The 55,846-nt window shown below is 65.3% G+C and carries 56 protein-coding genes and 1 riboswitch (1 of these 57 cut by a window edge); of the genes, 27 read left to right on the top strand and 29 right to left on the bottom strand.

Annotated elements, in window-relative coordinates; all coding sequences use genetic code 11:
• The 6 genes from K5Q19_RS07925 to K5Q19_RS07900 form a co-directional block, all read left to right on the top strand.
• On the top strand, positions 1-624 hold the final stretch of the coding sequence (locus K5Q19_RS07925; RefSeq protein ID WP_292943124.1) for an electron transfer flavoprotein-ubiquinone oxidoreductase. The gene continues 1,023 nt to the left of window position 1, outside the view; 624 of the gene's 1,647 nt are visible here — the last part of the coding sequence; its start codon lies off the left edge, out of view; the stop codon is at positions 622-624.
• Between the two features lie 37 nt (positions 625-661).
• The gene (locus K5Q19_RS07920; protein WP_292943122.1) at positions 662-1,459 is read left to right on the top strand and encodes a 4-(cytidine 5'-diphospho)-2-C-methyl-D-erythritol kinase; all 798 of its coding nucleotides are present in this window, start codon (positions 662-664) and stop codon (positions 1,457-1,459) included.
• Between the two features lie 84 nt (positions 1,460-1,543).
• The gene (locus tag K5Q19_RS07915) at positions 1,544-2,275 is read left to right on the top strand and encodes an N-formylglutamate amidohydrolase (protein WP_292943119.1); all 732 of its coding nucleotides are present in this window, start codon (positions 1,544-1,546) and stop codon (positions 2,273-2,275) included.
• 103 nt (positions 2,276-2,378) lie between these two features.
• Positions 2,379-4,247, top strand: coding sequence for a dihydroxy-acid dehydratase (ilvD, locus tag K5Q19_RS07910; protein ID WP_292943116.1), 1,869 nt, complete (start codon positions 2,379-2,381; stop codon positions 4,245-4,247).
• Positions 4,237-5,634 (top strand): NAD(P)H-hydrate dehydratase, encoded by a 1,398-nt coding sequence (locus K5Q19_RS07905; protein ID WP_292943114.1) that lies wholly within the window; start codon positions 4,237-4,239, stop codon positions 5,632-5,634. The genes ilvD and K5Q19_RS07905 overlap by 11 nt, the downstream gene beginning before the upstream one ends.
• Entirely contained in the window at positions 5,631-6,836 is a 1,206-nt protein-coding gene (locus tag K5Q19_RS07900; protein WP_292943112.1) for a class I SAM-dependent RNA methyltransferase, read from the top strand. Before K5Q19_RS07905 ends, K5Q19_RS07900 begins: the two co-directional genes overlap by 4 nt.
• On the opposite strand, the gene K5Q19_RS07895 is transcribed toward K5Q19_RS07900, so the two are convergent.
• A complete protein-coding gene (locus tag K5Q19_RS07895; protein WP_292943109.1) occupies positions 6,826-7,266 on the bottom strand; it encodes an MAPEG family protein in 441 nt (146 codons plus the stop codon). The genes K5Q19_RS07900 and K5Q19_RS07895 overlap by 11 nt on opposite strands.
• Before the next feature lie 74 nt (positions 7,267-7,340).
• Positions 7,341-8,339: a threonine/serine dehydratase gene (locus K5Q19_RS07890; RefSeq protein WP_292943106.1), complete on the bottom strand. Its 999-nt coding sequence runs from the start codon at positions 8,337-8,339 to the stop codon at positions 7,341-7,343.
• A 70-nt stretch (positions 8,340-8,409) separates the two neighbouring features.
• Here K5Q19_RS07890 and K5Q19_RS07885 point away from each other — a divergent pair, with 70 nt between their 5' ends.
• The 4 genes from K5Q19_RS07885 (at position 8,410) to K5Q19_RS07870 (ending at position 13,605) form a co-directional block, all read left to right on the top strand.
• Complete coding sequence (locus K5Q19_RS07885; protein ID WP_292943103.1) at positions 8,410-9,615, top strand: saccharopine dehydrogenase family protein; 1,206 nt, start codon at positions 8,410-8,412, stop codon at positions 9,613-9,615.
• A 128-nt stretch (positions 9,616-9,743) separates the two neighbouring features.
• Positions 9,744-10,940, top strand: coding sequence for a carboxynorspermidine decarboxylase (locus tag K5Q19_RS07880; RefSeq protein WP_292943101.1), 1,197 nt, complete (start codon positions 9,744-9,746; stop codon positions 10,938-10,940).
• A gap of 40 nt (positions 10,941-10,980) precedes the next feature.
• Positions 10,981-12,207 (top strand): serine hydrolase, encoded by a 1,227-nt coding sequence (locus K5Q19_RS07875; RefSeq protein ID WP_292943099.1) that lies wholly within the window; start codon positions 10,981-10,983, stop codon positions 12,205-12,207.
• Positions 12,208-12,381: 174 nt separating this feature from the next.
• The gene (locus K5Q19_RS07870) at positions 12,382-13,605 is read left to right on the top strand and encodes a type III PLP-dependent enzyme (protein WP_292943097.1); all 1,224 of its coding nucleotides are present in this window, start codon (positions 12,382-12,384) and stop codon (positions 13,603-13,605) included.
• A 124-nt stretch (positions 13,606-13,729) separates the two neighbouring features.
• Here K5Q19_RS07870 and K5Q19_RS07865 read toward each other — a convergent pair whose 3' ends face one another.
• The 4 genes from K5Q19_RS07865 to murI form a co-directional block, all read right to left on the bottom strand.
• Positions 13,730-14,188 (bottom strand): TonB-dependent receptor, encoded by a 459-nt coding sequence (locus K5Q19_RS07865; RefSeq protein ID WP_292943095.1) that lies wholly within the window; start codon positions 14,186-14,188, stop codon positions 13,730-13,732.
• Positions 14,189-14,482: 294 nt separating this feature from the next.
• Positions 14,483-15,703, bottom strand: a complete 1,221-nt coding sequence (gene hemA / locus K5Q19_RS07860; RefSeq protein ID WP_292943092.1) for a 5-aminolevulinate synthase — start codon at positions 15,701-15,703, stop codon at positions 14,483-14,485.
• A 172-nt stretch (positions 15,704-15,875) separates the two neighbouring features.
• Positions 15,876-16,817 carry a hypothetical protein gene (locus K5Q19_RS07855; protein WP_292943090.1) on the bottom strand — a complete coding sequence of 314 codons (942 nt, stop codon included), beginning with the start codon at positions 16,815-16,817 and terminating at the stop codon, positions 15,876-15,878.
• A gap of 26 nt (positions 16,818-16,843) precedes the next feature.
• Positions 16,844-17,662 (bottom strand): glutamate racemase, encoded by an 819-nt coding sequence (murI, locus tag K5Q19_RS07850; protein WP_292943131.1) that lies wholly within the window; start codon positions 17,660-17,662, stop codon positions 16,844-16,846.
• An 83-nt stretch (positions 17,663-17,745) separates the two neighbouring features.
• On the opposite strand from murI, the gene plsY reads away from it, so the two are divergent.
• From plsY to topA, 4 genes are all read left to right on the top strand, one after another.
• A complete protein-coding gene (gene plsY, locus K5Q19_RS07845; RefSeq protein ID WP_292943088.1) occupies positions 17,746-18,342 on the top strand; it encodes a glycerol-3-phosphate 1-O-acyltransferase PlsY in 597 nt (198 codons plus the stop codon).
• A gap of 2 nt (positions 18,343-18,344) precedes the next feature.
• The gene (dprA, locus tag K5Q19_RS07840; RefSeq protein ID WP_292943085.1) at positions 18,345-19,484 is read left to right on the top strand and encodes a DNA-processing protein DprA; all 1,140 of its coding nucleotides are present in this window, start codon (positions 18,345-18,347) and stop codon (positions 19,482-19,484) included.
• Between the two features lie 115 nt (positions 19,485-19,599).
• Positions 19,600-20,598 carry a hypothetical protein gene (locus K5Q19_RS07835; RefSeq protein ID WP_292943082.1) on the top strand — a complete coding sequence of 333 codons (999 nt, stop codon included), beginning with the start codon at positions 19,600-19,602 and terminating at the stop codon, positions 20,596-20,598.
• 122 nt (positions 20,599-20,720) lie between these two features.
• A complete protein-coding gene (topA, locus tag K5Q19_RS07830; protein ID WP_292943079.1) occupies positions 20,721-23,297 on the top strand; it encodes a type I DNA topoisomerase in 2,577 nt (858 codons plus the stop codon).
• A 72-nt stretch (positions 23,298-23,369) separates the two neighbouring features.
• On the opposite strand, the gene K5Q19_RS07825 is transcribed toward topA, so the two are convergent.
• The 4 genes from K5Q19_RS07825 to lepB are packed head-to-tail and all read right to left on the bottom strand — an operon-like array spanning position 23,370 to position 26,497.
• Entirely contained in the window at positions 23,370-24,041 is a 672-nt protein-coding gene (locus K5Q19_RS07825; protein ID WP_292943076.1) for a spermidine synthase, read from the bottom strand.
• Complete coding sequence (gene era, locus K5Q19_RS07820; RefSeq protein WP_292943074.1) at positions 24,038-24,946, bottom strand: GTPase Era; 909 nt, start codon at positions 24,944-24,946, stop codon at positions 24,038-24,040. The genes K5Q19_RS07825 and era overlap by 4 nt, the downstream gene beginning before the upstream one ends.
• 7 nt (positions 24,947-24,953) lie before the next feature.
• Entirely contained in the window at positions 24,954-25,595 is a 642-nt protein-coding gene (gene rnc / locus K5Q19_RS07815; protein WP_292943129.1) for a ribonuclease III, read from the bottom strand.
• A gap of 32 nt (positions 25,596-25,627) precedes the next feature.
• A complete protein-coding gene (gene lepB / locus K5Q19_RS07810; protein WP_292943072.1) occupies positions 25,628-26,497 on the bottom strand; it encodes a signal peptidase I in 870 nt (289 codons plus the stop codon).
• 153 nt (positions 26,498-26,650) lie between these two features.
• Between lepB and pgi the strand changes: the two genes are divergently transcribed.
• The 4 genes from pgi to K5Q19_RS07790 all read left to right on the top strand — a co-directional run bounded on the left by pgi (position 26,651) and on the right by K5Q19_RS07790 (position 31,435).
• On the top strand, positions 26,651-28,174 hold the full coding sequence (gene pgi / locus K5Q19_RS07805) for a glucose-6-phosphate isomerase (RefSeq protein ID WP_292943070.1): 1,524 nt from the start codon (positions 26,651-26,653) through the stop codon (positions 28,172-28,174).
• A 90-nt stretch (positions 28,175-28,264) separates the two neighbouring features.
• On the top strand, positions 28,265-29,620 hold the full coding sequence (gene gorA / locus K5Q19_RS07800) for a glutathione-disulfide reductase (RefSeq protein ID WP_292943067.1): 1,356 nt from the start codon (positions 28,265-28,267) through the stop codon (positions 29,618-29,620).
• Between the two features lie 58 nt (positions 29,621-29,678).
• Complete coding sequence (locus K5Q19_RS07795; RefSeq protein ID WP_292943064.1) at positions 29,679-30,401, top strand: SDR family NAD(P)-dependent oxidoreductase; 723 nt, start codon at positions 29,679-29,681, stop codon at positions 30,399-30,401.
• 17 nt (positions 30,402-30,418) lie between these two features.
• Complete coding sequence (locus K5Q19_RS07790) at positions 30,419-31,435, top strand: aldehyde reductase (protein ID WP_292943062.1); 1,017 nt, start codon at positions 30,419-30,421, stop codon at positions 31,433-31,435.
• Positions 31,436-31,456: 21 nt separating this feature from the next.
• Here K5Q19_RS07790 and K5Q19_RS07785 read toward each other — a convergent pair whose 3' ends face one another.
• From K5Q19_RS07785 to K5Q19_RS07770, 4 genes are all read right to left on the bottom strand, one after another.
• Positions 31,457-32,254, bottom strand: a complete 798-nt coding sequence (locus K5Q19_RS07785) for a molybdopterin-binding protein (RefSeq protein ID WP_292943059.1) — start codon at positions 32,252-32,254, stop codon at positions 31,457-31,459.
• Positions 32,254-33,099, bottom strand: coding sequence for a cytochrome b/b6 domain-containing protein (locus tag K5Q19_RS07780; protein WP_292943057.1), 846 nt, complete (start codon positions 33,097-33,099; stop codon positions 32,254-32,256). Before K5Q19_RS07780 ends, K5Q19_RS07785 begins: the two co-directional genes overlap by 1 nt.
• 124 nt (positions 33,100-33,223) lie before the next feature.
• The gene (locus K5Q19_RS07775) at positions 33,224-34,354 is read right to left on the bottom strand and encodes an ATP-grasp domain-containing protein (protein ID WP_292943055.1); all 1,131 of its coding nucleotides are present in this window, start codon (positions 34,352-34,354) and stop codon (positions 33,224-33,226) included.
• Positions 34,355-34,358: 4 nt separating this feature from the next.
• Positions 34,359-35,747: a cytochrome P450 gene (locus K5Q19_RS07770; RefSeq protein WP_292943053.1), complete on the bottom strand. Its 1,389-nt coding sequence runs from the start codon at positions 35,745-35,747 to the stop codon at positions 34,359-34,361.
• 91 nt (positions 35,748-35,838) lie between these two features.
• On the opposite strand from K5Q19_RS07770, the gene K5Q19_RS07765 reads away from it, so the two are divergent.
• Positions 35,839-36,600: a hypothetical protein gene (locus K5Q19_RS07765; RefSeq protein ID WP_292943050.1), complete on the top strand. Its 762-nt coding sequence runs from the start codon at positions 35,839-35,841 to the stop codon at positions 36,598-36,600.
• Position 36,601: 1 nt separating this feature from the next.
• On the top strand, positions 36,602-38,116 hold the full coding sequence (crtD, locus tag K5Q19_RS07760; protein WP_292943047.1) for a 1-hydroxycarotenoid 3,4-desaturase CrtD: 1,515 nt from the start codon (positions 36,602-36,604) through the stop codon (positions 38,114-38,116).
• Here crtD and K5Q19_RS07755 read toward each other — a convergent pair.
• From K5Q19_RS07755 to crtY, 4 genes are read right to left on the bottom strand one after another with little or no spacing between them, the layout of a single operon-like run.
• Complete coding sequence (locus tag K5Q19_RS07755; RefSeq protein ID WP_292943044.1) at positions 38,085-39,068, bottom strand: phytoene/squalene synthase family protein; 984 nt, start codon at positions 39,066-39,068, stop codon at positions 38,085-38,087. The genes crtD and K5Q19_RS07755 overlap by 32 nt on opposite strands.
• A gap of 6 nt (positions 39,069-39,074) precedes the next feature.
• The gene (locus tag K5Q19_RS07750; RefSeq protein ID WP_292943041.1) at positions 39,075-39,656 is read right to left on the bottom strand and encodes a TIGR00730 family Rossman fold protein; all 582 of its coding nucleotides are present in this window, start codon (positions 39,654-39,656) and stop codon (positions 39,075-39,077) included.
• A 7-nt stretch (positions 39,657-39,663) separates the two neighbouring features.
• Positions 39,664-41,148, bottom strand: a complete 1,485-nt coding sequence (locus K5Q19_RS07745; protein ID WP_292943038.1) for a phytoene desaturase — start codon at positions 41,146-41,148, stop codon at positions 39,664-39,666.
• A 9-nt stretch (positions 41,149-41,157) separates the two neighbouring features.
• Entirely contained in the window at positions 41,158-42,348 is a 1,191-nt protein-coding gene (crtY, locus tag K5Q19_RS07740) for a lycopene beta-cyclase CrtY (protein WP_292943035.1), read from the bottom strand.
• A gap of 477 nt (positions 42,349-42,825) precedes the next feature.
• Here crtY and K5Q19_RS07735 point away from each other — a divergent pair, with 477 nt between their 5' ends.
• Positions 42,826-44,337: an NAD(P)/FAD-dependent oxidoreductase gene (locus K5Q19_RS07735; RefSeq protein ID WP_292943032.1), complete on the top strand. Its 1,512-nt coding sequence runs from the start codon at positions 42,826-42,828 to the stop codon at positions 44,335-44,337.
• Between the two features lie 62 nt (positions 44,338-44,399).
• On the opposite strand, the gene K5Q19_RS07730 is transcribed toward K5Q19_RS07735, so the two are convergent.
• The 3 genes from K5Q19_RS07730 to K5Q19_RS07720 are packed head-to-tail and all read right to left on the bottom strand — an operon-like array spanning position 44,400 to position 46,949.
• Positions 44,400-45,713, bottom strand: a complete 1,314-nt coding sequence (locus K5Q19_RS07730; protein ID WP_292943029.1) for an NAD(P)-binding domain-containing protein — start codon at positions 45,711-45,713, stop codon at positions 44,400-44,402.
• Complete coding sequence (locus K5Q19_RS07725; protein WP_292943025.1) at positions 45,714-46,367, bottom strand: cytochrome P450; 654 nt, start codon at positions 46,365-46,367, stop codon at positions 45,714-45,716.
• 15 nt (positions 46,368-46,382) lie between these two features.
• Positions 46,383-46,949 (bottom strand): hypothetical protein, encoded by a 567-nt coding sequence (locus K5Q19_RS07720; RefSeq protein ID WP_292943022.1) that lies wholly within the window; start codon positions 46,947-46,949, stop codon positions 46,383-46,385.
• Positions 46,950-47,082: 133 nt separating this feature from the next.
• A riboswitch (TPP riboswitch) is annotated at positions 47,083-47,223 on the top strand.
• 30 nt (positions 47,224-47,253) lie between these two features.
• Here K5Q19_RS07720 and K5Q19_RS07715 point away from each other — a divergent pair.
• The 4 genes from K5Q19_RS07715 (at position 47,254) to K5Q19_RS07700 (ending at position 50,429) form a co-directional block, all read left to right on the top strand.
• Positions 47,254-47,769, top strand: coding sequence for a hypothetical protein (locus tag K5Q19_RS07715; RefSeq protein WP_292943019.1), 516 nt, complete (start codon positions 47,254-47,256; stop codon positions 47,767-47,769).
• A 26-nt stretch (positions 47,770-47,795) separates the two neighbouring features.
• A complete protein-coding gene (gene thiC, locus K5Q19_RS07710; RefSeq protein ID WP_292943016.1) occupies positions 47,796-49,685 on the top strand; it encodes a phosphomethylpyrimidine synthase ThiC in 1,890 nt (629 codons plus the stop codon).
• A gap of 122 nt (positions 49,686-49,807) precedes the next feature.
• Positions 49,808-50,035: an AbrB/MazE/SpoVT family DNA-binding domain-containing protein gene (locus K5Q19_RS07705; protein ID WP_292943014.1), complete on the top strand. Its 228-nt coding sequence runs from the start codon at positions 49,808-49,810 to the stop codon at positions 50,033-50,035.
• A 4-nt stretch (positions 50,036-50,039) separates the two neighbouring features.
• A complete protein-coding gene (locus K5Q19_RS07700; protein WP_292943011.1) occupies positions 50,040-50,429 on the top strand; it encodes a type II toxin-antitoxin system death-on-curing family toxin in 390 nt (129 codons plus the stop codon).
• Here the strand turns inward: K5Q19_RS07700 and K5Q19_RS07695 are convergent.
• The 3 genes from K5Q19_RS07695 to K5Q19_RS07685 form a co-directional block, all read right to left on the bottom strand.
• Positions 50,426-50,893, bottom strand: coding sequence for a YaiI/YqxD family protein (locus tag K5Q19_RS07695; protein ID WP_292943009.1), 468 nt, complete (start codon positions 50,891-50,893; stop codon positions 50,426-50,428). The genes K5Q19_RS07700 and K5Q19_RS07695 overlap by 4 nt on opposite strands.
• Before the next feature lie 139 nt (positions 50,894-51,032).
• Complete coding sequence (locus K5Q19_RS07690) at positions 51,033-51,170, bottom strand: hypothetical protein (RefSeq protein WP_169793744.1); 138 nt, start codon at positions 51,168-51,170, stop codon at positions 51,033-51,035.
• Between the two features lie 174 nt (positions 51,171-51,344).
• Positions 51,345-51,635, bottom strand: coding sequence for a hypothetical protein (locus K5Q19_RS07685; protein WP_292943004.1), 291 nt, complete (start codon positions 51,633-51,635; stop codon positions 51,345-51,347).
• 82 nt (positions 51,636-51,717) lie between these two features.
• On the opposite strand from K5Q19_RS07685, the gene K5Q19_RS07680 reads away from it, so the two are divergent.
• Positions 51,718-52,089: a hypothetical protein gene (locus K5Q19_RS07680; RefSeq protein WP_292943001.1), complete on the top strand. Its 372-nt coding sequence runs from the start codon at positions 51,718-51,720 to the stop codon at positions 52,087-52,089.
• 3 nt (positions 52,090-52,092) lie between these two features.
• On the opposite strand, the gene K5Q19_RS07675 is transcribed toward K5Q19_RS07680, so the two are convergent.
• Genes K5Q19_RS07675 through K5Q19_RS07660 form a run of 4 tightly spaced genes read right to left on the bottom strand, consistent with a single transcriptional unit; the run spans position 52,093 to position 54,356 of the window.
• Entirely contained in the window at positions 52,093-52,395 is a 303-nt protein-coding gene (locus K5Q19_RS07675; protein ID WP_292942999.1) for an alkylphosphonate utilization protein, read from the bottom strand.
• A complete protein-coding gene (locus K5Q19_RS07670; RefSeq protein ID WP_292943128.1) occupies positions 52,392-52,793 on the bottom strand; it encodes a DoxX family protein in 402 nt (133 codons plus the stop codon). Before K5Q19_RS07670 ends, K5Q19_RS07675 begins: the two co-directional genes overlap by 4 nt.
• Positions 52,794-52,795: 2 nt before the next feature.
• A complete protein-coding gene (gene dapD, locus K5Q19_RS07665; RefSeq protein WP_292942997.1) occupies positions 52,796-53,632 on the bottom strand; it encodes a 2,3,4,5-tetrahydropyridine-2,6-dicarboxylate N-succinyltransferase in 837 nt (278 codons plus the stop codon).
• Positions 53,633-53,666: 34 nt separating this feature from the next.
• On the bottom strand, positions 53,667-54,356 hold the full coding sequence (locus K5Q19_RS07660; protein ID WP_292942995.1) for a pyrimidine 5'-nucleotidase: 690 nt from the start codon (positions 54,354-54,356) through the stop codon (positions 53,667-53,669).
• A gap of 110 nt (positions 54,357-54,466) precedes the next feature.
• Between K5Q19_RS07660 and K5Q19_RS07655 the strand changes: the two genes are divergently transcribed.
• Complete coding sequence (locus K5Q19_RS07655) at positions 54,467-55,114, top strand: ribonuclease HII (protein WP_292943126.1); 648 nt, start codon at positions 54,467-54,469, stop codon at positions 55,112-55,114.
• 3 nt (positions 55,115-55,117) lie between these two features.
• Here K5Q19_RS07655 and K5Q19_RS07650 read toward each other — a convergent pair whose 3' ends face one another.
• Positions 55,118-55,753, bottom strand: a complete 636-nt coding sequence (locus K5Q19_RS07650) for a hypothetical protein (protein ID WP_292942993.1) — start codon at positions 55,751-55,753, stop codon at positions 55,118-55,120.
• Positions 55,754-55,846: the final 93 nt, after the last annotated feature.

Below are 55,846 nucleotides of genomic sequence, written 5' to 3'. Positions count from 1 at the left end.
AAGAGCGGCATGCTCGCCGCCGAAGCCATTGCTGCCGCCATGGCGAATGGCCGCGAACAGGATGAACTCGGCGAATACGACAGCGCCGTCCGAGAAAGCTGGATCGCCAAGGAATTGAAGCTCGTGCAGAACGCCCAGCCGCTGGTTGCCAAGTTCGGCGGCTCGCTCGGGACCGCGCTTGCCGGGGCGGACATGTGGGCGCGCGTGCTCAAGATCAATCCGATCGGCGCGATGAAGCACCACAAGGACAGCGAGCACACCATGCGCGCCGACCTGTTCAAGCCGATCGAATATCCCAAGCCGGACGGCGTGATCAGCTTCGACCGCCTGACTTCGGTTTCGTTCTCCTACACCAACCACGAGGAGGACCAGCCGTGCCACCTCGTGCTGAAGGACCCGACCGTCCCGACGCGCATCAACCTGCCGCTCTATGCCGGCCCGGAAGCGCGCTTCTGCCCGGCAGGGGTCTATGAGTTCCTGACCGGCGAGGACGGCAACCCGCGCCTCCAGATCAACGCCCAGAACTGCGTCCACTGCAAGACCTGCGACATCAAGGACACGACGCAGAACATCGAATGGGTGACGCCGGAAGGCGGCGGCGGCCCGAACTATCCGAATATGTGATGGAACAGCCCGCCCCGGACCGGGGCGGGCGGCCACTATGCGCGAAACCGCCTACGCCAAGATCAATCTCGCGCTGCACGTCCGGCGGCGGCGTGAGGATGGCTATCATGAGCTTGAGACGCTGTTCGCCTTTGTCGATGCGGGCGATGAACTTGCGGCCGAACCTGCAAAAGAAGATCGCCTTCATGTAACCGGTGAATTTGCCACAGGCCTTTCCGATCCTTTCGGTAATATCGTCGGCAAAGCGTTAAATTCCTTGCCACATGGCAAAGGCTGGGCAGTTACGCTCGAAAAGAGACTTCCCGTCGCGGCGGGGCTCGGTGGCGGCTCGGCCGATGCGGGCGCGGTGTTCCGCATGGTCGAGCGCGCGCATGGCTTGCCGGACGACTGGCACGCACGCGCCGCCAAGTTGGGCGCCGATGTCCCGGCCTGCGTCCTTAGCCAAGCCTGCATCGGGCGCGGCACCGGAACTGAACTGGAACCCGTTGCCAACGATCTGGCCGGAACGTCGGTCCTCCTCGTCAACCCGCGCATTCCGCTCGCGACCGGCCCGGTGTTCAAGGGCTGGGACCAGATCGACCGTGGCCCCATGCCGTCAGGCGACTTGCGCACGATTGCGCAGGAAGGCCGCAATGATCTGGAACGCAGCGCCATCACGCTTGTGCCGCAGATCGCCGACGTCATCGCCGCCTTGCAAGCGAGCGGCGCGTGGCTGGCGCGCATGTCCGGCTCCGGCGCGACTTGCTTTGCGCTCTACGACAGTCCCGAAGCCCGCGATGCTGCTGCTGCGGCATTGCCGCCTCAGTGGTGGCGCCTTCCGGGAAAGCTCCGCTAACCCCTCCCGTTCGTGTCGAGCGAAGTCGAGACACCAAGCGCGAGGTGTCTCGACTTCGCTCGACACGAACGGCTAGGGAGAGTGATGACTGCTGAAGCCTACCAGATTCTCGGCACCCCGCGCTTCGGCGGCATTCTTGTCGTGTCCGATCACGCCTCGAACCGCGTACCCGATGATATCGATCTCGGCATCGATCCGGCGCTGCTCGAGCAGCACATCGCGGTTGATATCGGCGTCGCAGGCATCGCCGCCCACATGGCCCAACGCCCGGGAATTGCCGCGTTCCTCGGGGGCGTCAGCCGCCTGGTCTGCGATTTCAACCGCGACGAGCATGGCCCCACTGTGTGCCCCATCGCCAGCGACGGCCACGCCATTCCCGGCAATGCGCTCGACCATGCCGGCCATGAAGCCCGTCTTGCCCGCTTCTATCGGCCCTATCACGAAGCCCTCGCGCGGCTGCTCGACGAAGCCCCGCCCGCGCTGATCCTCTCGCTCCACAGCTTCACGCCCCAGCTTGCCAGTGATCCTTCGCAGCAGCGCCCCTGGCAGGTCGGCGTGCTCTACAACGAGGACGACCGCGCCGCGCGCCTCGCCATCCCGCTGCTCGAAGCCGAAGGCCTCGTGGTCGGCGATCAGGAGCCCTATTCCGGCCGCCTGCTCAATGCGACGATGAACCGTCACGCCGAAGCCGAACGACGGCCCTATTTCGGCATCGAAGTGCGGCAGGATCAGATCGCGGATCCTGCGAGCCATGCACTCTGGGCCGAGCGCCTTGCCCGCATCGCCAACAGCATTGCCATCGCACTCGGCGCCTGACCGGATGGTTGCGGAGATAACTTTCGACCGGAAAGCGCTCTTGCGCTAGGTGCACGGCATCGTCGCCGCTGAGGCGAGCACCAGACTTCAAGAGAGAATGCCAATGCCGGTCTATCGTTCCAGAACCACCACCCACGGCCGCAACATGGCGGGCGCGCGCGGCTTGTGGCGCGCCACGGGCATGAAAGACAGTGATTTCGGCAAGCCGATCATCGCCGTTGTCAACAGCTTCACCCAGTTCGTGCCGGGCCACGTCCACCTCAAGGACCTCGGCCAGCTCGTCGCGCGCGAGATTGAGGCGGCGGGCGGCGTGGCCAAGGAATTCAACACGATCGCGGTCGATGATGGCATCGCCATGGGCCACGACGGGATGCTCTATTCGCTCCCCAGCCGCGATCTCATTGCCGACAGCGTCGAGTACATGGTCAACGCGCACTGCGCCGATGCCATGGTCTGCATCTCGAACTGCGACAAGATCACCCCCGGCATGCTCATGGCCGCCATGCGCATCAACGTGCCCGCAGTCTTCGTCTCGGGCGGACCGATGGAAGCAGGCAAGGTCGTGCTGAACGGCAAGGAAGTCGCGCTGGACCTCGTCGATGCCATGGTGGCCGCGGCGGACGACAAGTACAGCGATGAGGAAGTGACCGCGATCGAGCGCTCGGCCTGCCCGACCTGCGGCTCGTGCTCGGGCATGTTCACCGCCAATTCGATGAATTGCCTCACCGAAGCGCTTGGCCTTTCGCTGCCGGGCAACGGCTCGGTACTCGCCACCCATGCCGACCGCGAGCGCCTGTTCCGCGAGGCCGGCCGCCGCGCCGTCGCGCTGTGCCGCCGCTATTACGAGGAGAACGACGAGAGCGTCCTGCCGCGCCAGATTGCCAGCTTCCGCGCGTTCGAGAACGCCATGAGCCTCGATATCGCGATGGGCGGCTCGACCAACACCGTGCTCCATCTGCTTGCCGCCGCACATGAAGCCGGCGTCGATTTCACGATGGCCGATATCGACCGCCTCTCGCGCCGCGTGCCGTGCCTTTCGAAAGTCGCGCCCGCCAAGTCCGACGTCCACATGGAAGACGTCCACCGCGCGGGTGGCATCATGGCGATCCTCGGCCAGCTTGAGCGGGCGGGGCTGCTCCACACCGATCTGCCCACCGTCCACAGCGCGACGATGGGCGAGGCCATCGCCAAGTGGGATATCTCGCGCAGCAGCGATCCCGAGGTCCACGAGTTTTTCAAGGCCGCCCCCGGCGGCGTGCCGACGCAGGTCGCCTTCAGCCAGTCGCGCCGCTGGAAGGAACTCGATCTCGACCGCGAGACCGGTGTGATCCGCTCCGCCGAGCACGCCTTCAGCCAGGATGGTGGCCTCGCCGTGCTGTTCGGCAATCTCGCCAAGGACGGCTGCATCGTGAAGACGGCAGGCGTTGACGAGAAGATCCTCACGTTCAGCGGCCCGGCCAAGGTTTACGAGAGTCAGGACGCTGCCGTCACCGCGATCCTCACCGGGCAGGTCGAGGCGGGTGACGTCGTCCTCATCCGCTACGAAGGCCCGCGCGGCGGCCCCGGCATGCAGGAAATGCTCTATCCCACGAGCTACCTCAAGTCGAAGGGCCTCGGTGCGGCTTGCGCATTGGTGACGGACGGGCGCTTCTCGGGCGGCACTTCGGGCCTCTCGATCGGCCACTGCTCGCCCGAAGCGGCGGAAGGCGGCACGATTGGTCTTGTCGAGACCGGCGACCGCATCGAGATCGACATTCCCAACCGCTCGATCAATCTCATTGTCGATGACGCCACGCTAGCGGAGCGCCGCAAGGCCGCCGAAGCGCGCGGGTGGCAGCCGGTAAAGCCCCGTCCGCGCAAGGTCAGCCTCGCGCTGCAGGCTTACGCTCTGATGACGACCAGCGCCGCGCGCGGGGGCGTGCGCGATCTTTCGGGCATTGTCCGCACGAGCGGCACACAGGATGCCGGCTGACTTAAGTCAGGTCCTCGACGTCGCCGCGATGCGCGCTGCCGAAGCGGCGCTCATCGACGGCGGCACATCTGCGCAGACGCTGATGGAAGTCGCGGGCCGCGCGCTCGGCGAATGGGCGCGGCGGCTGGGGGCAGGGCGCCCTGTCACCGTGCTCTGCGGCCCCGGCAACAACGGCGGCGATGGTTACGTAGCGGCGCGGCACCTGATGGAGCACGGCGTTCCCGTCACCGTGATCGCCGCGCGCGAGCCCATGACGCCGGAGGCCCGGACGGCGCGCGCGCAGTATGCGGGCGAAGTCCACGCACCGGTCGATCTTCCGAGCGGTGGTGTGCTGCTCGATTGCCTCTTCGGCAGCGGTCTCTCGCGGCCCTTGACCGATGACCTGTTCTTCCTCCTCACCGGCCTTGCCGAACGTCACACCTTGCGCATCGCCGCCGATCTCCCCAGCGGGATCGAGGCGGATAGCGGCGCGGTGCTCAATCCGGGCTTGCCGGCGTTTGACGTCACCGTTGCATTGGGAGCGTGGAAGCACGCCCATTATACGATGCCTGCCGCGCCGCTGATGGGCGCGCTGCGGCACGTCGATATCGGCGTCATGGCGGTGCCCGGCGCGGCGGGGGTACTTGGCAAGCCCCGCATCGCGGCCCCCGCGGCAGATGCCCACAAGTACAAGCGCGGATTGCTCGCGGTCGTCGCCGGCACCATGCCCGGTGCGGCGCTGCTTTCGGCGGAAGCCGCGCAACGCTCCGGTGCGGGTTACGTCAAGTTGCTGGCCCCCATGCGTCCCGAAGGCGTCCCGCCCGCACTGGTCTGTGACGTTACGGACGTCGCCGCGCTCGCCGATCCGCGTATTGCCGCCATTCTCGTCGGTCCCGGGCTTGGACGTAGCGACGAGGCCAGGGCCCGCCTCGATGCGGCGCTCATTGCCGATCGCCCCGTTGTGATCGACGCCGATGCGCTCACGCTGCTGCGCCCGGAAAGCCCCGGCACTGCTCCGCGCGTGCTGACCCCGCATGAGGGCGAGATGGCCGCCCTCGAAGCCGCCTTCGGCCTTGCCGCCACCGGCACGCGCCGCGCCCGCGCGCTGGAGTTGGCGGAGGCGGCGCAGGCTATTGTCCTCCTGAAGGGCCCGGACAGCCTGATCGCTACGCCCGCCGGCGATGTCATCGTCAGCCCGCGCGCTTCGACGTGGCTTTCGGTGGCGGGAAGCGGCGATGTGCTCGCCGGAATCGTGGCCAGCCGCCTTGCCGTCCACAGCGATCCCTTCCTTGCCGCGCAGGAAGGTCTCTGGCTTCATGGCGAGGCAGCGCGGCGCTGCGGACCCGCCTTTACGGCCGGAGAGCTTGCGGTTGCCACAGGTTATGCCCTAAGCGCCGCGGTCTCATGACAAACCCCGGCCTTATCATCCGCGTCGCCGCCAAGGGCGAAGGCCAGACGCTCGATGGCCGTTACGTGGCGCTCGCCGCGCCCGGGGACGTGCTCGAAGCCGATGGCACGTTGACACCCGGTCCAGACCATGCCGCGCCCTCATGCCGCCACTTTCCGGCCTGCGGCGGTTGCCAGCTCCAGCACCTCTCGGAAGCCGCACTGGCCGCCTATGTCAGCGGCCGCGTCGAGGGTGCTGCGCGTGGGCAGGGGCTCGATCCCGGCGAGCTTGCCCCGGCGCACCTTTCGCCCCCAGCAACCCGCCGCCGCGCGACGCTGCATGCGCAGGCGATCGGCAAGCGCATCGTTCTGGGATTTCGCGAGGCTGGCTCGCACAAGATCGTGGACCTCAAGGAATGCCCGGTTCTTGCGCCCGCACTGGCCGCGCTTGTTGGTCCGCTGCGGCACTTGCTGGAAGCACGCGGCGAGCGCAGTCTTGCTGTCGATATCGCGCTGACGCTTGCCGATCAGGGGCCAACCGTCGATTTCGCCGGGCTCAAGATGGAAGGCCTCGCGCAGACCGAGGCCCTGCTCGATTTCGCCCGCGACAACGGCGTTGCCCGCCTCACGCTCGATCAGGGCGATGGGCCCGAGACGGTGTGGGAACCCGATCCCGTTACCGTAACGCTTGGCGGCGTGCCGGTGGGCCTGCCGCCCGGCGCCTTCCTGCAGGCGACGCGTGACGGGGAAGAGGCTCTCGTCGCAGCGGCGCGCGGATGGCTCGCGGACGCGCCCACCGTCGCCGATCTCTTCTCCGGCCTTGGCACGTTCGCCTTCGCGCTGGCGGGGCCGGGCACCAAGGTGCTCGCGGTCGAGGCCGCGCGCGATGCGCACATGGCCTGCCAGGCCGCTGCCCGCGCGCATGGCAGGCCGGTCCACGCGCTCCATCGCGACTTGTTCCGCAATCCGCTGCAGAAGGCCGAGCTCGACCGCTTCGCCGCCGTGCTGCTCGATCCCCCTCGTGCCGGCGCGCGCGAACAGGTTGCGGCACTCGCCACATCCATCGTGCCGCGCGTGGTCTATGTGAGCTGCAACCCCGCCAGCTGGGCCAAGGACGCCGCAACCCTGATCGAGGGCGGCTACAGGCTCGCCGGGCTCGTGCCGGTGGGCCAGTTCCGCTGGTCCACCCACGTCGAGCTGGCGAGCCTTTTCGTCAGGCCGTAAACACCGCCATCGCGGCGTGCAGCACCAGTGCCATCAGCGCCACGCTCGAAAGCGCAAAGAGCGCAAAGCGGGGCGCGACCTTGTTCACGGTCGATTGGAAGATCGAGTGGACCACACGCAGGCCGACATAGGCCCAGGCGATCATCAGGTTCACACCATCGCCCTGGCCGATGATCGCGAGCACGATCGCGACCGCATAAAACACCGTAGGCGCTTCATGCAGGTGGTTGTAGTTATGCGCTTTCCACTGGATATGCGGCGCGATCAGCCCTTCCAGCTTGGCGCCCGTCCAGCCCACATCGGCCTTCGGATCATCTGATTTCGGCAGCGCGGTGATGGCCGGGATGCGCGTGGCGTACATCCAGATCCACATCACCATCGTCCACGCCGCCAGCGCTACCACCGGCTTCAGGATTTCCATTCCCGTCATTGCGGTCCCCCGTTGTTGTTGTTTCCCGGGGGCAATGGGTGACCGGCACCCCTTCGATTGTCAATTGCAACCGATCAGCTGTCCGCGATCACTTTGGCAAAGGCTGCCGGATCCACATTGCCGCCGGAGAGGATCACCGCCGTCCGCCCGTCGATCGGAACCTTGCCCGCCAGAACCGCCGCCAGCGCCGCCGCACCTCCCGGCTCCACCACGACGCGCAGCTTGCTGAAGGCATAACGCTGCGCCGCGCGCACTTCGGCCTCGCTCACGGCAACGCCCTGCATGCCGTGTGACGTCATGACGGCGAAGTTGATCGGGAAGGTGGTCATTGCCTGCAAGGCATCGCACGCGGTCGGTGGCGGATTGGCCCCGACGCTGACGATCACGCCACCTGCGAGGCTGCGCCGCACATCGTCCCAGCCCTCCGGCTCGACCGGCACGACCTCCGCCTCCGGGCAGGCCAGCGCCAGACCCGAAGCGAGGCCTCCGCCGGCGCAGGGCGTCACGATCCGCGTCGGCGGGCCGCCGGCAAAGCATTCCATCTGGCTCGCCAATTCGATTGCGGTGCTGCCCTGTCCTTCGATCACCCACGGATCGCCATAGGCATGCACGAGGATCGCGCCGCGCTCTGCGCAGATCGCGGCGGCTATGGCATCGCGGGACTGGGTCAGCCGTTCATAGAGCACCACCTCCGCGCCCAGCCGCCGGGTTTCCGAAAGCTTCACCGCCGGCGCATCGGATGGCATGACGATTGTTGCCGCGATGCCCAGCCGCCGCGCCGCCCAGGCGACGCCTTGGGCATGGTTGCCGCTGGATACGGCCACGACCCCGCGCGCGCGTTCCTCCTCGGTCATGTCGGTCAGCCGGTGCCAGGCGCCGCGGATCTTGAACGCACCCACCGGCTGCAGGCATTCCGCCTTGCACCAGACCGTACCGCCACCGGGCAGTTCGAGCGCCAGCAGCGGCGTGTGCGGCACCAGCGCGCTGACCTTGGCGGCCGCGCGCAGCACGCCTTCGCGGGTTGGTTCGCGGACCAAGGGGGCAGGGCTCAATTGGGGACTTGGGTTTGTCATGCCCATACCCTAAAGGCACCGCTTTCGAAGTGCCAGCAGACGCTGTGCCGATCCGGTTTGGAGTTTCCCTATGGCCAAGGTCCTTGTCATCGGCGCAGGTGGCGTCGGCTCGGTTGCCGTTCACAAGATGGCGATGAACCCCGATATCTTCAGCGAAGTCGTGCTCGCCAGCCGCACGCTGCCCAAGTGCGAGGCGATTGCCGCGTCGGTAAAGCAGCGCACTGGCCGGACGGTTGCGACTTATGCGCTCGATGCCGACGACGTTGCTGCAACCACCGCGCTGCTGAACGAGCTCAAGCCTGCTCTCGTCGTCAATCTCGCGCTGCCCTATCAGGACCTCAACATCATGGAGGCCTGCCTCGCCGCCGGGGTCAACTACATGGACACCGCGAACTACGAGCCGATCGATGAGGCCAAGTTCGAGTACAAGTGGCAGTGGGCCTATCAGGAGCGCTTCAAGGAAGCCGGGCTTACCGCGCTGCTCGGCTCCGGCTTCGATCCGGGCGTGACCAGCGTGTTCGCCACGTGGCTCAAGAAGCACAAGCTGGATACCATCCGCACGCTCGACATTCTCGATTGCAACGGCGGTGATCACGGCCAGCCTTTCGCGACCAACTTCAACCCGGAAATCAACATCCGCGAAGTAACCGCGCCTGCCCGCCGCTGGGAAAAGGGCGAATGGGTGGAAACCCCGGCGCTGACGATCAGGCAGACCTTCGATTTCGAGGGCGTCGGCCCCAAGAACATGTACCTGATGTACCACGAGGAGCTCGAAAGCCTCGCGCATCACCTGCCCGAGATCGAGCGCATCCGCTTCTGGATGACCTTCGGCGATGCCTATATCACGCACCTCACCGTGCTGCAGAACGTGGGCATGACGCGGATCGATCCGGTGATGTACGAGGGCAAGGAAATCGTGCCGCTGCAGTTCCTCAAGGCCGTGCTGCCCGAACCCGCCAGCCTCGGCGCGCTGACCAAGGGCAAGACCAATATCGGCGATATCGCCACCGGCCTCAAGGACGGGGTCGAAAAGACCTTCTACATCTACAACATCTGCGACCACGAAGAGGCCTATGCCGAGACCGGCAACCAGGCGATCAGCTACACCACCGGCGTCCCCGCGATGATCGGCGCGGCCATGCTGGTTACCGGCACTTGGGGCGGGGCGGGCGTGTTCAACATCGAACAGTTCGATCCCGATCCCTATATGGACATGCTGAACAAGCACGGCCTGCCCTGGCAGGTGAAGGAGCTTGAGGGGCCGCTGGCGTTCTAGGTTCCTCCCCGTCACGGGGAGGGGGACCACCGCAGGTGGTGGAGGGGCACGCGCCTGCGTGGCCATTGCATTAATGATCCGCTCGTCCTGAGCTTGTCGAAGGACCACAGCGCAAGGGCTGACCCACAATGGAAACCAGAGCCGGCGATCCGGGCGCCTTCGCCCACTTCGACCTCAATCGCGTCGACAGCCCGGCGTTTGTGGTCGATGCGGCGCGCCTCAGGCAGAACTTGAGCATTCTTGCCGATGTGCGTGACCGCGCGGGGATCAAGGTGCTCGCCGCGCTGAAGGCCTTCTCGATGTGGCGGGTCGCGCCGCTCATCGGGGAATACCTCGATGGTGTCTGCACTTCTGGCCTGTGGGAAGCGCGCCTTGCAGCGGACTACTACGCAGGCGAGATCGCGACCTACTGCGCGGCCTACAAGGCTGAGGACCTGCCCGAGATCCTCCAGCACTCCGATCATGTGATCTTCAATTCGCCCGGCCAGCACGCCCGTTTCGCCGAGCAGATCGCCGCCGCGCGGGCAGCGGGCGAGCCGTTCGATATCGGCCTTCGCATCAATCCCTTGCATGCCGAAGGTGAAGTGCCGCGTTATGATCCTTGCGCCCCGCATTCGCGCCTCGGCTTCCCGGTCGATCAGCTCAGGGCCGAGCATCTGGAAGGCGTCTCCGGCCTCCACTTCCACACTTTGTGCGAGCAGGATTTCGAGCCTCTCCAGCGCACATGGGAAGCGCTGAAGCCCCGCATCGCGCCCTTCTTCGGCCAGCTCAAGTGGCTCAACTTCGGCGGCGGCCACCACATCACCCGCGCCGACTACCAGCGCGATGAACTTGTCGCCTTCCTGCAAGCAGTTAAGGCCGAAACTGGCTGCGAGATCTATCTCGAACCCGGCGAGGCCGTCGCGCTCGATGCGGGCATTCTTGTCGGCACCGTGCTCGATACGCATGTCAACGGCATGCAGCTTGGCATCACCGACATTTCGGCCACCTGCCACATGCCCGATGTGATCGAGGCGCCTTATCGCCCCGCCATGCTCGGCGAACTGCCGATCGACGAATACGAAGACGGAGAAGGCGATGCGCCCGTCCGCCTCGGTGGCCCGTCGTGCCTTGCGGGTGACGTCATCGGCGATTACCGCAAGCCCGGCCTTGCCGAGCCCGGCGCGCGCTTCGCCTTCCTCGATCAGGCGCACTATTCGATGGTGAAGACGACCACCTTCAACGGCGTCCCGCTCCCGTCGATCTGGCTGTGGGACAGCGAGACCGATGCCCTCGAATGCGTGAAGCGTTTTTCGTGGGAGGCCTTCCGCGACCGCGTTTCCTGAGGCAAGCTCTCCGCACAGAACACAAGGCGGAGAGACGGAAATGGCGGACGTGCAGCTTGATGGCGTGACCAGCGACCCGGTGCGGATGGGCTGGATGGTCGGCGCGCCGCCCCCGCCGGAAAAGCGCATCCTCGCCGCGCGGGCTGATCACATGCGCTTCCCGATGATCCGCTGGTCCTATTCCAACATGCGCAGCTTCGTGGCGACTGCCAATGTTGCCGCGAGCGGGTCGGGTACGCCTTATCCTCGCGCGCTGCGTAGCGATCTTGCCGAGGTGTGCTTCACTCCGATCGGCGCGGATGAACCGATGACGATCGAAGACGCGCTGATCCGCAACTTCACCGACGGGATCCTCGTGCTGCACAAGGGCACGGTGGTGTTTGAACGCTGGTTTGGCGTCACCGGACCGCTCACCCGGCATATCGCCTTTTCGGTGACGAAGAGCTTTGTCGGCACGCTTCTGGAAATGCTCGTCGGGGAAGGTCGGATCGATCTTGCCGCGCGGGTTGACGAAGTGATCCCCGAGCTTTCGTCCAGCGGCTTCGGCAGCGCCACGATTGGCCAGGTCCTGCAGATGACGACAGCGCTGGATTACTCGGAGGACTATACCGACCCGAACTCCGGGATCGGAGCCTACAGCGCCGCGCTCGGCCTGACCCCGCGCCCGGCGGGCTATAGCGGTGCCCGCAATCTCTGGGACTATCTTGCCACGGTGCCCGGCGCCGGAGTGCACGGCGCCAAGTTCACCTACCGGACGCCCAACACCGACGTGCTCGCCTGGATCATCACCCGCGTGGAAGGCAAGCCGCTGCCGCAGATTCTCAGTGAGCGCCTGTGGCAGCCGCTTGGCATGCTTGGCGACGCCGATCTCATTGTCGACGAAGTGGGGACGGCGTTTGCCGGCGGAGGGCTCAATCTTCGGCTCGAGGATCTGCTGCGTTTCGGCGAGGCGATGCGGCTTGGCGGGGCCGGCGCAATCCCCGAGGCGGATGTCGAGCGCATCCGGGCCGGTGGGAATCCGGCGCATTTTCCGCGCGAGACGTATCCGAATCTGCCTGGCTGGAGCTACGGCAGCCAGTGGTGGCACGCCCACGACAATCACGGCTGCTTTACCGCGCGCGGTATTCACGGGCAGACGCTGTGGATCGACCCCGTTGCCGAAATGGTGGTCGCGCGATTCGCCTCGCACCCCATCGCCACCAGTCTCGCGAATGACCCGCATTCGGTGCCCGCATGGGCCGCGCTGGCGCAAGCCTTGATGTCTTAAGGATTTTGCGCACCTCATCGCGAAAATGTTTCATCTTTGTGACATCAACGTGAGGTGCCCATTTTTTCACTTGATGTTCAGAGCGGGGGGGCTATTTACCCCCTCGCTGCCCCATGGGGACTTCCAAACCGCAAGGCAGCTTTGTCTCAATTTTCCGTTTGGGGGTCCCTTGAGTTGCACATCCATCCTGACGCATTGGCTGTAGCGGGCGCCTTCGCGCCCGACCAACCCGCCATTCTCAATCGTCCGCACGCTGCGGCGCGCGCGGCCCGTTTCTTCGTCGAGAAGTTTCCGGGGCGTTCGCTCTATGCGGTCAAGGCCAACCCGTCGCCGGAGCTTCTCCGCGTGCTGTGGGATGCCGGAATCACGCATTACGACGTGGCTTCGATCGCCGAAGTGCGGATGGCGCGCGCGGCGGTTCCTGATGCCACGCTGTGCTTCATGCATCCGGTGAAGACGCCGAGCGCGATCGTGGAAGCCTACCGCGACCATGGCGTGCGCGTGTTCAGCCTCGATTCGATCGAGGAACTGGAAAAGATCCGCCTCGCCACGACCGAAGCCAACGGCGGCGTGCTGCCCGAGGACCTGACGCTGTGCGTGCGCCTGCGCGTCTCGTCGGAAGGTTCGGAGCTCAGCCTCGCCTCGAAGTTCGGCTGCGATCTCACCGGTGCGGGCGAGCTTCTTCAGGCCACGCGTCAGGTTGCGGATTCGCTCGGCGTCTGCTTCCACGTCGGCAGCCAGTCGATGAGCCCGCATGCCTACGTTCAGGCGCTCGAGCGCGTCCGCGCGGCGATCGTCGATGCCTCGGTCACGGTCGACATCATCGATGTCGGCGGCGGCTTCCCGTCGATCTACCCGGGCATGGAACCGCCCCCGCTCGAAGATTACTTCGGCGTGATCGACCGCACCTATGAATCGCTGCCGGTCTCCTATTCGGCCGAGCTGTGGTGCGAACCGGGCCGTGCGCTCTGCGCCGAGTACAACTCGATGATCGTGCGCGTCGAACGGCGCCGCGGCACCGAGCTGTTCATCAACGACGGAGCCTATGGCGCGCTGTTCGATGCCGCGCATGTTGGCTGGCGCTTCCCCGTCCGCCTCCTTCGCGAAAGTGCTGCGAACGAGGACGGGGAGACCGAGCAGGAGGACTTCAGCTTCTGGGGCCCGACCTGCGACGACATGGACCACATGGAAGGGCCCTTCGCGCTTCCGGCGGATATCAAGGCTGGCGATTTCATCGAGATCGGCATGCTCGGCGCTTATGGCGCGGCGATGAAGACCGCGTTCAACGGCTTCGGCGCGACCGACGTCTTCGAAGTGGCTGACGAGCCGATGGCCAGCCAGTACCGCGGTGACCGCCGCGATCCGCGTGTCTCGGACAACGTGGTATCGCTGCGCTGACGTTTTAAGAAGCCGGATGAAGTCCGGGTCGCAACCGAAAGGCCCCGCAAGCAATTGCGGGGCCTTTCTTTTTTTCAGGCAGGTTCGGCGGGGGAGTGGCCATGCACCCGCTCCCCATGACCTCTCAGAACTTGGTGCGGAAGCCCGCGTAGAACGACGTCCCGCTGGTCTCGGTGGGATACGTGTTCGAGCCGATGTCCGGCTGCTGGTTGAACAGATTGTTCACCCCGCCGTAGAACTCCATCGACTTGTTGACGGTGAAGTTTGCCGAGACGTTGTGCACCCAGCGCTGCTTGTACCAGGCATATTTGGGATCGACGTATGTCGGGTTGCCATCAGTGCGATCGGCCGAGCTGTCGTGCGAGGTTTCCGATCCGACCAGCGCAGGGAGGCTCGTGGTCAGGAAGGTCGTGACATTGGTGACGCCCTGCTTCTGCAGCAGATCCTTGCTGAACGAACCGTTCGGGCTGGCGGTTTGGTAATCCGGCCGGTGCAGGCGGGTGCCGGTGACGACGATATCCTCCGCCGGCCGGCGCTGCGTCTCTTGCCGCCGCCGCCTCAGCCTGCGGCTCGGTCTTGGCATAGCCGATGCCGGGCAGAATGCCGAGGAGTGCGAACGAGGAGACGGCCAGACTAAGCGCTGAGCGCGATGTGCGATTGAGCAAGATGGATCCGCCCTGTAGTGAATCCAAAAATGACCAGAACGAATGAACCGTTCAAGTCATTGAATCTTCTACACGACATTAACTAACGAGAGTGATGCAGCCCTGCCACAAAGGTGGGGATGCATACAGGCACCGCAATGTTTTGTTGCAGTGGGACTTCTCGCCAGCCTCCCGGCTTTAGATGCATTGGCCTTTGTGAAAACCAGACGAACTCAGGCCGCCTTGCGCATATCCAGCTCGAGCCGCTGCCAGATCTCGACGAGCGCGCCGGTCAGCTCGATCATCATCGCCTCGGTATGCGCCGGCCCCGGGGTGAAGCGCAGGCGCTCGGTCCCGCGCGGCACGGTGGGATAATTGATCGGCTGTACATAGACCCCGTATTCGGCGAGCAGGATGTCGCTCACCTTCTTGGCGCGCACCGGATCGCCGACCATCAGTGGCACGATGTGGGTGGTCGAAGGCATCACCGGGAGACCCGCATCGGCGAAGGCCTTCTTGAGGAACGCCGCCGCTGCCTGCTGGCCCTCGCGCTCCACGCTCGATGCCTTGAGGTGGCGCACTGCAGCCAGGACGCCCGCTGCCAGCACCGGCGACAGCGAAGTCGTGAAGATGAAGCCTGGCGCGTAGCTCCGGATCACGTCGATGATCCGCGCGTCGGCCGCGATATAGCCGCCCATCACGCCGAAGGCCTTGCCTAGTGTACCTTCGATAATGTCGATGCGGTGTGCCGCCTCGTCGCGCTCCGAAATGCCGCCGCCGCGCGCACCGTACATGCCGACTGCGTGAACTTCGTCGATATAGGTGAGTGCGTTGTACTTCTCGGCCAGATCGCAGATCGCATGGATCGGTGCGACGTCGCCGTCCATCGAATAGACGCTCTCGAACGCGATCAGCTTGGGCAGCGCCGGATCGCACTCCGCCAGCAGTTCCTCGAGGTGTTCGACGTCGTTGTGGCGGAACACGCGCTTTTCCGCGCCGGAGTTGCGGATGCCCGCGATCATGCTGGCGTGGTTGAGCTCGTCCGAAAAGATCACGCAGCCGGGCAGGATCTTGGCGAGCGTCGACAGCGTCGCGTCGTTGGAGACATAGCCGCTGGTGAACAGCAGCGCGCCCTGCTTGCCGTGCAGATCGGCGAGTTCGGCTTCCAGATCGACGTGGTAGTGGGTGTTGCCACCGATGTTGCGCGTTCCGCCTGAACCTGCGCCCACATCATGCAGCGCTTCTTCCATTGCGCCGATCACCTTGGGGTGCTGGCCCATCGCAAGGTAATCGTTCGAGCACCACACGGTGATCGGCTTGGGGCCATTGTGCCCGGCAAAGCAGCGGGCATTCGGGTAGGCACCCTTGTTGCGCAGAATATCGATAAAGACGCGGTAACGGCCTTCAGTATGCAGACGCTCGATCGCGGAATCGAAAACCTGATCGTAATTCACCCACGGCTCCCTATGAACCAGTTGCCACGCATATCTGCGCCCTGAACCCTGTCTCCATGGTGCGCCAGAACAGCTGCCCGGCCTGTCCGGCCGGGCAGCGTGCGGCGCTTTACGCCGCTTGCATCGGCTTTGCCAGCGGCATTTGGGTCATATCCCGTTGCGATACCGCTGCCTATCGTGCTGCCTTGCGCTTTGCTGCGGGCAGCCGCGTGGCGGGCGCGGCGACAAAGTGCGGCCCTGCGGCTTTGTCGGCGACCCAGCCATAATCATGCCCGTAGACAAGCGTAAGACCAGGCTCGCGCGCCTTCAGTTGCGCAAGTCCCTTGATCCAGCCGAGCGTGGCTGCCCGGTCCTCCTGGCCGACCCATTCCCCCATGTAGCGTGAACGCGGACGCTGCCATTCGACATTGCGGTGCATGGGAGCGGCATCGCCAGTGAACAGGTACTCCCGGCCATTCTGAAGGCGTACGTAAATCATCTGTGCGCCATCGCGATAACCGGGCGTCCGCATCACCGCGATGCCGGGGGCGATCGCGGCATAGCCGGCCGGATCATCAAGCTGCGCAGGGGCGGGACCGAGCGAGGCCATTATGGGGGGGGCGAGGGCTCGAAGCGCATCGATCTGGCGAGGATTGCCGATCACCTTGCCTGCGATCGCGCGATCGGAAAGCACCATCGAAACGGCCCCGCCGATATGATCGATCTCCTCGCTGGTAAAGATGATCCGGCGCGCCGCGCGCAGCCATCTATCTGCCGTCAGCTGCAGTTCGGGGTGATAGTGCTTGTAGCCGGATGCCATGGCTTGATCTTCGGACAGGCCCGAATTGATGATGGTATCGCCGCCGGGCGTGATCAGCCGCCAGACGAAAACCGCGGTATCGTCGGTCCGCAAGCCGCCGCCCGCGACCAGCAGCGTTCCGGGTTGAGTGTCCGTAGCAACCGGCGCGTACGCGATTGCTACAGGCCGCGGGCCCGGCTTGCTTTCGGCAAGGCTGCGCAGGCGCGCGATGTCGATACTGCGCGGCGCGACCGAAGTCGGGCCGGGATCCATCAGCAGCCAGTAGTACGGCACTGCCACAATCAGGATCAGCAGCAGGGCAATCCGGGTAAACATACTTCAGTTCGTTATCCCCGATCCGGTCAGAACACCAGCCGCCGGGCGATGCCATAGTGTGCCAATGCGGGGATTAAACACTCGTTCGCGGGATCGTCTTTCGTGAACAGGGCAATATCCCCTTCCGCGCTGTTCGCCCAGTCCTGACCCTGCGTGAGGAAGGCGATCCGTCGCGCGATCCCGTCGGAGCCATCGATAAAGCGCACGCCGGGCCCGAAAGCCTCGGCAAGTTCGGCTTCAAGCAGCGGGAAGTGCGTGCAGGCCAGCACAACCGTATCGATTCGCCCGCCGTCCGGCATGGCGCGCAGCGCGGCGGCGGCCCGCGTGAACACGGCCGGATCGACCGGAAGCCCGCGCAGCTTGGCTTCGGCGGCTGCAACAAGCTCGGGCGCGCCGTGGCGCAGCAGCCGCTTGTCGGCGGCAAACTCGGCCTCGAGGCGGTCGACATAGCCTTGCCGGATGGTCGCCTCGGTGCCGAGCAGGCCGATCACGCTCGTCCGTGTCATCGCCGCCGCGGGCTTGATCGCCGGCACTGTGCCCACGATCGGCACTTCAAGCACCTCGCGCACCGAGGCGAGCGCGATCGTGCTGGCAGTATTGCAGGCAATGCAGACAAGGCGCGGGCGATAGCGCTCGGTCAGCCGCCCCAGCAGCCCCGAAACCCGCGCTGCGATCTGCGCTTCGGTCTTGCTGCCATAGGGCAGGCCCGCATTGTCCGAGACATACATCACTGGCGCTTGCGGCAGCACCTTGCGCACTTTGCCCAGCACGGAAAGCCCGCCGACGCCGGAATCGAACAGCAGGATCGGGGCGGCAGGATCGGCAGATGCAGGCTCGGCGGTCATCACCTGCTCTTCTATCGGGAACGGTGCCAAAAAGGAAACCATGCCTCTCCCCTTTGTGCCCGGTGGCGGTTAAGACCTGCCCCATGAACTTTGCTGCTCCTTCCGCTGCTGCGGTTCTCGTCGCAGCCTATCTGCTGGGTTCGGTTCCCTTCGGATTGCTGCTCACCCGGCTTTTCGGCGCGGGCGACCTGCGCTCGATCGGTTCCGGCAATATCGGCGCCACCAATGTGCTGCGCACCGGGCGCAAGGGGCTTGCTGCGTCGACCTTGCTGCTCGATCTCGCCAAGGGGGCCGCCGCCGTCTTGCTGGCTCGGGCCTGGTTTCCCGGCACGGAAGGGCTGGCGGCCTTCGCTGCCGTGATCGGCCATTGCTTCCCGGTCTGGTTGCGCTTCAATGGCGGCAAGGGCGTGGCCACGACGATGGGCGTCTCGCTCGGCCTCGCCTGGCCGATCGGCCTCGTTTACGCCTTGGTGTGGCTTGGCATGCTGGCGGCCACGCGTGTTTCCTCGCTCGGCGGGCTCTGCGCAGTAATCGCAGCCCCGATTGCCGCGCTGCTGCTGGGATACAATGATTATGCGGCCGTGCTGGCGCTCCTCGCGCTCATGGTGATCTGGCTCCACCGCGCCAACATCGCCCGCCTGCGCGCCGGGACCGAGCCGCGCATCGGCCAGAAGGGGTGAACTTGCCTGCCCCTGATCTGACTGACAGCGACGTTCTCGCCCGCATCCGCCTGCTGCGCTCGCCCGGCATCGGCCCGGTCAGCTATTTCCAGCTCCTGCGCCGCTTTGGCGATGCTGCCGCCGCGCTGGAAGCACTGCCCGATCTCGCCGCGCGGGGCGGGGCACGCTACCAGCCCGTTCCGGCGCATCGCGTCGAGGCCGAGATCGCTCGCCTGCACGGCGCCGGCGGCCAGTATCTGTTCCACGATTCCCCCGCCTATCCGCGCCTCCTTGCCGCACTCGAAACCCCGCCGCCGGTGCTCACCTGGCGCGGCGATCTGGCGCTGCTGGGGCAGGGCGCGGTTGCCCTCGTCGGGGCACGCAATGCCTCGGCCGGGGCCTGCCGCCTGGCGCGGGACTACGCTGCCGCGCTGGCGGCGCGGGGTTATGCCGTGGTCTCGGGTCTGGCGCGCGGGATCGACGCGGCTGCTCACCGCGGGGCGCTGGCGGCGATGGAGTGCGGCGGCGGCACCATCGGCGTTATCGCCAGCGGGATAGACGTGACTTATCCCCCCGAACACGCCGAACTGCAGGAAGCGGTCGCGCAGCGCGGGCTCCTGCTGGCCGAAATGCCGCCGGGCACGGAACCCCTTGCGCGCCACTTCCCCTTCCGCAACCGCATCATCGCCGGGCTCGCCGCCGGCACCGTGGTCGTGGAAGCGGCGCCGCGTTCGGGCTCGCTCATCACCGCCCGTCTGGCCGCCGAGGCGGGGCGTGAGGTCATGGCAGTCCCCGGCTCCCCGCTCGACAGCCGCTCGCGCGGGTGCAACGATCTCATTCGCGACGGCGCGATCCTTGTCCAGTCGGCGGACAATATCACCGAACTGCTGGAGCGCTTCGATGGTCCGCAGCGTCTCAAGCTGCGCGAGCCGGTGTGGACCGGGATGGAGATGGAGGATTCCAGCTTCACTCCGCTCGCCGTTCCGGATGAAGGCCAGGTCGAAATCACGCATCTGCTGTCCGCGGCTCCTGTGGCGACAGACGAGTTGATCCGCCAGAGCGGCGCCAGCGCTGGCGCGGTGCAGATGGCCCTAATCGAGCTTGAACTGGCCGGTCGCCTGATCCGCCACGCCGGGGGCCGCGTATCGCTTGTCCAGGTTTGAGACGGATGGTCTCAAGCAATTAGTGCCATTCCGGCGACAATTGACGCATTCCCGATTTACCATTTATGGTCCGATTTGGATCTCACCGGGGGGTGAGGCGAAGGGGGATAGGACCATGAAAAGCCGTAATTCCATTGCTTTGGCGCTTGCCTTCACGGCGCTCACGCTGCCCGGGTTTGCCTATGCCGGCGATAGCGCGCCGGTTAAGGTTTCCGGCAAGGAAGCCGTGAAAGGCGCCACGGGCGCAGCGGTTGCCGCATTCAACGTGGGTTTCATTTTTGAATCGACCGGCCAGACCAAGGCGACCGGCGGCCTGATGGGTGCGTTCGGCGGCACCACCAAGGCGAAGTCCTCGCTCGTCGGTGTCACCCCCGAAATGATGCAGAAGATCGCCGATGCCGCCTACGCCGATTTCACCGCCAAGCTTGCGGCTGCGGGCCTGACGGTCAAGGATCCCGCCGCCGTCTTCGCCGCGCCCGAGATGGCCAAGCCCCATGGCCAGACCTCGCCACTCGATATCTCGATTGCGCTCGAAAAGAACAGCAAGGGCAAGGCGACTTATGTGAAGCCCACCGCTCTCCCGACGCTGATCATGGTCGCGGGCGATTTCCAGGGCAGCGGCTTGTCCAGCATGGGCCTCGCGATGGACGCCGGGCAGGCGGGTTACGCCCTCTCGCAATACGCCAAGGCCGCCGGAGTGCCGGTGATCGACGTTACCTACCTGATCGACTTTTCGGACCAGAAGCGCCCCGGCGCATTCAGCTTCGGCGGGCTCTCGGTCAATGCCAATCTCTCGGTCGTGCCGGGTTACAGCCGGATGACCGTGTTCGGCCCCAACGGCAAGACGACGACGGTCACGCTCAATCAGAGCGTCTCGGTCGATGGCGATTTCATCGACAAGCACGATGCCTCCAGCAGCATGGACAAGACCACCCAGGCCGCCGCCAATGTCGGCGGCGGCGTGATGGCGGCGATGGGCTATGGCGGCCTGCGCTTTGGCAAGACGCGCAAGTTCGAATTCGACGCCAAGCCCGGCAACTATGAGGAAGGCGCGGCCAAGGCAGCCGGTCTCGCCAACGATGTGCTGATAGGCCAGATCAACGCCCTGAAGTGATGGTGGGCGTTCCGGGCTGGACTTTCCTGAAAACCTGCGCAGAACGCGGGGCCTTGACGCGGGGGACGAAGGGTCTTCACCCTCGCGCGTACGTGTAAGGCCTCGAAAGTCCGTCCCAGCCCATGCAGCTCGTCATCGTTGAATCCCCGGCCAAGGCCAAGACCATCGAGAAGTATCTCGGTCCCGGTTTCAAGGTCCTCGCTTCCTACGGCCACGTCCGCGATCTGCCCGTGAAGGATGGTTCGGTGCGCCCGGACGAGGACTTCGCGATGGACTGGGAGCTCTATGGCGACAAGGCGGCGCGGGTGAAGGCGATCGTCGATTCGGCCAAGACCGCCGATCGCCTGATCCTCGCGACCGACCCTGACCGCGAGGGCGAGGCGATCTCGTGGCACGTGCGCGAGCTCCTCGCCAAGCGCAAGGCGCTGCCCAAGGATGTCGAGCGCGTTACCTTCAACGCGATCACCAAGGCCACCGTCACCGAGGCGATGAAGCACCCGCGCGAGCTGGATCAGGATCTGATCGACGCCTATCTCGCCCGCCGTGCGCTCGATTACCTGTTCGGGTTCACGCTCTCGCCTGTGCTCTGGCGCAAGCTTCCCGGTGCCAAGTCCGCCGGCCGCGTCCAGTCGGTCGCGCTGCGCCTCATCGTCGAGCGCGAGCGCGAGATCGAGACCTTCAAGGCGCAGGAGTACTGGTCGGTCGTCGCCATGCTGGAGCAGGGCGGGACGCCGTTCAAGGCGCGCCTCGTCCGCTTCGAGGGCGAAAAGCTGGACCGCCTCTCGCTGGGCAACGAAGGCATTGCCCAGCGCGCCAAGGCGACTGTCGAGGCCGCCACCTTCCGCGTCGAGGAGGTCGACACCCGGCCCACCCGCCGCAATCCCTATCCGCCGTTCACCACTTCCACGCTCCAGCAGGAAGCCGCACGCAAGCTCGGCTTCTCGGCCAGCCACACCATGCGGGTCGCGCAGACGCTCTACGAGGCGGGCGCGATCACCTATATGCGCACCGACGGCGTGCAGATGGACCCCAGCGCGATCAGCGCCGCGCGCGCCGCGATCAGCAAACGCTATTCGGGCCACTACCTCCCCGAAAAGCCGCGCATCTACGAAACCAAGGCCAAGAACGCGCAGGAAGCGCACGAGGCGATCCGCCCGACCGATTTCAGCCACGACCGTTACGGTACGGGCGATGAGGCCCGGCTCTACGACCTCATCTACAAGCGCGCGATGGCCAGCCAGATGGCCTCGGCCCTGATCGAGCGCACCACCGTCACCTTGCGCGAAGGCACCGGCAAGCACGAACTGCGCGCCACCGGTCAGGTCGTGAAGTTCCCCGGCTTCCTCGCGGTTTACGAGGAGGGCCGCGACCAGAAGGCCGATGGGCCCGACGACAGCGAGGACGAGACCAGCCTCCTTCCGATCATGAACACCGGCGATACGCCCGCCAAGCGCGGTGTTGAGGCGACCCAACACTTCACCCAGCCGCCGCCGCGCTATTCGGAGGCGAGTCTCGTCAAGCGGCTGGAAGAGCTCGGCATCGGGCGTCCTTCGACATATGCCGCCACATTGCAGGTGCTGAAGGACCGCAACTACGTCCGCACCGAGAAGAACCGCTTCTTCGCCGAAGAGAGCGGACGCCTGCTGACGGCCTTCCTCGAGCGCTTCTTCGACCGATACGTGGCGTATCAGTTCACCGCGGGCATGGAGGACGAACTCGACGACGTCTCGGGCGGGCGCGCGGCATGGAAAGCCGTGCTCGAAGCCTTCTGGCGCGATTTCAAGCCCAAGTCCGACGAGGTCATGGAGAAGAAGCCGAGCGAGGTGACCGCCGAGCTCGACACCTTCCTCGAGGACTATCTCTTCCCCAAGCGGGAAGACGGCAGCGATCCGCGCCTCTGCCCCAAGTGCCAGGCCGGCCGCCTCAGCTTGCGCGGCGGACGCTATGGTGCGTTTGTCGCCTGCTCGAACTATCCCGAGTGCAAATTCACTCGCAAGTTCGCGCAAGGTGGCGGCGAGGGTGAGGGCGGCGAGGGCGAGGAAGCCGGGCTCGGCAAGGACCCGGTCACCGGCCTTGAAGTCACCCGCCGCTCGGGCCGGTTCGGTCCCTACATCCAGCTCGGCGACGGCAAGGAAGCCAAGCGCGCTTCGATTCCCAAGGACATTCCCGAGCTTGATCTGGAATGGGCCCTGAAGCTCCTTTCGCTGCCGCGCGAGATCGGACCACACCCGGAAACGGGCAAGATGATCACTGCAAGTATAGGACGTTACGGCCCATATCTCGCCCATGATGGCAAGTATGGCAGGCTGAAGTCGACGTCTGAAGTGTTCGAGACAGGCATGAACGCGGCGGTGGTCAAGCTGGCCGAAGCCGCCGCCGGTGCAGGCGCGCGCGGCAGCCGCACGCCGGTCGAACCGCTCAACACCTTCGGGCCGCATCCTACGTCCGGCGGCGAGATGAAGCTGCTGGCCGGTCGCTATGGCGCCTATGTCACCGACGGCACGACCAATGCGACGCTGCCCAAGGACGTGAAGCCCGAGGACCTGACCCTCGAACAGGCCATCGCCCTGATCGACACCCGCGCCGCCGCCGCGCCCGCCAAGGGCAAGAAGAAAGCGTCGCCCAAGAAGGCTGCCGCGAAGGCTCCGGCCAAGAAGCCCGCCGCCAAGAAGGCGCCTGCCAAGAAGGCGGCGAAGTAACTTCCTTAAGCCCTCTCCCCTTGAGGGGAGAGGGTTGGGAGAGGGGCTTCCCAGCCTATCGTCTCGTAACGATCAATTCGGAGTCGCGAACCAGATCGTGTGCTTGGGCCCCTTGCCGTTGGTCCGTGCGGCCACGCGAATCTCGTCTACGGCAAAACCGTTCTTCTCCAGCCTGCGCGTAAATGCCGGGTCCGGCCCTGCCGACCACACTGCCAGCACGCCGCCTGCCGTCAGCGCCCGCCTTGCTGCGCGCAGGCCGGAGGAGCTGTAGAGCGCGCCATTGCCATCGCGCACCACGCCGTCCGGCCCGTTGTCGACATCGAGCAGGATCGCATCGTAATCGCCCTGCGCGCCGTCGATCTCGCTACCCACATCGCCCATGATCAGCCGCACGCGCGGATCATCGAGGCACCCGGCGGCGATGTCCGCCATCGGCCCGCGCGCCCACTGGATGATCTCGGGCACCAGTTCGGCCACGATCACTTCTGCCTTGGGCCCCAGCACTTCCAGCGCCGCGCGCAAGGTGAAACCCATGCCATAGCCGCCGATCAGCAACGTGGGGGCAGGGCGGCCCTTCAGGCGCTTGATCGTCTCGGTGGCGAGTGCAATTTCAGAGCCGCTCATGCGGCTGCTCATCAGCTCGTTATGCCCCATCACGATCATGAAATCGCGATCATGGCGAAACAGGCGCAGTTCGGTGCCCCCCGGCACTTGCGCCGTGCCCAGCAGTTCGCGCGTGATCATTTCACCCAGTCCAGCCCGATTTCCTCGTAGATTTCCTTGGCCTCGGCCCAGCCTTCCTCCACCTTCACGTGGAGGAACAGGTGCACCTTCACACCCAGCAGCTCGGCCAGTTCCTTGCGCGCCGCCTCGCCAATGGATTTCAGCTTCGATCCGCCCTTGCCGAGCACGATCGCCTTCTGGCTGTCGCGCGCGATCACGATCTGCTGGTGGATCTCGATCGAACCGTCACGGCGCGTCGCGTAACTCTCGGGCCGCACCGCGCTGTCATAGGGCAGCTCGTCGTGAAGCTGGCGGTAAAGCTGCTCCCGGGTGATCTCCGCCGCCAGCAGCCGCTCGCTGGCATCGGAAACCTGATCCTCGGGATAGTGCCAAGCGCCTTCGGGCATGCGCTCTGCCAGCTTGAGCTTGAGTTCGGGCACCCCGTCCCCGGTCAGCGCCGAGACGAAGAACACCTCGTCAAACCCGCCCTGCGGCGCCAGCTCCGCCGCCATTTCCAGCAGCGGTTCCTTGGCAATCGCATCCACCTTGTTGAGCACGAGGATCTTGCGCTCGGCGCGGTCCTTCAGGCTTTCGAGGATGGGTTCCAGATAATCGCGCTTCTTCTTGCGCCCGTCGACCAACAGCAGGATCGCATCGGCGCTGTCCGCGCCTTCCCATGCCGCATGCACCATTGCGCGGTCGAGCCGCCGCTTCGGCTCGAACAGACCTGGCGTGTCGGCGAGGATCAGTTGCACCCGCTCGCCGCCCGGCAGATCCTGCAGCGCGATCCCCATCAGCCGCGCGCGCGTCGTCTGCGCCTTGGCCGAGACGATCGCCACCTTCTGCCCGACCAGCGCGTTGACCAGCGTCGACTTGCCCGCATTGGGCGCGCCGATCACCGCCACGAGTCCACAATGTTCCGTCATATGTCCATCATCCATAGCGCGCCATGAAGGCTGCAGCCGCGCCGCGCTCGGCTTCCTGTTTGCTTGATCCGGTCGCCTGCTCGGAGCCGACCCCGGCCACCTCGACCTGCACCGTAAACACCGCCGCATGGTCCGGCCCGCTGCGTTCCAGCAGCGTGTAGACCGGTGGCTTGCGGCGATTGCCCGCTGCCCATTCCTGCAGCGCGGCCTTGGGGTGCTTGCGCTGCCCCGCGCCGCCCGCCATCGCAGGCTCCCATGCCTTGCGTACGAAGCTGCGCGCCGCATCGAACCCGCGTTCGAGGAAAAGCGCCCCGATCAGCGCTTCCATCACGTCGCCCAGCACATTGTCGCTTTGCCCGGCGCCATCGCCGCGCGCCTGCTTGCCAAGCCGGATATGCCCCGCGACGCCCAGCTTGCGCGCCACATCGGCACAAGTCTCGCGGCTGACGAGCACGTTGAGGCGCTGCGAGAGCTTGCCTTCCGCCGCCTCGCTCTGTTCGTGCAGCCACTCCGCGATGGCGAGGCCCAGCACGCGGTCCCCCAGAAACTCGAGCCGCTGGTAATCACGCGCCTCGCCCATCGATCCGTGGGTCAGCGCCTCGTGCCACAAGTCGGGCCGGGCAGGGGCCGCCCCCGTCAGCGCGGCGATGAAGCCCGCGGTCTCTTCCGAAAGCGCGCCGCTCAGAACGTACCCCCGATCCGGTCCGCCCGCAGTGCAGAGAACCAGGTCCAGGGCAGGAACCAGTTGGCACTGCCGTCGGTCGACCACATCACGATTGTCGCGCGGCCGATCAGGTTGTCCTGCGGCACAAGCCCGATCCCGCCGCCCTCGACCGCCGGAAAGCGGCTGTCCATCGAGTTGTCGCGGTTGTCGCCCATCAGGAACACATGGCCCGCAGGCACCACGACCGGCGGGGTGTCGTCTTGCGGCCGGTAGCCCAGATCGAGCACGTTGTAGGATTTGCCGCCCGGCAGCGTCTCGCGATACTGCGGGTAGTGGCAGCTCTGAATCCCGTTCGGTTCCACCGCCTCGAATTCCGGCGCAATGCAGCTCGTGTTGGCCGAAACCCGGATGACGAAATCGGCGACCTTGACCTTGGGCACGGCCACGCCGTTCAGGTGCAGCTGCCCGCCGATCATCTGCACAGTATCGCCCGGCAGGCCGATCACCCGCTTGATGTAGTCGACATCATTGCCCGGGGGTGCCTTGAATATCACCACATCGCCGCGCTTCGGCTGGCCCGCCATAATCCGGCTCGGCAGCAGCGGCAGGCTGAACGGCAGCGAGTATGACGAGAAGCCATAGGGCCACTTCGCCGCCAGCAGATAATCGCCGTTCTCGAGCCGAGGCAGCATCGATTCCGAAGGGATGTTGAAGGGCGAGAACACGAAGCTCCTGAAGAACGCCACGATAAGGACCAGCTTGATCACAAAGACCGGGAAGCTGTCTTCCTTGCGTTCCTTCTTCTTCGTGGGGGGCGCGGGTGCGTCCTGCACCGCCGACGTCGCGGTTGGCGAGCTCTGGGGCGTGTTTTCTGAGGGTTCGGTCATCGCAGCGGTCATGTGGAGGGGCCTCGCATCCGTCAAGCGCAGACTGCATGGATAGGCCCGTGCAGACGAATTTTGCAGGCACGCCGGTCGACCATCCCTTGCGCTTGGTCGAACGGGCGGGGTACGCCCGGCGCATCCCCAGGAGACGATACCATGGCTGCCACCGACACTGCCCCGCTCTGGACCGCGCTCGAAAGCCTGCCGCGCCCCACGCTCTCGGACCTCTTTGCCGATCCCGCACGGCTTGATCGTTACGCGACGGTGCTCGATCTCCCCGGCGGCCCGATTCGGTTCGACTGGTCGAAGACGCACCTCTCTCCCGAAGTCGAAGCCGTGCTGGACCAGATCGCCGATGCGGTTGATCTTCCCGCCAGCCGCGAGGCGCTGTTCGCCGGCGCGCTGATCAACAACACCGAGGGCCGCGCCGCCACGCATATGGCCGAGCGCGGCGTCGGCAATCCCGCCGCTGCCGAAGAAGCCGAACGCTTCCACGAACGCATGCAGGTGCTGGTCGAGGCGATCCATGAAGGCTTGCTCGGCGAGGTGAAGAGCCTCATCCACATCGGCATCGGCGGCTCGGCGCTTGGCCCGGCGCTCGCCATCGATGCGCTGGCGCGCGACGACGCCAAGGTAGCCGTCCACGTTGTCTCCAATGTCGATGGCGCCGCGCTTGCTGCCGCCACCGCGCAGTGCGATCCCGCCACCACCCTGATCGCGGTCGCTTCCAAGACTTTCACCACCACCGAAACGCTGATGAACGCCGTGAGCGCGCTGGATTGGCTGCGCGAAGGCGGCGTGGAGGACCCCTTCGGCCGCGTCGTCGCGCTCACCGCCGCGCCTGAAAAGGCTGTCGCCTGGGGCGTTGACGAAACGCGCGTCCTGCCTTTCGCCGAGACCGTCGGCGGCCGTTACTCACTGTGGTCCTCGATCGGCTTCCCCATCGCGCTCGCGCTGGGCTGGGACGGGTTCGCCGCCTTCCTCGCCGGGGCCGCCGCGCTTGACCGCCATTTCCTTGAAGCGCCGATGGCCGAAAACGTCGTCATCCGCGCCGCTTTTGCCGATCTCTACTATACGCAGGCCCGGCACTGCGGCAGCCGTGCGGTGTTCGCCTACGACGAGCGGCTGCGCCTCTTGCCGAACTACCTCCAGCAGCTCGAGATGGAATCGAATGGCAAGCGCGTTACGGCACAGGGTGAGCCGCTCACTCGCCCCAGCGCCCCCGTTACGTGGGGCGGTGTCGGCACAGACGCGCAGCATGCGGTGTTTCAGCTCCTGCACCAGGGCACGCACCTGATCCCGGTCGATTTCCTTGCCGTCAGCGTACCCGGCCATGATTTTGATCCGGCGCACCACCGGACGCTCCTCGCCAACTGCTTCGCGCAAGGCGCCGCGCTCATGGCCGGCAAGCCGGGTGAGGGCGACATGGCGCGCGACTATCCGGGCGACCGCCCCTCCGCCACGATCCTCTGCGACGAACTCGGCGCCGCCACGCTCGGCAGCCTCATCGCCTTCCACGAGCATCGCACCTTTGTCTCGGCAATGATGCTGGGCATCAATCCCTTCGACCAGTTCGGCGTCGAGCTTGGCAAGGCCATCGCCAAGTCGATCGAGGCGGGCGATGCCACATTCGATCCTTCCACGCAGGCCCTGCTGGCGGCCGCCGGGATCGACGGCTGAACTCGTAACGTCACGCGAAATCGCCGCGATTGGGCATTGGCGCGGCTGGGGGCAAACGCCATATAGGGCGCCGCATCAGGAGCCTCCCGCATGACCGATATCCAATTCGACTACGATCTCTTTGTCATCGGGGCCGGCTCCGGCGGCGTCCGCGCCAGCCGCGTGGCCGCCAGCCACGGTGCCCGTGTGGCCGTGGCCGAGGAGTTCCGCGTCGGCGGCACTTGCGTGATCCGCGGCTGCGTCCCCAAGAAGCTCCTGGTCTATGGCTCGCACTTCGCCGAGGAATTGCAGGACGCGGCCAACTACGGCTGGACGGTCGAGAACACCACGTTCGACTGGCCGACCCTGCGCGATGCTGTCCTGCGCGATGTCGACCGGCTCAATGCCGCCTACACCTCGACGCTCGAAACCCACAAGGTCGAGCGCTTCCTCGAGCGCGCGGTCATCACTGGCCCCAATTCCGTGCGCCTTGCTTCAGGGCGCGAGATCACCGCAAAGCACATCCTCGTCGCCACCGGCGCCTGGCCGGTCATGCCCGAATTTGAAGGCGCCGAGCATTGCATCACCTCGAACGAGGTGTTCCATCTCGAAAAGTTCCCCCGGCGCGTGGTGATTTCCGGCGCGGGCTATATCGCCATGGAATTTGCGGGCATTTTCAATGCACTCGGCAGCAACGTAACAGTTGTCAATCGCTCCGAGACTCTGCTGCGCACGTACGATGAAGCCCTGCGCGACCGGCTGCTCCAGATCACCATGGCACGCGGCATCCAGTATCGCTTCAATTCCCCGTTCGAAAAGGTGGTCAAGCGCGAGGATGGCCTCCTCGAAGTCTGGCTCAAGGGGCAGATCGATCCGATCCTTGCCGATCAGGTCCTCGTCGCCACGGGCCGCCGCCCCAAGACGGACGGGCTCGGCCTTGAAACCGCCGGGGTAAAGCTGGGCGAGAACGGCGAGATCCTTGTCGACGAGCGCGCCCAGACCAGCTGCCCCAGCATCTATGCCGTGGGTGACGTAACGGACCGCGTCCAGCTCACCCCCGTCGCCATCCGCGAAGGCCAGGCCTTCGCGGACCGCGTGTTCGGCGGCAAGCACGTAACGATCGACTATAGCTGCATCCCGAGCGCCGTTTTCTCGCAGCCTCCGCTAGCCGGTGTCGGCCCTACCGAGGGACAGGCGCGCAACAAGTACGGATCGATCAAGGTCTATTCGTCGGATTTCCGCCCGATGAAAAACATCTTCGCCCACAGGCCCGAGCGCGGTCTCTACAAGATGATCGTCGATGCCGCGACAGACCGGGTACTGGCGATCCACATGATCGGCCCCGAAGCGCCGGAGATCCTGCAAGCCGCGGCCATTGCGGTGAAAGCGGGCCTCACCAAGGCCGATTTCGATGCGACAGTTGCGCTGCATCCGTCGATGGCCGAGGAACTCGTGCTGATGAAGTAAAGGTTGCACATTGCAACCGACCCGTTAGTCTCTCCGGAAATCGTCCGGGGAGCACTGCATGAACCTTCAAGGCAAGACCATTCTGCTCACCGGCGGCACCGATGGCATCGGCCTGCGCCTTGCCCGCCAGCTGCGCGGCAAAGGCGCGGTCCTTATCGTTACGGGACGGACGCCCGAGCGGATCGCGGCGGCGCAGACGGAAGGCTTTGAAGTCATCGCTGCCGACCTTGCCGGGCCGGACGGGGTGGAAGCCGTCATCGCCGGTCTTGCCGGTCGTCCGATCGACATTCTCGTCAACAACGCCGGGATGGGGGCGGACCACGACTTCCGCATGGCCCTTCCGCGCGAGGAGGATGACGAACGCACGCTCTGGCTCAATGTCCACGCCCCGATCCGCCTGATCGGGCGCCTGATGGAGACATTGCGGGCCCGTCCGGAGGCGATGATCGTCAACGTGACGTCAGGCCTCGCCATCGCGCCCAACGCCGGTTCGCCGCTTTATTGCGCCACCAAGGCCGCCTTGCGCAGCTATACGATGGCCCTGCGCGCGCAATTGAAGGGCACCGGCATCCACGTCCTTGAGGCGCTTCCCCCACTGGTCGATACGGCGATGACCGCCGGGCGCGGCAGCAACAAGTTGGCGCCTGAGGAATGCGCCCGACAGATCGTTGCCGCGATGGAAGGCGGCAAGGACGAGGCCAATGTCGGAATGGTGAAGGTGCTGCGCGCGGTCTACTCGTTCTCGCCCGCGCTTGCCCGCTCCATCATGCTGCGGTTCTGATCGAAAGGAAGCCTCCCATGTCCAAGCAAGTCCTCGTCTCCGGCGGCAGCGGCTACATCGCCGGCTTCATCATTCAGCGACTTCTGGCCGAGGGCTGGACTGTCCACACCACGGTGCGCAACCTGAAGCGCGAGGCTGAATTGCGCCCGCAGCTTGGCGGCACGCCGGAAACCCTGAAGTTCTTCGCGGCCGATCTCACCGCCGATGCGGGTTGGGCCGAGGCGATGGCGGGCTGTAGCCACGTTCTCCACGTTGCCTCGCCCTTCAGCAGCAAACCGCCGCGCAATCCCGATGATCTTATCATCCCCGCGCGTGAGGGAACCGTGCGCACGCTGCGGATCGCCAAGGCGGCAGGTGTCCAGCGCTTCGTCCAGACCTCGTCGGTCGCCGCAATCGCCTATGGCCACGGAAAGGGCCATCACCACTTTACCGAGGCCGACTGGACCAACATCCACAGCCGCGATGCCTATGCCTACGTCAAGTCCAAGACGGTTGCCGAACGTGCCGCACGCGAGTGGATGGCGAAAGAGGGGGCGGGCATGGAATTCCTCTCGGTCAACCCCGCCGCCGTGCTCGGCCCGGTCTGGAGCCACGATTTCTCCGCCTCGATCGAGATGGTGAACCAGCTCCTCTCCGGCGCGCTCCCCGGCTGCCCCGATCTCGGCTTCGGCATCGTCGACGTGCGCGATCTCGCGGATCTCCACGTCCGCGTGCTCACTGAACCGGGTCTCGATGGCGAGCGTTTCATTGCCTCGGGTCCGTTCCTCAAGATGATTGAGGTTGCGCAGATCCTGCGCGCCGGAATGCCGCTCGAAGCACGCAGGGTACCCACGCGCCGTTTGCCGGACTGGCTTGTCCGCTTTGCCGCCAAGTTCAATCCGCTGATCCGTCAGGTCGTCGGCGAACTCGGCAACGTGCGCGATGCCAGCGCCGCCCACGCCTTCGAACGGCTTGGCTGGAAGACCCGCCCTGCCGAAGAATCGATCATCGACTGCGCGAAAAGCCTGATCGAACGCGGTATCGTGAAGGTCTGAAAGGGTGAGGGGCCGCGCCCCTCAGATCCCCGCAAACCACTGATAGCCGCGGTGATCCTCCCAGTAGCCGCCCTTGCCGCCATGAATCGCATCGAGCGAGGCAACCGCTTCCACGCGCATCACATACTTGGCCTGCTTGTAGCCCAGCTGCCGTTCGACCCTCAGGCGCAGCGGCGCGCCGTGGCCGACCGTCAGCAGTTCGCCGTTCATGTGCGTCGCCAGGATCGTTTGCGGGTGGAAGGCATCGATCATGTCGATGCTCTCGTAGTACGGGATGCCGCCTGTGCTGTCCGCGCAATGGAACACCACGTACTTGGCGTTACTGGACATGCCTGCGCGCTTGAGGATCAGGCCGAGCGGTACGCCCGACCATTCGCCGATCGCGCTCCAGCCTTCCACGCAGTCGTGCCGCGTGATCTGCGTGCGCCGGGGGGCGGCCATCATCTGCGCCAGACTGATGCGCAGCGGATGCGCCACCATGCCGTCGACGCTCAGCGTCCAGTCGGCAAACTTGTTCGCCGCGAGCGTGTTGTACTCGCTCGTATTGGGGTTCTGGTTGCCGTTCTGGCGGAACACCGGCGACATTTCGGCCCGGCTGAACTCCTGCGCAAGCGCGTTACGGTCCGTGACGAGACGCTGCGCACGGTGCGTCGTCTTTTCGCCAAGGCTAAGGAACGATTTGACCGTCGGCGAGGCGTTGATCTGGTCGCAGCCGGCCAGCAGCAATCCCGCGCCGCCAATCAGGGCGTTACGCCGCGTGACGAGTGAAGTGGGGCGTTCAGCGGGCAAGATAAGCCCGGAAGTGTTGTCCTTGCTCATTACGACCGCTCCTTCGGCAGACGGTACCAGCCCGTGATGATCGAGCGCAACTCGTTGAACGGCCCTGCCAGCACCACCGCCAGCAGATGCACCGCGATGAAGGCGGCGAACCCGGCCGCGCAAAGGAAGTGGATCGAGCGCGCCGAGGGCCGCCCGCCGAAGATCTCGGCCAGCCAGGGGAAGGCCGCGTTGAGCGTGGGCGACATCGTGCAGCCGGTCAGGATCACCACCGGGATCAGCACGAAGAGCACCCCGAGGTAGGCGATCTTCTGCAGCGGGTTATAGGCTCTCGCCGCTTCGCCGGTAGGGAAGCGCAGCCGCGCATGTTCCTTGATGTCGTGCCACAGGTGCGCGATGCTGCGTTCTTCACGCTTCAAGGCAAGATCGCGCCGCAAGTGACCGGAAACAAGGTTATATGCCATGAACAGTGTCGCGCTGATCAGCAGCACCCAGGCAAACGCAAAGTGCCATTGGCGTGCATCGGCAAGACTGTAGGTCGAAGGGATCGTGACGAGTGGCGGGAACGCATAAGGCACACCCTGCGCGTAGCCGAGGAAGCCGGTCGTCGCGATCTCGAACCCGCCGATTTGCACGAACCCGCTGGTGCCGCGATGGCTGATCACCAGCCAGGGATGATCAAGGTTCGCGCCGTAGACGCCCCAATAGAGCCGGGGATGAGCATTGAAGATCATCATCCCGCTCATCAGCATCACGAAGATGCTGAGGGCATTGATCCAGTGCCAGATCCGCACCGGCAGTTTCGTTCGATAGATCAGCGGCGAGGTATCCACCTCCGCCCGTCCTGCCGGGCCATCGGCCCCGTTCTCCGCAGATTGTGTCGCCATTGTCCCGCTCCGCCAAGCTGTGCGCACGCGGCGAGCAGGCGCTTCCCGGTCGGAAGCGCAAACGCCGCACACGCTGGTTCGGACCAGTCGTCCAAATCGTTACATTTCGTGGAAAACAGCTCCGTTATCCGTCATACCACCCCACGTCCGCCGTCGCCACCTCGCCAAACCGGGCGCCCTTGGTGATCGCTTGCCAGATGATCGGCCACGAGGTGCCGATCATGCTGAGGAACGGCCAGGGGTCCCGCCAGTCCCAGCTTACGTCGCGTGTGGTAACGAGGCTTTTCAGCGCGGGCACGAACCCCTTGCGCCGCAGCATGGCCCCCTGCGTCTCGGTCAGGCAGGCGTAGAACTGCTGCAGACGCTGCTCGGGACGCACCCGCACCGGACTGCTCCAGCCCGGGTCCAGCACCGCGCGGGCAATATCTTCCGGCTCCCAGAAATGCACCCCGCTCGTCGCGCGCGGATTGCACTCGATGGCATAAGGCACGCCCGCTGCATCGACGATGAAGTCGAACGAGATGAACCCGCTCCAGCCCGTCTCACCCACAAACCGCGCGATCCATGCATCGATGGCGGGAACCTCGACCCGTTCGAACGCAACCGCGACCGAGCCCGACATCAGCGCCCCGCGATAGACCATCGTCGCCACCACGCGGCCGCCTTGTGCAATCGTGCAGGTGCTGTGCTCGCGCCCTTCAACAAACCGCTGCACCACTGCGGGCCGCGCCGGATCGGCGAGGGGCAGGGGCTCGCCCCCATGCAGTATGCTGAGCCCATTGCCCGAACACGAAAACACCGGTTTCACCACCACCGGGCCACACCGTGCCAGCGCCTCGGCCTCCGGGCTTCCCAGCGGCGCGCTTTCGGGCACGGCCAGCCCCATCGTTGCCGCCTTGCGCACGAAGCTCGCCTTGTCATGCAGCGCCAGAACCGCGTCCGGCGGCATCGTGAAGAGCCCCACACCCTCCGGCAGCATCCCCGCCAGATGCGCCACGTGCATCGTCTCTTCCGAAACGGGAACGACCAGATCGACCTTCTCGCGCGCCACGATCTCGTTCAGCGCCGACAGATAGGCCGCCTTGCCCGTGATCGGCGCCGGTACCTTGAACTCGCGCGTCACGTGCCGCGATGCGCCCGCCAAGGTCCAGCCATAAGGGTCGGCCACCAGCACCCGGCACCCCGCCTTGGCAAAACCCCGCGCCAGATCGAGCGCCTTGGGCAGCCTTCCCAGTGTCAGCAACACTGTCGTCATGACGTCACGCTTTCGAAACCCGCACCATGATCTGCTTCGCCGGCCGCGTCGTCAGCCGCGCTGCGGGCCGCACTGCGCCTGCCTGCTCGATATGGAAGTCGAACCGGCGGAACAGCCGCGCGATCAGCAGCACCGCCTCGGTCAGCGCAAAGGCCGCCCCGGCGCAGACGCGCGGGCCCTGTCCGAAGGGAATATAGGCCCCCGGCGTCAGCTCGCTTTCGCGCGCGGGCAGAAAGCGGTCCGGATCGAACACATCGGGGTCCTTCCAGAAGCGCCGGTGCCGGTGCAGCACCCACGGCGCCACCATCACCAGTGCCCCGCGCTTGACACGGCGGCCGCCGATCGTCGTCGCCTCGGTCGCCACGCGCGGCAGGAAGGTGATCGGCGGATAGAGCCGCAGCGTCTCGCGAAAAAGGTTGCGGACTGTCAGCAGGTGCTTGGTCTCCTCGAAACCGATGGGGCCGTCCTCGCCCGCCACTTCGCGGATTTCCTGCCGCACCCGGGCGACGAGTTCCGGCTGCATCGCCAGCAGATAGAACGCCCAGGTCAGCGCACTCGCGCTTGTCTCATGGCCTGCAAGGAACAGCACGCCAAGCTGGTCGATCAGCTCTTCCCGCGTGAAGGCCGTCCGCGTGAAATCGTCGCGCGCCGCGATCACTGCCGCGGCGATATCGTCGAAATGCTCACCGTTCGGCCCCACATGCGTATCCAGCAGATCGCCCAGATGCCCGCGTATCCGCTGGCAGGCCTCCAGCACGAAGTCCTTCTGCGGCACCGGAGTCCACGCCGGGTCCATGATGAGCCGCCGGATCTCGACTTGCGCCACGCTGTGCTCGAACACGGTGAAGGCATCGAACACATCGTGCGCCGCCCCGGTCTCGAGCCCCGTGCTGAACACCGTGCGGCAGATGATGTCCGCAGTCAGATGGCTCATCGTGAGGTCGAGCGAGAATGCAGCGCCATCAGCCACTCGCGCCGCAAGTGTCTCCTCGCAGGCCTCCGCCCCATCCTGCATCGCCGGAAACGCGCGGTTGACCCGCATCATCGTGAAGGCCGGATCGATCATCCGCCGCTGCCGCTGCCAGACGTCCCCCGAAGAAACGAAAATCGAATCGCCGATCAGCGGGGCGAGCGCGTCCACCATCAGGTCGCTCTTGGGAAAGATGCCCTCGGGATCGGACAGCACCCGCCGCACCTCGTCGGGCCGGTTCACGATCAGGATCGAACGCCGCGAATAGCCCAGTGGCCCGACATCGCAACGGTAGGCACTCGCCGGCAGCAGGCTGAGCAGATCGCCGTCCCCGCGCAGGGCCACGCGCAGCAGCGCCGTCACCGCGCCGAGGGATGTCGGGCGCGGCGGGCGATAGTGTGACGTGCTGGCAGTCTGGCTCACAGGATTCCCCGGATGATCTGCAAGTGTCATCTTATGTTTACACCGGCGCTGTCCAGTGGAATAGTCGTGCCGACAAGAACCGGGGGATGCGATGGAACTTCTGCTGTTCCGCTGCCTGATTGCAGCCCATATCGCTGCCGGGGCGACCGGCGCGATCGCGTTCTGGATTCCGGTCGTCGGCCGCAAGGGCGATGTGAACCACCGCAAGTGGGGCCGCATTTTCACCAAGGCCATCCTCATCACCGGCTGCCTCGCGCTGACGATGAGCCTCTTGACGCTCTACGATCCGATGACGGTTCACCCGCACCTTGTCGGCAAGTTCGATGCCGATTTCGTGCGCGGCATGTTCGGCGTGATGATGCTGCACAACGCGATCCTCACGCTCAATCTTGCCTGGTATGGCTGGCTCTGCGTGCAGAACCGCCGCAATGTCGCGGCCAATCGCACGCCGCTCAATGTCGCGCTGCAGTTCCTCGTGATGATCGCCGCGGTGGTCTGCGCATGGGACGGCGCGCGGATCAACCAGCCGCTGATGATGCTCATTTCGGTCGTCGGCATGGCGACCGGGATCACCAATCTCCTGTTCCTCTATGGGCGCAATCCCTCGCCGGTGATGTGGCTCAAGGAACATGTGAAGGCGCTCGTGGGCGCGGGAATCTCGGTCTACACCGCTTTCCTTGCATTCGGCTCGGTGCGGCTGGTCCCGTCGCTCGCGCTGCATCCGGCGATGTGGTCGGTCCCGCTTGTCACGGGCCTCATCATTCTCATCTACCACCGTATCCGCATCGACCAGAAGGCGGGGATCAGCATCGTTCCGCAATTCCGCTCGCGCCGCGCTGCGGCTTCGGACTGACGTGGCGTCCAGAAAGGTCGTCGTCGTCGGCGCGGGCATGGGCGGCCTTTCCGCTGCCGCCGACCTTGCGCGGCAGGGGCTCGACGTTACGGTCGTCGAGCGCGCCGCGAGTGTCGGCGGCAAGATGCGCCGGGTCGAAAGCGGCGGCCTCCATATCGATGCCGGCCCCACCGTCTTCACAATGCGCTGGATCTTCGATGGCCTGTTCGGCGATGCGGGCGAGCGGCTTGAGGACCACCTTGGCCTGATCACGGCGGAGACGCTGGCCCGGCATGCGTGGCAACACGGCGGCAAGCTTGACCTCTTCGCCGATGTGGCCCGCTCGGTGGATGCCATCGGCGACTTCGCCGGGGCCGCCGAAGCCAAGGCCTACCGCGATTTCTGCGCCCGCAGCGCTGATATCTACAAGACGCTCGCCGCCTCGTTCATTGCTGCCGAGCGCCCCTCCATCCCCGGCCTCGTCGCGCGCCTTGGCCCCTTCGGCATTCCCGCGCTGATGCGGACCGTTCCCATGCGCACGCTATGGGGCGCGCTCGGCGATCACTTCAAGGACCCGCGCCTGCGCCAGCTGTTCGGGCGCTATTCGACCTATGTCGGCTCCTCGCCCTGGGCCGCGCCCGCCACACTTATGCTGATCGCCCATGTCGAGCAGCAAGGCGTCTGGCTGGTGCGCGGCGGCATTCACGAAGTCGCCCGCGCCATTGCTGGGCTTGCCGAACGACACGGCGCGGCCTTCCGCTTCGGGGCGCATATGGAGCGCATCGTGATCGAGCAGGGCCGCGTCGCCGGGGTCGAACTGGCCTCGGGCGAACGTCTCCCTGCCGATGCGGTCGTCTTCAACGGCGATATCTCGGCGCTGACCGATGAAGTCCGCCCGGTCCCGGCAACCGCGCCCCTGAAGCGCTCGCTTTCCGCCGTAACCTGGTGCCTCGCCGCGCGCACCTCGGGCTTCGATCTCGCGCACCATAATGTCTTTTTCGCAGAGGATTACGGCGCAGAGTTCGAAGCGATCTTCAAGGATCGCCGCGTGACCCAGACTCCCACCGTCTACCTCTGCGCGCAGGACCGGGGGGAGGGCAGTGACCACCCCGCCGGCACGCCCGAGCGCCTGCTTGCCCTGATCAACGCCCCCGCCGATGGTGACAAGGGCCCGCTCTCGGATTTCGTGCTTGGCGATCTTGCTCGCCGCAGCATGGGCCTGATGCGCGATTGCGGGCTGGAACTCACCGCTGTTGACGAGCCCGTCATCACCGATCCCTCCGGCTTCAACGCGCTGTTTCCGGCGAGCGGCGGCGCGCTCTATGGCCGCGCCAACCATGGCATGATGGGCAGCTTCGCGCGGGCCGGGGCGAAGGGGAAAGTCCCGGGGCTCTATCTCGCGGGCGGCAGCGTCCACCCGGGGCCGGGTATTCCCATGGCCACGATGTCTGGTCGCATCGCCGCCGCGCGCCTTGTCGCCGATCTGGCGGGCGACCGGCGAACTGTCATGCTTCCTGCCGACCAGCCATGGCCTTGAGGCTGGTGCGCGACCATTTCGGCCGCGGCGCGCCGGCCGGCCGCCCCAGCGCATGAAGCCCCGCGCGCAGGACATGCGCGATCTTCTCGCCGCGCGAGGTGAACACGCGCGCATCCCACACGCGCGGGCCGCCCGCCGCCACCTTGCGCGCGATCGCGCCATAGATGCCCGCCGCTGAAAGGATCGCCCAGCGCTGGCGATAGCCCAGCCGCGCCGCTCCGACCCGCGCGGAGGCCTCGTAGTCTGCTGCCAATACGGCCAGCCGCTGCACCACGCCCACCAGCGCGGCGCGGTAGCAGGGGCGCAACTGCTCACCGGGCGGGATGTCCGCCTCTGCCAGCCATTCGGCGGGCAGGTAGCAGCGCCCGCCGCGATCGTCCTCCGCCACATCGCGCGCGATATTGCCGAGCTGGAAGGCAAGCCCAAGGTCGCAGGCGCGGTCGAGCGTGTCGTCGTCGTCCGGCGCCACGCCCATGACCACCGCCATCATCACGCCGACCGCGCCCGCGACATGGAAGCAATAGCGCAGCAGATCCGCCTCGGAACGCGGCGTCCAGTCCTCGGCATCGAGCGCAAAGCCGTCGATCACGTCCTCGGCCATGCCCCGCGTCAGCCCGCATTCGCGCGCGACGACGCCCAGCGCGTCGAAGCTCGGATTGCCGGTCGGCAGCCCGGCCATGGCCAGATCGGTCAGCCGCCGGATCGTCGCGAGCCGCTCTGCCGCGTCGCCCCCGGGCGTGGTCCCCAGTTCGCCGCCAAGGTCCTGTTCGTCGGCAATGTCATCGCAGGCGCGGCACCAGGCGTAGAGCAGCCAGACCCGCTCGCGCGTCGTCCGGCCAAACAGGCGCGAGGCTGCTGCAAAGCTCTTCGACCCCCGCGCAATTGTCTCGCGGGCATGGGCAACAAGGGCAGCGCGGTCCGGTTCCGGCAGCGCTGCAGCGGGTTCAGTCACGCCGCCTCACAAGTCCTTCGCGGACATCTGGATGATCGGTTTATGCGGCACATGCGCCGCCATCCGCGCTAGCAGCACATCGAGCGAGTGCTCGGCCAGGATGATGCCGCCATGGACCGGACGAATGAACCCGACCTCGATCATGTGCGTCTGGAAAGCGAGCAGCTTGTCGTAGAACCCGAAAGCATTGAGCAGGCCCACCGGCTTGGCGTGATAGCCAAGCTGCGCCCAGCTCACGGCTTCCCACAGCTCGTCCATCGTGCCGACACCGCCGGGCAGGGTCAGGAACCCGTCCGACAAGTCGGTGAAGGCCTGCTTGCGCTCATGCATGGTCTCGACGACCGTGAGGCTCGTGCAATCGGGGTTGGCGACTTCGGCTTCGGCCAGCGCGCGCGGGATCACCCCGATCACTTCGCCGCCCGCTTCCAGCGCGCCTGCTGCCACCGCACCCATCAGGCCCAGCCGCCCGCCGCCATAGACGACCCCGATGCCGCGCCCGGCAAGCTCCGCGCCGACCTCCCGCGCCAATGCAACATAGCGCGAGTCGGCCGGTGATGCCGAACCGCAATAGACCGCCAGCCGTTTCACGCCGCTCTCACGCCCCCAGCAAATCCTCGATCATCAGGCCAGCCGTCGCCTTCGCGCTGCCGACGACGCCCGGGATACCCGCACCCGGATGAGTGCCCGCGCCAACAAGATAGAAGTTCTGAATCGCATCGTCACGGTTGTGCGCACGGAAATATGCGGATTGCGTGAGCAGCGGCTCAAGGCTGAACGCGCTGCCCTGATGCGCAGAAAGATCGATCGAGAAGTCCTTGGGCGTGTAGGAAAACTTCGTCACGATCCGGCTGTGGATGTCCGGGATCAGGCGGCGGCCCACTTCGTCGAGCACGCGCTTTTCGAACTGAGGCCCGATTTCGTCCCAGTTGATCGGCAGCTTGCCCATGTTGGCCACCGGCACCAGCGCGTAGAACGTGCTCATCCCCGGAGGCGCCATGCTCGGATCGGTCACCGAGGGGTGGTGCAGATAGATCGAGAAGTCTTCCGGCAGCACGCCATGCTTGTAGATGTCGTCGAGCAGTCCCTTGTAGCGCGGCCCGAACAGGATCATGTGGTGCGCGATCCCCGGCCAGGTCCCTTCCACACCGAAGTGGACGACGAACAGGCTCGGCGAGAACTTCTTCTTCTTCAGCGACTTGGCGCGCCGCTGCGCATGGCCGTTGTCGGGCATGAGGTCGGCGTAGGAATGCACGATGTCGCCGTTGGAGGCGACCGCATCCACGCTCTCGCGCCAGCCGCTCTTGGTCTCGACCGCCGTCACCCGGTCTCCGAGCGAGTGGATGTGCACCACCGGATCACCCAGCCGCACCGTGCCGCCAAGCCGCTCGAAGTGCTTGACCATCCCTGCGATCAGCTTGTTGGTGCCGCCCTTGGCCCACCACACGCCGCCGTCCTTCTCCAGCTTGTGGATGAGAGCGTACATCGCGCTCGCGGTCATCGGATTGCCGCCCACCAGCAGCGAGTGGAAGCTGAACGCCTCGCGCAGCTTCTCGTTCTCGATATAGCTGGAGACGATCGAGTAGACCGAGCGCCACGCCTGATAGCGGATCAGCGGCGGCGCGGACTTGATCATCGAGGCGAAGTCGAGGAACGGCACCGAGCCGAGCTTGACATAGCCTTCCTCGAACACGCCCGCCGAGAACTTCAGGAACTCGGCATAGCCCGCCACGTCGCGCGGGCTGAGCTTGGCGATCTCCGCATTGAGGATCGCCTCGTCGTTGGTGTAGTCGAAGTTGGTCCCGTCCGCCCAGTTCAGCCGGTAGAACGGCTTGACCGGCACGAGCTCAACGTCTTCGGCAATGTCATGGCCCGAAAGCGCCCAGAGTTCCTTGAGGCAGGGCGGATCGGTCACCACCGTCGGCCCGGCGTCAAAGGTAAAACCGTCGCGCTCCCAGTAGTAGGCGCGCCCGCCCGGCTTGTCGCGTGCCTCGATCACGGTCGTCTGGATTCCGGCTGACTGCAGGCGGATCGCCAGCGCCAGTCCGCCGAAACCGGCTCCGATGACGGCTACTTTCTTCATGATGAAACTCTAGACTCCTGAAAACTTCAGCGGGGCCGGCTGCCTGCCCAGGCCCGTGATGGTGCCGAGCGCCCGAGGGATCGGAATGGGCGGAATACCGGCCAGGATGCGAAACTTGTCGTACGAGGTCGATTTCCCCGAATAGAACCGCTCGATAAGTTCGGGCTTCATCGTGTAGAAACGCTCCAGAATACGGAGACGTTCCTGCGGATAAGCCCCGCCGAACAGCAACGCAGAGAGCATGCGGTAATAGCTCTGGTTTTCCCAGTGCCCTTTAGCCCACTTGGCGGAGAACGCTTTCAGACCTGCACCGTCGAGCGCATCATGATGGGCAAGCGCCAGCGCAAAGCGAACCGCATCCGGCACCGAATAGCTGGTCAGCGAATGGAACAGCCCCGCGCGTGATCCGGCCCGCGCCGTATCCTCGCCGCCATCGCGCCAGAACCCGGCAAAATCGCCGCCCGCCACCACCGGCAGCACGCCGTGCTCCTCGCTCACCAGCGCTTCGACCTCCCATCCGCGCGCGGCAAGGTATGCGTCGATCCGCTGTTCCAGCGCTGGCCGGTCGAGCACGCTGCTGTCCGAATAGTAGGTGTCCTCGAGGAAGATCACGTCCGGCGCGAAGGGCAGGGCGTACATGAAGCGATAGCCATCGATCTGCTCGACCGTCGCGTCCATCACGATCGGCCGTTCCAGGCCATGCGGCGCCCTCAGCTTGAACTTGCGGCCAACGAACTTCTGCCAGCCGCCGGTAAAGTGCGAGACATCGCACAGGCCCCGCGTATCGATCACGCCCCCGGCCTCGACCAGCGTGCCATCGCCCAGCATGACTTCGGTCTCGTTGCAGCTTTTTACGGCCTGTCCGGTCAGGATCGCGTCCTCAGGCAGGGCCGCGCGCAGGGCCGCATCGAACTTCTCGGACGTCATCGCGCTGTAGCTGGTGCGCAAGTGGCGGCTGTGGCGCGGGAAATGGACGTTGTAGTCCGCCCAGGTCGCCTCGATCATCGGCGCGAGCAGTTCGGTCGCTTCGTGGTCGGTGTCGGTCGCAAAGAACGACCAGACGTGATTGCCGCCAAGGCAGCCGCCTTGTTCCACCACCAGCAGCGAGAGATCGGGACGATAGCGGGCAAGCGCCAACGCAATCAGGCCACCTGCCAGGCCCCCGCCCAGGATCGCGATATCGCAGCGCCGTGCATTCATCACCTCCGGCGATAGGCGCTGGGCCGCAGCGGCGCAACCTGCGCGGCTCTGCCCGTTCGTGAAGATGGGGGATAGGCGCGGTCCTTGGCGGCGGAGTGGGGTCCCGGGGATGGCTGTGAAGGTTGCCATCCCCGGGCTTTTGCGAAGGGCGACTTGGGGGGAGGAGTTGCCCTTCTCCCAGGGTTTGTCGCGGCGGCCCGCTCGGAGCGTGTGGAGGTGAAGGCGGGCTCGGACGACGCACCCTCAATGCCATCCGGCAACTTGCCCCCACCGTTCCGCAGCATGACCATTTGGTAATGTTTCGCATGGCCGGGCTGGCCTGCAGCGAGAATCCTGTTGCGTTTTGATGCGGATCAAGGCCTCCTTGCGACCACAAGGCGAAAACCGCCACAACCGGTCTTGTCGGCCCCCTGATTGCCCGCGGCCAGCACGCGGGCGGCGGAGAAGGGCCGCAGGTCCGCCAACAAGGAGAGAATGATGGCAGAGCAGGCCCAACAGCACGTCGACGTCCTGATTGTCGGAGCCGGCATTTCCGGCATCGGGTCCGCCAAGCATCTGCAGGACCAATGCCCGGGCAAGACCTACGCCATCCTCGAAAGCAAGGACACCTTCGGCGGCACGTGGGAAACCCACAAGTATCCCGGCATCCGCTCCGATTCCGATCTCTACACCTTCGGCTATCGCTTCAAGCCGTGGACCGGCGCGCCGATCGCCTCGGCCGAAGCGATCCTCACCTATATGGGCGAAGTGATCGAGGAGAACGGCATCACCCCGCACATTCGCTATGGCCACACCATCACCGCCTGCAGCTGGTCGAGCGCCGACAACCTGTGGACCGTGAACGCCCGCCGCAAGGATGGCAGCGAGGTGGTCTTCACCGCCGCCTTCCTGTGGATGTGCCAGGGCTACTACGATCACAAGACGCCCTACATTCCGGACTGGCCGAACATGGCGAGCTACAAGGGCCACTTCGTCCATTCCCAGCTCTGGGACCCGCAGACCGACGTGGCCGGCAAGCACGTCATCGTGATCGGTTCCGGCGCCACGGCGGCCACCATTGTCCCCGCGCTGTGCGAAGCCGGTGCCAAGGTCACCATGGTCCAGCGCTCGCCGACGTGGTTCTACTGCGCCCCCAATGTCAGCGAACTGGCTGACCGGCTGCGCACCATTGGCGTCGATGAGCCCACGATCCACCGCGTCGTGCGGCAGGACTACATCTACAACTTCTACGAAATGGACCGCCGCAGCCGCGAGGAGCCGGAGGCCATGGCCGAGGACCTGCGCGCGCTGATCCGCGGCTATGTGGGTGAGGACTTCAACTTCGAACCGCACTTCACGCCCAAGTATCGCCCCTGGCAGCAGCGCCTCGCCCAGCTTCCCGATGGCGACATGTTCAAGGCTGTTGTCGCGGGCAATGCCTCGGTCGTCACCGACACCATCGAAACCTTCACCGAAAAGGGCCTGCGGGTCAGTTCGGGTCAGGAAATCGAAGGCGATATCATCGTCGCCTGCACCGGTTTCCGCCTCTCGGTGCTGGGCGAGATTCCGTTCAAGGTCGATGGGCAGGCGGTCAACTGGGCCGATACCATCAACTATCGCGGCATGATGTTCACCGGCGTGCCCAATCTCGTCTGGGTCTTCGGCTACTTCCGCGCCTCGTGGACGCTGCGGGTCGATATCGTCGGAGATTTCGTCTGCAAGCTGCTGAACCATATGGATGCGGCAGGTACCCACAAGGTCGAGGTGGCCTTGCGCGAGGAAGACAAGGACATGAAGATCCTACCGTGGATCGACGCCGACAACTTCAACCCCACCTACCTGATGCGCGATCTCGACCGCATGCCCAAGCGCGGCGACAAGCCCGAATGGCAGCACAACCAGGACTATTGGACCGAAAAGGAACAGATCCCCTACATCGATCCTGCCGCCAGTGAATTCGTCTACGATGGCGTGCGCGCCGAGGCTGCCGCACTGGAAGCCGCAGAATAGCACTACCCGAAAGCCCTCTCCCCTTCAGGGGAGAGGGTTGGGGAGGGGAAAGGAAGCAGCCCTCAGGCCGCCTTCGCGCGCTTCGTCCCCATCGCGATCTCCTTCTTGAGATCGCGCACATAGGCATCGAAATCGAGCTGGATGGTATGCCGCCGCGCCGCATAGTAATGCCCGGTGTGGTACTCTTCGTCGGCCTTGATGATCCGGTGCATCTCGCCCAGCGGCGGAGGGGTGTAGGCACCCGCCAGATAGGCCGCGATCAGCTTCGATTGCTGCTCGGCAAAGTTGACCAGCGTCGGCAGCGGTTGGCCGAGCCCGGCATAGAACAGGTCCGGCACTTCGGGCTTCATGATCCGCTTGAACAGCGGCGGCGGCCGGTTGTCGGCATCGGCGCACAGCGAGGGATCATCGAAGAACGGGAAGCGGATGTCATAGCCCGTCGCCCAGACGATCACGTCGATCGCCTCGCGGCTGCCATCCTTGAACACCACGCCATCGCCGTCCAGACGCTCGATCGCGCCCTTCATCGTCACGTCGCCTGAGCCCGCGCGGAGCAGGAACTCGCCCGAAACCGTGGCATGCGCATCGAACGGGCCGATCTCGGGCTCGGGCAGGCCATAGTCGCTCATCTTGCCGACCAGGCTCTTGATCATGCGCGTGCCGAGCGCGGTGCGCACCTTGCGCGGCATCCACGCCGGGGCCGGGTTCTTGTCGATCGGCTGGCCCTTGTAATACTTCGGCAGCACCCAGACCCCGCGCCGGGTCGAAACGTAGAGCCGCTCGGCAATCGCGCGCTGCGAAAGTTCGGAGGCGATATCCATCGCCGAATTTCCCATGCCGACAACCAGCACGCGCTTGCCGACGCAGTTGACCGGCTCGAACGCGCTGCGGAACGAGTGGCTGTGCAGCTGCTCGCCATCGAAGTGGCCCGGATACTCGGGAATACGCGCTGCCCAGTGGTGCCCGTTCGCCACCACCAGCGCCTCATACTCGCGCGTCTCGCCGTTCGATAGCCGCACTTCCCAGCCGCCTCCGGCCTTGCGTGTCGCCTTTTCGACCTTGGTGTTGAACGTGATGTTCGCGCGAAGCCCGAAGTGATCCGCATAGTCGCGGAAGTACTGCACGAGCTGCGAATGGTGCGGGAAGTCCGGCCAGTCCGCCGGCACCGGATAGTCCTCGAAGGCGAGCCGCCACTTCGAGGTGTCGATATGCAGGCTCTGATAACAGGCCGATAAGCCGTTGGGATTGTTGTAGTACCAGTTTCCGCCGATATCGTCCGATGCATCGAACTCGTCGTAGCTGATGCCATAGTCCTTGAGCCGCTTGGCAACCGTGATGCCTGAACAGCCGGCCCCAATAATGCAGACGCGCGTCATTCAGTCCTGCTCCAGCCGCACCGGCATTGCGTTGAAGCCGTGGAGGAACGGGCTCGCCAGCCGCTCCGGCGCGCCGACCGGGACGACGCGCAGGCGGCGGGAGACGATCTCGTCGATCACCGCCGCGATCTGCACTTCGGCCAGCCGAGCGCCCACGCAGCGGTGGATGCCGTGGCCGAAAGCAATGTGCCGGCGTGCGTTCTCGCGCGTCACGTCGAAGCGCTCGGCATTCGGGAACACGCTCTCGTCGCGGTTGCCCGAGATGTACCACATCACGATCTTCTCGCCCTGGCGAATGAGCTGCCCGCCCACCTCGACATCCGCTGTCGCGGTGCGGCGCATATGCGTCACCGGCGATTGCCAGCGGATGATCTCCTGCGAGGCGTTGGTGCTCAGTGTCGGATCGGCGCGGAGCTTCTCGAGCTCCTCAGGATAAAGGTGCAGAGCCTCGACCAGGCCACTGATCGAATTGCGCGTCGTATCATTCCCCGCCACAATCAGCAGCGCGATATTGGCGAGCCGTTCCAGCGGCGGCAGCTGCCCCATCGCTTCGGAATGGACCATCCGGCTCAGCAGGTCGTCGCTCGGCGGCAGCACGCGCCGTGCTTCAAGCTCGCGGTCGAAGCGCTGCAGCATTTCGCCGAGCTGCTTCATCCATTCGGCGCGGTATTAGGGCGTCAGATTGTCCGCCGAAACCCCGCTGGCATAGTCCGACCAGCGCTTGAGATCGCGCCATTCCTCGAAAGGAAAGTCGAACAGGCTGCACAGCATGCCCAGCGTTTGCGGGATCGCGAGGCTCTCGACCCAGTCGAAGGTCTCGCCCAGCGGCAGCGCATCGAACAGCATCCTGGCGCGTTCGCGTACTTGCGCTTCCAGCTTGATCATCTGCCCCGGGCTGAACGCGGGTGCGATGACCTTGCGCTGCGCGGTGTGGATCGGCGGATCCTGCGCAATGAAGTTGGGGAAGTCCGCTTCGTTGATCGATTCGGCGATCGTGATGTTGCCCAGCTTCCACGAGGAGGAAAACACCTCGGGCGTCAGCTCGATCTGCTGGATGTGCTCGTGCGTCACGGCAGACCAATACCCGCCGAACGGGCTTTCTGGCCGCCAGCTGATCGGCATTTCCCGCCGCAGGAACGCGAACGGCTCGCGCCAGGTATCTTCGGTGTAAAGCGCGTCGGCGCTCACGTCGTATGGGTTGATCGCCCGCTCGCGGGTGAGGGTCTGGCTCGCCATGTCCTGCTCCGATGCACCCGCTCGCATCCCGGCGGGCTCTTGGCGCGAAGTATGTTTAAGCGCTCGCTTAAAGTCCAGTGCCAAAGCATGTGCCCAAAGCGTGTGGACGTCGCTGCCCAAGCGTTCTAGAAAGACGCCATCCCCGGGGAGCCGCTGGGCTGGAGCGATCTTTCGCGAAGGCTTACAAAAATGGCTGAGAGGGGCGGTTAGCATCGCCCGACCCGTCGAACCTGAACCCGTTAGCACGGGCGGAGGGAGGGCATCCAGAATGGGGCACTCCTTCTGTATTTCACGGAGGCAGATGTTGGCCATTCCCCGTCCGCACAGTTCAAAGTCTAAGTTTCGGCTTTACACTTCATTTGCGGCGCAGAAGCTGGTGGTTATTGCCCTTCTTGTGTCATTATGCTGCGGAACGCCTGCAGTTGCTCAGTTTGCGACTTACAAGCGCGGCGGCTTGTGGGGCGGTTTCAGCGACAAGGAGCTCGAACCCGGCGTTTGGCGGGTTAGAGCAAGCGCCAATGGTGTATCCGGCGGAGGCCGACTCGCGGCGGATATGGCGATGTATCGGGCTGCCGAGATCTCGAAAGAGCGCGGTTTTAAATACTTCCGCGTTCTGAAGACCAATGGCATCCAAATGATTTTAAGTCGGGAGCTCCCGATAAATGCAGGTGGCAACGTTGAAGTTGTTGTTCGACCGGTTGGCGAATTTGATGGGAATTCTGAATGCCGGTCAAAGGATGCAACTATCTGTAAAACGTATGAAGCTGATTCAATAATGAGTGAGCTGCGTCCATACATAAGATTTCCAAGGAATAACTAGATTTTTTCTGATCAGGAGTAGCCGAAATGGCCGATATCAATTCCCGCCTCGAAAATGGTCCGCAGGCTACGCCCATCGGCGTCACCACCGGCCCGATCCGCGGCAGCCGCAAGATCCACGTCGAAAGCCCGCGCTTCCCGGGCATGACGGTCGCCATGCGCGAGATTTCGCTCGAACCCAGCTCGGGCGAGCCCCCGCTGCGCGTCTACGACACCTCCGGCCCCTACACCGACAGCAATGCCGTGATCGACATCGCCAAGGGCCTGCCGCAGCTGCGCCGCGAGTGGATCATGGGCCGCGGCGATGTGGAGGAGTATCAGGCCCGCGAAGTGAAGCCCGAGGACAACGGCCAGCTCGGCCCGGACCGCTCGGGCGGTGTCCCCGGCTTCCCCAATGTCGTGCAGAAGCCGCTCCGCGCCAAGGCTGGCGGCAACGTCACGCAGATGCATTACGCCCGCCAGGGGATCATCACCCGCGAGATGGAATATGTCGCCATCCGCGAGAACCTCGGCCGCCGCCAGCTGAAGGAAGCCCTCGCGCGCGACGGGCAGGATTGGGGCGCCGCCATCCCGGACTACGTCACCGCCGAATTCGTCCGCGATGAAGTCGCCCGCGGCCGCGCGATCATTCCCAGCAACATCAACCACCCAGAATCCGAGCCGATGGCGATCGGCCGCAACTTCCTCGTCAAGATCAACGCGAACATCGGCAACTCCGCCGTGGCGTCCGATGTCGCGCAGGAAGTCGAGAAGATGGTCTGGTCGGTCCGCTGGGGCGCGGATACCGTCATGGACCTCTCCACGGGCCGCAACATCCACGACACCCGCGAATGGATCCTGCGCAACAGCCCCGTCCCCATCGGCACCGTGCCGATCTATCAGGCGCTCGAAAAGGTCGGCGGCATTGCCGAGGACCTGACGTGGGAGATCTTCCGCGACACGCTGATCGAGCAGGCCGAACAGGGCGTCGACTACTTCACGATCCACGCCGGCGTGCGCCTCCCCTACATCCCGCTCACCGCCAAGCGCGTGACGGGCATCGTCAGCCGCGGCGGCTCAATCATGGCCAAGTGGTGCCTCGCGCATCACAAGGAATCGTTCCTCTACGAGCACTTCGACGAGATCACCGAGATCATGAAGGCCTACGATATCGCCTATTCGCTGGGCGATGGCCTGCGCCCGGGCTCGGTGGCGGATGCCAACGACGAGGCCCAGTTCGCCGAACTCTACACCCTCGGCGAACTCACCAAGCGCGCCTGGGAGCAGGACGTGCAGGTGATGATCGAAGGCCCCGGCCACGTGCCGATGCACAAGATCAAGGAAAACATGGACAAGCAGCTCGCCGCCTGCGGCGAAGCCCCGTTCTACACGCTCGGGCCGCTCGTGACCGATATCGCCCCCGGCTACGATCACATCACCAGCGGCATCGGCGCGGCGATGATCGGGTGGTTCGGCACCGCGATGCTCTGCTACGTGACCCCCAAGGAGCACCTCGGCCTGCCCGACCGCGATGACGTCAAGGTCGGCGTCGTCACCTACAAGCTCGCCGCCCACGCGGCAGACCTTGCCAAGGGCCACCCCGCCGCCAAACTCCGCGACGATGCCCTCAGCCGCGCCCGCTTCGAATTCCGCTGGCGCGACCAGTTCAACCTGTCGCTCGATCCGGACACCGCCGAGCAGTACCACGACCAGACGCTCCCGGCCGAAGGCGCCAAGACCGCGCACTTCTGCTCGATGTGCGGCCCCAAGTTCTGCTCGATGAAGATCACGCAGGAAGTGCGCGATTTCGCTGCCAAGCAGAACGCCGAGATCGCAACCTTCGTTGCGAACGAAGCCGAAGCCGAAGCCGGCATGGCGGAAATGAGCGAGAAGTACCGCGAGGCAGGCAGCGAGTTGTACCTGCCTGCAGCGGAGTAATCCCATTCCTCCCCGAGCTTGCTCGGGGAGGGGAACCACCCGAAGGGTGGTGGAGGGGCGCTTTCGGCCATACGCAAAGGCCCCATATTGCCAATCCACCTCCTTCGCGTTATAACGCCCGTATGAACGCAACGCTCAAGATCACCAGGATCGGCAATTCCGCCGGCATCATCCTCCCCCGCGAGGTGCTCACGCATCTTGGAGCGGAGGTTGGCGAGACGCTTTCTGTCGTCACCACGCCGGGCGGGATCGAGCTGCGCGCCGAAGAACCGGACTTCGAGGCACAGATGGCTGCCGCCCGTGAAGTCATGGCGCGGCGCAAGCGCGCCCTGCGCGAACTCGCCAAGTAACCCTATGCCTCAGGGCTGGATCTGGGTCGCGCCCGATGTCGCGCGCGCGGCGCATGCCGAGCAGCTTGCCGAGCATGGCGGCGCCGAAGGCGTGCGCGATGATGGCCTCCTCGTCAGCGCCTTTGCGCGCCCCCGCAATCTCGCCGATTATGGCGATCCGGATGCGGCCGCACTGGCAGCTGCCTATGCCTATGGCATTGCCCGCAACCATCCCTTTGTGGATGGCAACAAGCGCACGGCAGCTGTCGTTTCGGAAACGTTTCTGATGCTCAACGGCTATGTGCTAACAGCAAGCGACGCAGAACTTGTTGTCGCGTTCCTTGAACTTGCCGCCGGCCAGCTCACCGAGGAAGAACTCGCCGACTGGTTCCGCCAGCACGTGCGCGCGCCCTAGGCGCGCTTCAGCCGCACCATCGCTTCATCGAGCGCGCCGAGAAAGCGCGAACGATCCGCCTTCGAGAACGGCGCCGGCCCGCCAATCACGTCCCCGCCTGCGCGCAGGTCCGCCATGATCGCGCGGGTCGCGATCTGGCTGCCGATGGAATTGGCGGTGAAGGGCTTGCCGGTGGATGAGAGCACCTGCGCGCCTGCCTTGAGGCAGCGGTCCGCCAGCAGGATGTCGGCGGTCACCACCACGCAGCGCGCGTCCGCTTCCCCGGCGATCCAGTCGTCCGCCGCATCGAAGCCGCCGTCCACCACAACACGCCGCACCAGCGGATGGACGGGCACGCGGAAAGGTGAATTGCTCACAACCACGACGGCGACGTCATGCCGCCACGCGACCTTATAGATCTCGTCCTTGACCGGGCAGGCGTCGCCATCGACGAGAATGCGAAGCTGGGCAGGGGTTATGTCCATGGACAGCCCTTGCCACATTGGCGTCCGCCTCGCCATTCCTCCCCCAACGGGGGAGGGGGGGACCACCGCAGGTGGTGGAGGGGCAGGTGCGGGATGAAACGTCCATCAGCCGCAGAAGCGGGAACCGCCTACCCTTCGCTCAGGTGCTCCGCTTCATGTTGTCGAGCCCTGCGACAACACCCGGCTTCTGGCTGGGATTGGAAGCATTCTGCTTCTTGGGGCCTTCCGCCTTGGGCTTGCGCACTTCGCGGTTCGATTTCTTCTGGCTCTTGGCCATGCTCGCTCTCCGTCCGGACGGTATGGCCGGAGACCAGCCCTAGGCCTTCGGGCAGGGCTTGGCCAGCAATCCCGGCAGGGCGGGGAAGGCGGGCACGAAAAAGCCCCCGCAGAGCGCCGGAAACGGGCGTTCGTCGGGGGCTTTGTCGTCAGGGCAGCGGCCTGCCGGTCGGGATCAGTTAGAGGCGACCTGAATGCCCAGCGCGCGGGCTTCGGCCTGCGTGAACTCGACCGCCTGGTTGTTGAACGTGCCGGTCACATAGCGGCCGCGCACGTGCAGTTCGAACGGAGCCTTGCCGTTGAAGGCAGTGCCCTTGATCACGCGCTCGCCGCCAACGTCTTGCGCGGTGTAGGTGTAGGTGACACCTTCGTGCGTGAACTTGGCAGCGGTCTCGCCCGCGTGGGCAAGGGCCGGAGCAGCGATGAGAGCAGCAGCGGCAGCGATCTGGAAGGACTTGATAAGCATGGCAAAATCTCCTTTGAAACCGGAAGAATTTGCCTTCGAGCACCCCTGTTTTCTTGTTGAGCCCGATATGGTGCAGCGCACAATGACCCGCAAATGTAATGAACGCCGCGCCAGTTGCAAAACGCGCAACTGGCTGCTGATCGCCGCCTTCGCCGCGCTGGCGGCCTGTTCGCCCAAGGCGTCTGAACCTGCTCCGGCGCCGGTCATTGCCGGTGGCTGGCAGGTGGCCGATCCTGCGGGTGAGAGCATCGTAGGCGCCGCACGCTACGCTGCTGGCCAGTTGCCACCGGGGCACGGTGCACTGGCTGAGGTCCTCTCCGCCGAGACGCAGGTCGTCGCCGGCACCAACATTCGCTTGGTGCTGCGCCTTGCCGATGGCTCGCGCTGGAAGGCCGTGGTCTGGCACCGCCTCGATGGCTCTTTCGCGCTCACCGAGGCCGCGCCACAGCCTTGAAAGTCAGCGCTTTTTGACGAACTCGGCGCGCAGGACGAGGCCCTTGATCCCGTCGAACCGGCAGTCGATTTCCTGCGCGTCGCCGGTCAGGCGGATCGACTTGATCAGCGTACCGCGCTTCAGGGTCTGGCCCGCACCCTTGACCTCGAGGTCCTTGATCAGCGTCACCTGGTCGCCATCGGCAAGAAGGTTCCCCACCGCATCGCGCACCTCGACAGTGCCTTCCGCCGCGCGCTTGGCGGCAAGCTCGGAAGCCGGCAGCCATTCGCCGCTGTCTTCGTCGTAGACGTAGTCTTCATCGCTCATGGCTTGTTCGATTCCCGAAAGGGCAGGACGCCCGAAACCCATAGCGCCAGCCAAACGAGGACCGGCTGCAGAAACATCCTCGGCACGTGATAGCCAAGGCCGAGCCCATGATCGGGCCGCGCCATGTCGCGGATGAAGTGAACGATGTTCGCCGGGAACACGCCGACGGCATAGGCCGCGAGCCCCCATCCGGCGGCGCGGCGCAGGGCAGGAGACCAAGGCTGAACCAGCCCCGCCGCACCCGCCAGTTCGGCGACACCGGTCAGCGCGATCACAAACTCGGGCGCTGGCACCCAGGTCGGCATGATGCCGAGGAACGGCCGGGGGACAAGCAGATGCAGCGCCCCGGCCAAGGCATAGAGCAGCGCCAGAACCCAGCGCGACAGATTGCGGGAAATGCTCAGTCGCGCAGCAATTCGTTGATGCCGGTCTTGCTCCGGGTCTGCGCGTCGACTGTCTTCACGATCACGGCGCAGTACAGCGAAGGCCCGGGCGTCCCGTCGGGCAGGGGCTTGCCCGGCATCGCGCCCGGCACGACCACGGCATAAGGCGGCACGCGGCCCATATGGACCTCGCCCGTCGCGCGGTCGACGATCTTGGTCGAGGCGCCGAGGTACACGCCCATCGAGAGCACCGCGCCTTCGCCGACGATCACGCCTTCGGCCACTTCGGAGCGCGCGCCGATGAAGGCGCCGTCCTCGATGATCACTGGGCCGGCCTGCAGCGGCTCGAGTACGCCGCCGATCCCGGCGCCGCCCGAAATATGCACGTTCTTGCCGATCTGCGCGCAGGAGCCGACCGTCGCCCAGGTATCGACCATCGTGCCTTCATCGACATAGGCGCCGATGTTCACGAAGCTCGGCATCAAGACCACGCCCTTGGCGATATGCGCCCCGCGCCGCGCGACCGCGCCGGGCACAACGCGGAAGCCCGCCTCGCGAAAGCGGTTCTCGCCCCAGCCGGCAAACTTCGAGGGTACCTTGTCATAGGCCGGCGCGCCGCCCGCACCCTGCTCGATCACCGCGTTGTCATTGAGACGGAAGGAAAGCAGCACCGCCTTCTTGAGCCACTGGTTGACAGTCCACGCGCCGTCCACCTTCTCGGCCACGCGGACCTTGCCAGCGTCGAGCAGTTCGAGCGCAGCGTCCACCACTTCGCGCACCGCTGTGCTCGCGGGGGTCACGTTGGCGCGGTCTTCCCACGCGGTTTCGATGGCGGACTGCAGCTGTGCGGTCATGGTAGGGGCTCTCCGGGAAATCAGAGCGCGGGGCCTAACGGAGCGCAGCGCTGCCTGCAAGCTCTGCGCAAACCAATTCGAGCCACCGCGGCAGATCATCGATCACCAGGTCGATCGCCGCATCGTCCTTGGCGCGGTCACCCCATTCGCTGGCACAGTCGAGCCAGACCGTCTGCATGCCGAGCGCCTTGGCCGGCGGAAGGTTGCGCGCCGAGTCCTCGACGAACACCGCGCGCTCGGGATCGAAACCGAAAGCCTCGATCAGTCCGTGGTATGCCGACGGCTCCGGCTTGGGCTTGTAGTCCATCGCGATGACATCCCACATGCCCTCGAAGCACTGCTCCAACCCGAGGGCGGCGAGGACCTTTTCCGCATATGGCTGATCGCCATTGGTGAAGATCAGCCGCCGCCCCGGCAGCGCCTTGATCTGCTCGGCCAGCCTCGGCGCCTGCGCCAGCACCGACATGTCGACGTCATGCACGAAGTCGAGAAACTCGCGCGGATCGATCGCGTGATAGTGCATGAGGCCCGCCAGCGTCGTGCCGTGATCGTGAAAATACATCTTCTGGATGCGTTTGGCCTCGACCCCATCGCAGCCGAGCAGGTTGGCGATGAACTGCCCCATGCGCTGATCGATCTGGCCGAACAGACCGCAGGCCGGGGGGTAGAGCGTGTAATCGAGGTCGAAGATCCAGCAATCGACGCGGGAGGGATCAAAGGCCAAGGACTCGGCTCCCCGCGCGTGTCCGGGCGAGCTTGAGCTTGCCCGTCTTTTCAGTGATGAGGGCGGTCATGGCCAAGCTTGAGGAATCCGATCGTTTCATGTTCGACTCCATGCCAGCGAATGGGGCCGCTGTCAGCGGCGGAAACGGACGTCTGGTGCCCTCGGGGCTGATCGTTGGCGTAGACGAGGCGGGGCGAGGGCCGCTGGCGGGGCCGGTCGTGGCAGCTGCCGTGGTGCTTGGCCAGCAGCCGCCTCAGGGCCTGGCCGATTCCAAGGCGCTCAGCGCCGCGCGCCGCGCAAGGCTCGAGCCGGCCATTCGCGAGACCTGCCACTGGGCGCTCGGCATCGCCGAAGTGGAGGAGATCGACCGGCTCAATATCTTCGCCGCGACCATGTTGGCCATGACCCGCGCCGTCGCCGCGGTTGCGGCAAAGGTGGGTGAGGGCAAGATCGAGATGGTGCTGGTCGATGGCAACTTGACGCCGGCCAGGCGCTGCGCCGACTGGGTCTGGCCGGCGCGCGCCATCGTGAAGGGGGACGCGACCGAACCCTGCATCTCCGCCGCATCCATTCTGGCCAAGGAACACCGCGACCGGCTGATGCGCGCGGCCGCAGGTCAGTTTCCGCACTATGGCTGGGAGCGCAATGCGGGATACGGCACAGCCGAACACCTTGCCGCCCTGCGCCAGCACGGCGCCACTGCGTTCCACCGGCGCAGTTTCGCGCCGGTGGCGCAATTGGAGCAGATCGATCGCTGAGCCTTATCGGTAGCCCATCGCCATGCAGAAATATGCATAGCTATCGGCATTACGCAGGCACTGGTCGGCCGTAATGCCCGGTTCCCGGAAATCCGAGCCATCCGACCACATGTAGCCCTGCTCGCCGAAGTCTTCGGTGCTGGCGAAGCGATGTGTGGCTTCATGAATGAACGTCCGGACGGCCTGGAAGCGGTTGTTCATGATGTAGTCCCGCTTCACGTGGATATCGCCTTTGGTCCCATTGGGACCGTTGCGCACATAGCCTTCAATGTAAGGAAGGACCTCTTTCTTGTCCCCGAAGTAGTTGATCGAGCGATAATCCGAGGTGTTGTCGGTCTTCAATGCGAGCTTGCCGTTGTTCATGCCATTGATCGTGATCTCGAGGATCGCCTGGACATCCCCGGCCTTTCCCGTGCCCGACTTGAAATACTGCTGCATCGCCTGTTCGAGCTTCGTGGCGTTGCGGTGTACCATCCAGCCGATCGTGGTGCGTACGGTGGTGTATGCCTTTTCGAGCGTATCCATCGAGGCCTGCTGCGCCGCCTTGTCAAGAAACAGCTCGCGGTGCTTGAGGCGGACCTTGCCGAAACTGGCCTGCTTGTCCTTGTTATGCCAAAGGACCGATGTACCCAATGCCATAGCGATTCCTTTCCCACCTGAGAACACCGGGAATAAAAGGGGCCACGGATCGGCCGGTAGCACCGGATTAAAAATGGGCCAGTCCTGCTAGAC

The sequence above is a fragment of the Novosphingobium sp. genome, assembly GCF_019748365.1.
Taxonomy (GTDB): domain Bacteria; phylum Pseudomonadota; class Alphaproteobacteria; order Sphingomonadales; family Sphingomonadaceae; genus Novosphingobium.
This window is presented reverse-complemented; position numbering and strand designations above follow the sequence as displayed.

Bases quoted from the DNA above. Each gene is read 5' to 3' on its own strand.
- K5Q19_RS07690 (WP_169793744.1), bottom strand. From the start codon at position 51,170: ATGGCCAAGAGCCAGAAGAAATCGAACCGCGAAGTGCGCAAGCCCAAG.
- K5Q19_RS07650 (WP_292942993.1), bottom strand. From the start codon at position 55,753: ATGGCATTGGGTACATCGGTCCTTTGGCATAACAAGGACAAGCAGGCC.
- K5Q19_RS07880 (WP_292943101.1), top strand. From the start codon at position 9,744: ATGGAAACCAGAGCCGGCGATCCGGGCGCCTTCGCCCACTTCGACCTC.
- topA (WP_292943079.1), top strand. From the start codon at position 20,721: ATGCAGCTCGTCATCGTTGAATCCCCGGCCAAGGCCAAGACCATCGAG.
- K5Q19_RS07905 (WP_292943114.1), top strand. From the start codon at position 4,237: ATGCCGGCTGACTTAAGTCAGGTCCTCGACGTCGCCGCGATGCGCGCT.
- K5Q19_RS07895 (WP_292943109.1), bottom strand. From the start codon at position 7,266: ATGACGGGAATGGAAATCCTGAAGCCGGTGGTAGCGCTGGCGGCGTGG.
- K5Q19_RS07765 (WP_292943050.1), top strand. From the start codon at position 35,839: ATGGAACTTCTGCTGTTCCGCTGCCTGATTGCAGCCCATATCGCTGCC.
- K5Q19_RS07685 (WP_292943004.1), bottom strand. From the start codon at position 51,635: ATGCTTATCAAGTCCTTCCAGATCGCTGCCGCTGCTGCTCTCATCGCT.
- K5Q19_RS07795 (WP_292943064.1), top strand. From the start codon at position 29,679: ATGAACCTTCAAGGCAAGACCATTCTGCTCACCGGCGGCACCGATGGC.
- K5Q19_RS07890 (WP_292943106.1), bottom strand. From the start codon at position 8,339: ATGACAAACCCAAGTCCCCAATTGAGCCCTGCCCCCTTGGTCCGCGAA.
- K5Q19_RS07700 (WP_292943011.1), top strand. From the start codon at position 50,040: ATGCCTCAGGGCTGGATCTGGGTCGCGCCCGATGTCGCGCGCGCGGCG.
- murI (WP_292943131.1), bottom strand. From the start codon at position 17,662: ATGACCGCCGAGCCTGCATCTGCCGATCCTGCCGCCCCGATCCTGCTG.
- K5Q19_RS07705 (WP_292943014.1), top strand. From the start codon at position 49,808: ATGAACGCAACGCTCAAGATCACCAGGATCGGCAATTCCGCCGGCATC.
- dapD (WP_292942997.1), bottom strand. From the start codon at position 53,632: ATGACCGCACAGCTGCAGTCCGCCATCGAAACCGCGTGGGAAGACCGC.
- lepB (WP_292943072.1), bottom strand. From the start codon at position 26,497: ATGACCGAACCCTCAGAAAACACGCCCCAGAGCTCGCCAACCGCGACG.
- K5Q19_RS07655 (WP_292943126.1), top strand. From the start codon at position 54,467: ATGCCAGCGAATGGGGCCGCTGTCAGCGGCGGAAACGGACGTCTGGTG.
- plsY (WP_292943088.1), top strand. From the start codon at position 17,746: ATGAACTTTGCTGCTCCTTCCGCTGCTGCGGTTCTCGTCGCAGCCTAT.
- K5Q19_RS07920 (WP_292943122.1), top strand. From the start codon at position 662: ATGCGCGAAACCGCCTACGCCAAGATCAATCTCGCGCTGCACGTCCGG.
- K5Q19_RS07745 (WP_292943038.1), bottom strand. From the start codon at position 41,148: ATGAAGAAAGTAGCCGTCATCGGAGCCGGTTTCGGCGGACTGGCGCTG.
- pgi (WP_292943070.1), top strand. From the start codon at position 26,651: ATGGCTGCCACCGACACTGCCCCGCTCTGGACCGCGCTCGAAAGCCTG.
- K5Q19_RS07855 (WP_292943090.1), bottom strand. From the start codon at position 16,817: ATGTTTACCCGGATTGCCCTGCTGCTGATCCTGATTGTGGCAGTGCCG.
- gorA (WP_292943067.1), top strand. From the start codon at position 28,265: ATGACCGATATCCAATTCGACTACGATCTCTTTGTCATCGGGGCCGGC.
- K5Q19_RS07675 (WP_292942999.1), bottom strand. From the start codon at position 52,395: ATGAGCGATGAAGACTACGTCTACGACGAAGACAGCGGCGAATGGCTG.
- ilvD (WP_292943116.1), top strand. From the start codon at position 2,379: ATGCCGGTCTATCGTTCCAGAACCACCACCCACGGCCGCAACATGGCG.
- K5Q19_RS07775 (WP_292943055.1), bottom strand. From the start codon at position 34,354: ATGACGACAGTGTTGCTGACACTGGGAAGGCTGCCCAAGGCGCTCGAT.
- era (WP_292943074.1), bottom strand. From the start codon at position 24,946: ATGACGGAACATTGTGGACTCGTGGCGGTGATCGGCGCGCCCAATGCG.
- K5Q19_RS07725 (WP_292943025.1), bottom strand. From the start codon at position 46,367: ATGAAGCAGCTCGGCGAAATGCTGCAGCGCTTCGACCGCGAGCTTGAA.
- K5Q19_RS07680 (WP_292943001.1), top strand. From the start codon at position 51,718: ATGACCCGCAAATGTAATGAACGCCGCGCCAGTTGCAAAACGCGCAAC.
- K5Q19_RS07735 (WP_292943032.1), top strand. From the start codon at position 42,826: ATGGCAGAGCAGGCCCAACAGCACGTCGACGTCCTGATTGTCGGAGCC.
- K5Q19_RS07780 (WP_292943057.1), bottom strand. From the start codon at position 33,099: ATGGCGACACAATCTGCGGAGAACGGGGCCGATGGCCCGGCAGGACGG.
- K5Q19_RS07695 (WP_292943009.1), bottom strand. From the start codon at position 50,893: ATGGACATAACCCCTGCCCAGCTTCGCATTCTCGTCGATGGCGACGCC.
- K5Q19_RS07915 (WP_292943119.1), top strand. From the start codon at position 1,544: ATGACTGCTGAAGCCTACCAGATTCTCGGCACCCCGCGCTTCGGCGGC.
- K5Q19_RS07720 (WP_292943022.1), bottom strand. From the start codon at position 46,949: ATGGCGAGCCAGACCCTCACCCGCGAGCGGGCGATCAACCCATACGAC.
- K5Q19_RS07875 (WP_292943099.1), top strand. From the start codon at position 10,981: ATGGCGGACGTGCAGCTTGATGGCGTGACCAGCGACCCGGTGCGGATG.
- K5Q19_RS07790 (WP_292943062.1), top strand. From the start codon at position 30,419: ATGTCCAAGCAAGTCCTCGTCTCCGGCGGCAGCGGCTACATCGCCGGC.
- K5Q19_RS07835 (WP_292943082.1), top strand. From the start codon at position 19,600: ATGAAAAGCCGTAATTCCATTGCTTTGGCGCTTGCCTTCACGGCGCTC.
- K5Q19_RS07825 (WP_292943076.1), bottom strand. From the start codon at position 24,041: ATGATCACGCGCGAACTGCTGGGCACGGCGCAAGTGCCGGGGGGCACC.
- K5Q19_RS07730 (WP_292943029.1), bottom strand. From the start codon at position 45,713: ATGACGCGCGTCTGCATTATTGGGGCCGGCTGTTCAGGCATCACGGTT.
- K5Q19_RS07885 (WP_292943103.1), top strand. From the start codon at position 8,410: ATGGCCAAGGTCCTTGTCATCGGCGCAGGTGGCGTCGGCTCGGTTGCC.
- thiC (WP_292943016.1), top strand. From the start codon at position 47,796: ATGGCCGATATCAATTCCCGCCTCGAAAATGGTCCGCAGGCTACGCCC.
- crtY (WP_292943035.1), bottom strand. From the start codon at position 42,348: ATGAATGCACGGCGCTGCGATATCGCGATCCTGGGCGGGGGCCTGGCA.
- K5Q19_RS07900 (WP_292943112.1), top strand. From the start codon at position 5,631: ATGACAAACCCCGGCCTTATCATCCGCGTCGCCGCCAAGGGCGAAGGC.
- K5Q19_RS07865 (WP_292943095.1), bottom strand. From the start codon at position 14,188: ATGCCAAGACCGAGCCGCAGGCTGAGGCGGCGGCGGCAAGAGACGCAG.
- K5Q19_RS07785 (WP_292943059.1), bottom strand. From the start codon at position 32,254: ATGAGCAAGGACAACACTTCCGGGCTTATCTTGCCCGCTGAACGCCCC.